Genomic DNA, 57,671 nt, shown 5'->3' on the forward strand with positions numbered 1-57,671 from the left:
CTGGTGCCCAAATCGCCTGTTAGTGTCAGGGTAGGCAGTAAACTGGTTTTGACCGAATTCAAATCTGAAACGCTTTCCTTCAGGCGCAATTCAGCGGCTCGCACATCTGGACGGCGCGACAGCAATTCCGATGGCAGGCCTGCGGCCACATCGGGCAGGGCATCTGATGGCAACGTCATGCGCGGGATTTCAATGTCGCCCGGTGGACGGTCAAACAGGATCGACAGGGCGTTTTTGGTTTCCGTCAGACTTTGTTCAATTTGGGTGTAATCGGCCAACTGACTTTCAAGATTCTGGCGGGCTTCGAACAGTTCCAGTGATGATGTCGAGCCGGACGCATATTGAACATCGACCAGATCAAGGGTTTGCTGAGCATAGTTGATGCTGGCCTGTGCAATCTCCAGTCGCTGCTGATAATAGACAGCTTGCCAGTAAAGGGTTGCGGTCGTGCCGATTAGCGATAATGCCGTACTTTCACGATCTTCAAGGGTCGCCAGTGCTTCCCAGCGAGCAGAGTCATAATCATGACCAAGCTTTCCCCACAGATCGAGTTCGTAACTGATCCCGGCATTGGTGCCAAAGCTTCGTGTGCTTCCGTTATCCTGATCCAGATCGCGTGAAACCGATGCATTCGCACCACCGGAAAAGTCTGGATACAGGTCATCTTCGGCGAGGCCCGCCGTCAATTGTGCCTTGCGGACTTTAATGGTGGCGGCAGCCAGATCGTTATTGCGTTCAAGTGCACGGGCGATAAGTGCGTCAAGCTGGTCATCGCCGAAATTCTGCCACCAGTTTTGCGAAGCTGTGATGCCGGATGCGGTTCTGTTGTCCGATGTGGCGGCGGTTCCGTTCCAGCTGTTTTCCGCCGCAATATCCGTGCGTGAATACCGGGTTTCGGTAAGGCTACTGCATCCTGCGAGTGCAATCATCGACAGGATGGTCCCGGTTTTTAAAATCCGTGTGATCATTTTTGTATTCTCCGTTAGTCGCGCGACAGGGCGTCGACCGGATCAAGCCGGGCGGCATTGCGGGCAGGCAGGAAGCCGAATGAAATGCCGATCAATGTGGCGCAGGCAAAAGCCGCGATAATCGAGGTTGTCGAATAGACCATCGAAAACGAGCTTCCCATCGCATCGAACAGAACTCCGATGCCAAGAGCGGTCAGAACGCCAAGCGCTCCGCCCAGGATACAGACCAGAACTGCCTCGATCAGGAATTGTCGAAGAATGTCGCTTTGACGTGCGCCTACTGCCATCCGAACCCCGATTTCACCTGTACGTTCGGTAACTGACACCAGCATGATATTCATCACGCCAATCCCGCCGACGATCAGGGAAATCACAGCAATCGACGAAATCAGAAGCGTCATGGTGCTGGTGGTCTTTTCGATGGTTTCACGGATGGTGTCGGTATTGATCGTGAAAAAGTCCTTTACGCCGTGTCGCCGGGTAAGAAGGGTTTCAATATTCTGTTGTGCCAATGCGGTCTGGACTGCGTCATCAATACGAACGGTGATGCTGCTCAGATAATTCTGACCGAGAATTCGAGTCAGTGCCGTGGTGTAGGGCACCCAGATATTCAGACTGTCATTGTTGCCAAAAGTGCTGTCCTTTGGCGCAGTGACACCAATGATACGCACCGGCACGGTGCCAAGGAAAATCACCTGTCCGAGCGGATCTTCGCCGTTCGGGAACAGTTTTTCACGTGTATTGTCGTCAATGACCGCGTCCTGACTGCGTTTGTCGACGGCAAGGTTGTTAAACCAGATTCCATCGGCCATTTCATAGCCGCGTACTCGGTAATAATCGGTGCCGACACCGGCAACCGAGGCATCGACTTCGATATTGCCATATCGCAGAGTGACGGTGCTTGAAACACTGGGGGTGACGCTGTCTACATAGTACTGGGTAGACAGCACATCTGCATCGGCCGCAGTTAATGTCCTGATCTGGCTGGCATCGCGATCACCAAAATCCTTGCCACGATTGACATCAATCGTGTTGGTCGCGATTGAACTGATATCGGCAAGGATGCGATCCTGTGATCCTTGGCCGAGGGCTACGACCGATACCACCGATGCGATCCCGATAATGATGCCCAGCATCGTCAGAAAAGTCCGCAGTCGGTGCGCATTCATCGCGACCAGTGCCATTTTGAATGCCTCGGTGAACTGGTCGATTTCGGCCCGGATGCGAGATGCCCGCTGTGTATAGTTTTCGGCCTTTTTGCTGGCAGCGCGTTTGACAAAGGCCTGTGTCTGGCGTTCGTCGCGGATGATTTCGCCGTCGCGGATTTCAATGATGCGTTCGGCGTGGGCGGCAACATCATGATCATGGGTGACCAGAATGACGGTATGGCCATCGCGATGCAGGTTGCGCAGCAGTTCAAGCGTTTGAGCGCCACTTTGGCTATCAAGTGCACCGGTTGGCTCATCAGCCAGAATCACATCGCCGCCATTCATCAACGCGCGTGCAATGCTGACGCGTTGCTGCTGCCCACCGGAAAGCTGACTGGGGCGGTGATGAATTCGGTCGCCAAGCCCGACGCGGGTCAAGATATCCATTGCCCGGTCACGTCGTGTTTCGGCATCAAACCCGGCATAGATTGACGGGACTTCAACATTGCCCAGCGCGCTTAAATCCGACAGCAGATGGTAGCGCTGAAAGATAAAACCGAAATATTCGCGCCGAAGGGCGGCCAGCTCATCGGGTTCCAGATCGCTCGTAAGGCGGCCATTAACCCGGTATTCACCGCCAGTCGGTCGGTCAAGGCAGCCCAGAATATTCATCAGGGTCGATTTTCCCGACCCGGACGCACCAATGATCGCAACCATTTCGCCGCATTCAATCGTCAGATTGATACCCTTTAGCACAGCAATGCGATCTTCGCCGGCCGGATAGTGACGCCAGAGATCGCGGATTTCTATCAGCGGGGTTTTGTGTGTGTTGCTCCCTATCAGGTTCATGATCAAAACATTCCTCCCGGACCACGATGTATGGATTGGTTGGTCGTGACCGCACCACTGGTTGCGCCGATAACGATGTCGTCATTTTCGGAAATACCGCTGATGATCTGCGCATTGATGTTGGTGTTCATGCCGACCATGACGGGCTTTTCAATAGGGGTGCCTGTGTCATTAAGAACCTGAACGGTATATTGTCCGTCCTTGTCCGGGCCACTCAGCGCGGCGGACGGAATGATCAGCGCATTTTCAACGTCGTTCAGTGTGATGGTGACTTCGGCTGTCATCCAGATGCGCAGGCGGTGGTCCGGGTTGGCGATGTCAAACAGACCATTGTAATAAACGGCTTCGTCGTCAGTGTTGTCGTCGTCGTCCTCGATTCCGGTGGGGGCTGGTTCGATGGCGCGAAGGATACTTTCATAGTGTGTGTCAGGATCGCCCAGAATAGTGAAACTGACCAGCTGACCTTCACGAACGCGAATGACATCGGCCTCGGATATTTCAGCTTCGACCGTCATGGTGTCTAGCTGCGCGAGTTTTATGATGGTCGGCGTTGATTGTGCGGCGTTCACGGTCTGCCCCTCTTTGACCGGAAGGGCAACAACTGTACCATCCATTGGAGCCAGGATTTTGGTGTATCCAAGATCAATCTCGGCGGTATCGACGGCGATTTTTGCCTGATCGATTTGCGCATTTAGCGCTACGATTTCCGCCTTGGTTACATTAAGGTTTGCCTCGGCACTTTCAAAATCTTCCTGTGGCGAGGCGTCAAGCGCACGCATCTTTTTCTGGCGAGCATAGTCAAGCTCCGCCTGTTTCAGTTCGGCCTGTTTGGCGGCAAGCTGTGCCTTGATATCGGCAAGTGCGGCCTCGGCATCGCGTAAATCGTTTCGCTGTGTTGAAGGGTCGATTTCTGCAATCAGATCGCCTTCCTTAATTTCATCCCCGAGATCGACATGCAGTGCCTTGATCTGCCCGGACACCTGTGCGCCGACACTGACCAGTTTAGAAGCGGTAATGGTACCACTTGCCAGGACCGTATCGGCAAGGTTGCCGATACGGGGTTTGGCGGTGACATAACCGGTTTTGGCAGCGGATGGGAACAGATATGCCTGTGCCATCCATCCTGCTGCCAGGATGATAATAACAGCGATGACAAGGTTGCGGGCGGTCTTGGATGATTTTTTCATCGGGCTTTCATGTCCTTGGATGAAACGCACCCGACAGTGCAAGGCAATTGAGCTATCGGGCACCCCAGACATAGCAACCCTTTTGTCAGAACGGGGTGAGGAGGATGAAAATGATTTGTAAGGAATGTGTAAAGTTCACCATCCTCGCCTTTCGTTAGGCGTTTTAAGCGCTAGAATGTCATCATGAACAGGAATTAGCCCGTATTTGAAAGACCCTGAACCCGTGACCAAAATTCTTCTTATTGATGATGATGTCGAGCTCGGTGCGATGCTGGGCGAGTATCTTGAAGGCGAGGGGTTCGATATCGCCAATGCCTATAATGGTGAGGACGGCCTGCGCATGGCGCTGGATGGTGGGTTTGCCGTGGTATTGCTTGACATTATGATGCCGGGTATTGGCGGAATTGAAGTACTCCGTGAATTGCGCATTAAAAGCCGGGTGCCAGTCATCATGCTGACGGCCAAGGGCGATGATGTTGACCGTGTCGTCGGGCTGGAACTTGGTGCCGATGATTACATACCCAAACCATACTATCCACGCGAACTGGTGGCGCGCATTCGCGCGGTTCTGCGCCGTGCCGAACCGGTTGGCGAAAGCCGACGGGATGCAGGCGGGCCGGGCAATGGTGACGAAATCGTTCTTGGCAAATTGCGGCTTAATATCGCACGCCGGGTGGTGCAGTTTGACGGCCAAGACATGGAATTGACGGTCTCGGAGTTCAACCTTCTGGAAGTTCTGATGCGTGCCAGAGAACGGGCAATGTCAAAAAACGAGCTTTCGATGAAGGTGCTGGGGCGCCCGCGCGAGGTTTATGACCGCTCGATCGATGTGCATATGAGTAACCTTCGACAGAAGCTTCAATCTGTCAGCGAAGATATTGGCCTGATCGAAACTGTGCGCGGCTTTGGCTATCGTCTGAGGCAGGACATATGAGGGGCCGGTTATTCTGGAAAATCCTGATCGGGTTTGCTTTGACCTTCATGGGAATCTGGCAGAGCGTGTGGCTTCTTTTTACGTTATATGGTGATCCGCCCCAACCCTATCATGTCGGATATCTGCAGGATACGGCGCGAGGTTATATTGATACTGCAGCAAGCCTTATTGAGGCCGAAGGTATTGGTGCGCTTGAGAAGGCGATTGCTTACTGGCCTGACGATGAACGGGGCCGCCTTAGCATCGAGCCGCATGCAAACAGTACAGCAAGGCCGACGCCCAATTTTGTTCCCGAAGAACGGTTAGAGGAAATTCGTGAAAACGGATTTCTGTCACGGTATGCGATAAGCCCGACCGGGGTGTCTGTGCATCTGAAATTTGATGTGACCGATATCGTTGCTTCTATCCCGGAGCGGGGGCGGTTCAATGTGCCGACCCCGATGGTGATTGCGGGTGTGCTGGGAGGACTGGTGTTTAGCGGCGTCCTTGCCTGGTATCTGACCCGACCGATTCGCCAGCTTCAGGAGGGTTTCGAGCGACTTTCGACCGGGGATTTGAAATGGCGGCTGGGCGACAAGATCGGTCGCAGAAGTGACGAGATTGCTGATCTGGCGCGTGATTTCGATGTCATGGCACTGCGATTGCAACAATTGATAGAGGCGCGCGACCGCCTGCTGAATGATGTATCACACGAATTGCGGTCCCCGCTGGCACGAATGCAATTGGCTGTCGGGCTGGCACGCCAGAAGCCCGACCGCATTGATGGATCACTTGATCGGATTGAAAAGGAAACCATTCGTCTGGATGAACTGGTTGGTGAGCTTCTGACACTGTCACGTGCTGAGAGCGGTGCTGGTCAGAACCAGACATGGCTTGATATCGTCCATCTGCTGGGCCGGGTTGTTAGTGATGCCCGGTTTGAGGCCGATGCGACCGGGATCAAGGTCCAGACAAACCTTGCGATTAAACGCAACGGGCATGGTGAGGTGCCGTTGGTGGTTGGCAACGCCGAACTTCTGCGGCGGGCCTTTGAAAATATAGTGCGTAATGCTCTTCGTCATTCACGCGAAGGTCAGCTTGTTCAGGTTTCTGCTGAGGAAGCCGCCAGTCGCGACGTTTTCTGCATCACCATATCCGATCAGGGGCCCGGCATTCCTGCTGAACAGCTTGAAAATATGTTTGAACCATTCATTCGCGGGGAACCTGGATTAAACGGGGTCGGTTTCGGACTGGGGTTGTCAATTGCACGGCGCGCAATCAAGGCACATGGCGGAGAGATTTCCATTCGCAACCGGGACGGCGATGGGCTTGATGTTTTGATTACCTTGCCATTTTCCATGCGGGTCGACGACGCAGATGGCAAGCCAGTTTAAAAAATAACTCTCTACGAAATCAATATGACTCAATACCTGGATAAGGAAACAACGAGCTGTGCAAGAAAAATAAACTATCGACAAGGAAGACCGTCATAACCAGCGGGTTATTTGGGAAAGAAAAAAACCGTCATTATGACCTTTCACAAACATATCCTGCCATCCAGAACATTTTTTGCAATTGGTGCAATTATCAGTCTGCCGTTCAAGCAGCGAGTTCCGAAGCCGCCCTTTGGAATCGTGATCCGGTGTGTCTTCATCGAAGACAAGCTTAGGGGTGGAATTTGAAGTTGTAGAACCGCGTCGTGGTTTTTAACAAATCAGTTTCCAGAGAATATTATTTTTAATCAAAGAGATAAGTCAGGCTTTGGCGTGCTTGACCAAAAAATGAAAAAAACACCGCCAGTTTTTCTGACCGCTCCCGTGTGACTTTGTATCGGCCCTTTTCCGGGGCGTGTTGGCAGGTATGTCAACGGAGAAGTCCATATAGGAGTATGAAAAATGGCGAGTATTAATACAAACATGTCGGCCACCCTTGCGGTGTCGAGCCTTAATAAAACCACTGACGAGATGACCTCGGTTCTGACCGCGATGTCGAGCGGTCAGTCGATCAACTCTGCATCTGACGATGCAGCGGGTCTTGCTGTTTACACGGCAATGTCGGTTGACTATGCGGCTTGGGATCAGGCGGCTGACAATGCCGAAGTTGCGACGGCAATTCTTGAAACTGCCGATGGTGGTCTGGCCGAAATCGCCGACATTCTGGAACGTATGTACGAGCTGGCATCGCAGGCCTCTTCGGGGTCTGTGACCGATACCGAGCGTGCGTATCTCGACGATGAATATACAGAGCTGAGCTCCCAGATTGACTCCATCGTTGAATCGACGACCTATTTCGATACGTCGCTTCTTGATGGCACCTATGACGAGGGCTTCACCGTTTCTGCCGACTCTGCCGCAGCCGCGATTGATGTGACGATCGGGCAAGCCTACGACACGACAGGTTTGGCCATTGCAGCCGGGGTTGATTCTTCGACCAACGCGACGACTGCGCTGGGTGAGATCGAAGCCGCAATCGAGCTTGTATCTGCTGGCCGTGCATCGGTCGGTGCAATGATGTCTCGTTTCGACTATGCCGCGGGCAACATCGAAACGGCCAAAACCAACCTGGAATCTGCAATGAGCGTCTATATGGACGCCGATATTGCCGCCCTTAGTGCCGATCAGACCGAATTGGGTGTGAAGATGGATTCCGCCATTCAGGCGCTGTCGATCTCCAATGAGAATCTCGAGAAGCTCTCGCGCTTGCTGAGCTAACTCGTGACAGGGCCATCCGGTGTTGAGAGCCCCCGGATGGCCCTGATTTTTTCGATTGAAGGCAGAAGGAGGGGAGTATGTCGACCATCAACTCAACAACGTCGTCGAGCTATGCTTCTTCGTCTTATGTTTCGGGTTTGACGGATATTGATACCGCCGAGCTCGTTCAGGATGCCTATGATACAAAGATGGAGGTCGCCGATGTCGTCGAGGCCGAAATCGATGACATCGAGCTTGAGATTGCAGCCTTCGAAGATTTGCAGACCCTGCTTGAGACCCTGGAGAGCAGTGCAGAAGCGTTAACCGCGGAAGCCGAACTCGACAGCTTGCGCGATGATGTCTGGGTTGGAAAGTCGGCCTATCTGTCTTCCTCTGATGCTAATACCGATGCTTCGGATGTTGTCGGTGTGCTGGTCGATGATACGGCAACGGCCGGGAGTTACACCCTCGAAGTCAAGCAGTTGGCAGCAGCGCACAAGCTCGGTGGCGATACCAATAAAGACAATAGCACGGCACAGGCATTGAGCGGAACATTGAGCCTTGTTGCCGGTGATGATTATGAAGCCGTCGATGTCGAAATTACGGAAGACATGTCGATTGCCGATATCGCAGAAGCGATCAACGAGGTAACTGCCACTACAGGGGTGAGTGCAAGTGTTCTGAAGGTATCTGACGACGAATATATGTTGGTCCTTTCCGCGGTTGATACCGGTCAGGAGATCACCTTTGATACCGATGGTGCAGACACATTAATTGCCCAGTCCTTGGGTTTTGTTGAAGCCGATGGTTCATACAGCAACGAACTTGTTACAGCGGACCAGGCGATCTTTTCGGTTGATGGCGTGGAAGTTACCCGCAGCAGCAACACAGTTGACGATGTAATCGATGGGGTGACGCTGTATCTCTATGCCGAGGAAGAAGGTACAGAGATTACGCTTCAAGTCGAAGATGATGCGAGCTCCGCCTATAGTGCGATTGAGGAATTCGTCACTGCCTATAACGAATTGCGCAGCTTCATCATAACCAATCAGGCCTATGAAGTTGGTGAAGGTGCCGATGAGGACGCGGTCCTGTTTGGCGACAGCCTGCTGAGCTCTGTGTCGTCGGCTGTTTATGACGCACTGTCCTTTACCAATGACAGTGATACTTACGCCACGCTGGCCTCTATCGGCATCACGCTTGATGATAGCAACTACCTGGTCATTGAGTCTGACGTGCTTGAAGAAGCGCTTGTTTCCGACTTTGACGAAGTCGCAGCACTGTTTTCCTTTTCGGGAAGTACAGATTCAGAAGATCTCCTGGTCTCCGAGGCGGACGGTTCCTACACCGGGACCTTTGCGATCGACATCGTGACGGATGCTGATGGCAATATCACATCAGCCAGTGTCGATGGCGATGACAGCCTGTTTACCATCAGTGACAACAAGCTGGTGGGTGCCGAAGGCAGTGAATACGAGGGTGTCACGCTGTTTTTTGGTGGCGACACATCGCAAAGCGTCGAGGTCACTGTCAAAAGCGGTCTTGCCTATGACCTGACCGATTCCCTGGACCGTTACACCAACAGCTCGGACGGTTTGATTTCGAACCGGCTTGAACGTCTCGAGGAACAGGTCGATGACCTGGAAGATGATGTCGAGGAGATCACCGAAGACGCGACCAAATACGCGGCCGAACTAACCGAGCGATATTCTGCAATTGAAGCTGAACTCTACCAGCTTCAGCTATTGCGCGAACAACTTGAAGCCTTATGGGGTGACGATGACTAATTATGCTCCAACTGCTGCGCAGAAAGCCTATCGCAGTGCGGGCGCGACGGCACTTTATAACAACGCACTAAGAACAACCTCGCCAATTGCAATGATGGTGATCGCCCTGACCAAGACGCGTCAGCATCTTCGTGAGGCATGGCAGTTCAGAGAACAGGGAGATTTCGAGCAGGAGCAGCGTGAGAAGACCATTGTTGTACAAAGACTTAAGGCCTTGCAAGCATGTATCGCGCCGGATTCTGCGCCAGAGCTTTCAAGAGACCTCTTTGCCTTTTATGCCAGAATGATTAAATTGCTCGCACGCAATCGCAGGGATTGTTCCATGGAGGAACGATACGAGGTCGTTGACCGCAACCTGCAAGAGCTTGCGCGTGAATGGGAAAAATTCTCGAAAGTCGATCCACGTAGGACTGTTCAAGCCCAATCAGGGCATCCGATGATCGGAACAGTGTTGTGAGGGATGCTTGAGTGTAGGTTTGCGCGAAGCTGTGACGACAAGTTCAGGTACATCTGCTGTTGCGTCGGCAAAAGCAGCCCTGACAGAACTTGATGACAACGCCCTTGTTGCGCGCATGGTGCAAGGCGACAAGGCGGCGTATCGAGTGATCGTCGAACGCTATTACCGTGGAATTGTTGGTGTTGCCCGCCGAATGGGGCTTGTTAGCGGTGATGCCGAAGATGTCGCACAGGATGTTTTCGTGCGTGTCTGGCTGCATCGCGAAAAATGGCAGGCTGATGGTGGCGCAACGTTCAAGACCTGGCTTTATCGGGTGGCCGTCAATCGCGTTATTGATATCAAGCGCAAACCTCAGGCCGTGGGCGGCCAGGAACTTGATGAAGTCCCTGATGAGAGCATGTCAGCCGTCGACAAATTGGCCCAACATCAGGAATTCAAGCGACTGCGCAAAGCGATCAAAAATCTGTCTGACCAACAACAAATTGCCATTAACCTGTTTTATGATCGCGAACTGTCCAATCAGGAGGCCGCCTCGATCATGGGGGTTTCGGTTAACGCCATGGAATCGCTCCTGAAACGCGCCAGAAAGCGGTTGCGTGAAGAGTTGAAATCAATTTGAGAACCGATTAGGTTCAAATGTCGTTCGAACAGGTAAGTTCGTCCTATTAAAAAGCGGTGAGCTGTGAAACTCGAGCATTTCGAAGAACTACTGGATCAATATGGCTGGGACTTGAGTTCCTGGCCCGGAGCATTGCGCCGAGAAGCCAATGTTCTTATCGCAAATGATGTCCGTGCCGCGGAGTTGCACCGATCATTGCGTGCTGTTGAAGCTATTCTTGCCGATGATCCCGTCTTGATGGGCAAGCACAAGGCCATCGATGATATTTTTGACGCCATTGAAGCTTCCGAGAAACAAGCCGCGCCTGATACCGACGCCGATGATGTCGAAGAAGACAGTCCTTTCCAGGTAATTGATGATCGTCCGAAATCTCGCCGGCATGTCGCCGCAGCAAGTGCTGCACCGACGGGGGATGGCCCCGCACGCCGCACTTATCCAGCCACGGTTTCTGTTTCACCGACCTCCTCAGCGATTGCCAAGGACAGTACAAATCATACGGTGCGCAAGGATGGTACTCTCGGCAGGATGGGAGAACGTGTCTTTTCCCTGACCGGCATGGCGGTTTGTGTTCTGGCCGGATTTGTTTTTGGCGTCACCCTGACAGTCGAACAGGGACATCAAGATACCGCCACGGCCGAAGAAGCCCGATTGAGCGAACTGCTTGAAAGACATATCTATTCGCTTGAGCAACTGCCAGCAGCCGTGGATTTTGACACGCGCTTGCATGAGAGGGAGGCTGGCCAATGAGCTTTGCGTTCCGTCGGGTGTCTTCCATGCGCAAACTGATGTTGGCATCGCTGGCCGTGAACTTGTTTTTGATCGGCGCGCTTGCTGGCACGCTTGTGACGGGGCTGCCTGTATTCCGCAATTTCATGCCACCTCCGCCGCCACCAGCATTTGACAATCCGACCGAACCGCCAAGTATCGGGTTGCTACGCGCAATTCGCAGCCGGTTGAGTGCTGAAGGAAAGGTCATCTTCGATAGCGAGTTTGATCCTGTCACTTCGAAGATCCGTGAGCGCCAGAACCCGAGGCTCCTTGAAGCTGCGTTACAGGAAGTTTTGGCCGATCCAGATGTAACGGATGCCGAGATCCGCAAAGCTTACGCTGAACTTAAAAATGCGGTTGGCAACGATCTGAGTGTGGTTCTGGATCACATGGCGAATGTGACCATCAGGCTTTCACAGGATGACCGGGAAAAGATGACATTGATCCGTCCGCCTGGTCCACCGCTACACGAACAATAAAGTCATTGTTTCAAAGGGATGCGAGAGCATCCCTTTTTTATTTTCCAAAAATCTGAATTTCATGCGCCAGTTTCTCGGGAAACGTCCGTGCAAAGAACATTAGCGCCTTTAAACGTTCTTGCCCGGAGTTGGTGATGAGTTATCTCAGTAGCCTGACATACGATAGCCTGACGTCGACAACGTCTTCTTCGAGCAGCAGCTCAACAGAGACGTCTTCAACGACAAGTGATGACTCTACCTACGAGACATACATGACGTTGTTGCTGACAACGTTGGAGAACCAGGATCCGACCGATCCTGAAGATGTCTCGGAAATCACAACGCAATTGGCAACCTTTGAGCAGCTTGAACTGGCTGAGGAGAACAACTCTCTTCTCTCAAACCTTTCGGAGGCCCTGACTGCTCTGCAGGGGGTTGTCGATGACAGTGCTGCTCAGGCTTACCTCGGTACTGATATTGTTGCTGTGGGTGATACAGCACCACTCGAGGACGGTGAAGCCGAGTGGTACTACGTGCTCGAAGACGATGCTTCGAATGTGACGCTCAGCGTCACCGACGAGGATGGCAATGTCGTTTATGAAACCACGGAAAGCGGATCGGAAGGCTCTAACAGTTTTGTCTGGGATGGCACCACCGATGACGGTGAAACCCTGAGTTCGGGGACTTATACCCTGTCGGTTAGCGCCACTGATTCCGATGGTAACTCTATCTCATCCGAAACCTTGATGACCGGTGTTGTGTCGGCAATTGACCTCACTGGCGATGAAGCTGTGCTGTATGTGAACGGGGTCGATGTTTCGATCTCAAGCGTGCAGGGCACGCAGACCGTTTCCTGAAATGAAGGATCAAGATCATGAGTCTCAATAGTGCTCTGAACGCAGCCGTACTCGGCTTGAATGCGCAATCCACATCACTTGGCGTCATCTCGGGAAACATCGCAAACAGTGAAACCACCGGTTACAAAGATAGCACGACGGCGTTTTCTTCGCTGGTGACCAACCCGGGATCGTCGACACAGGGGAGCGCCAACGGCGTTACCGCGACGATGCTGACCAATATTTCAACGCAAGGCTTGATTGAGTCCGATACCTCTGCGACCAGCCTGGCGATTTCAGGTGATGGTTACTTTGTGGTCACGGATGCCAGCGGGGGCACCTTTTACACCCGCGCAGGTGATTTTTCGGCAGATTCCGAAGGCAACCTTGTCAATAGTTCCGGCTATTACCTGATGGGCTATGCGCTCGACGAGGACGGAAATCCGGCATCAGGGACAGTCCCGACAAGTACCGCGGCACTATCAACAATCAACCTTGAGAATCTGACCGGTACGGCAGAGGCAACAACAGAAACCTCAATTGTTGCCAACCTGCCAGCAGATGCAGACGTCGGTGATGACTTCTCCGTCGATGTCGAAGTATTTGACAGTCTCGGGACCAGTCATACGGTGACCTACACCTACACAAAAACCGCCGAAAATGAATGGGAAGTCGACTATTCCGACCCGGTTTTGACCTCTGACGGCACGACAGTAACCGGCACGTCTTCAGGTGGTCCGTTGACGATTACCTTTAGTTCGGATGGCGAACTTGAATCAATTGAGGATTCCGGCGGTACGGATGTGACCGACAGTGCCACCCTGACCATCACCGGATGGACGACTGGCGCTTCTGATAGCTCCATCGTTACCGATTTCGGCACAGCCGGTTCCAGCGATGGTCTGCAGCAATACGCCTCTGACGAGGAAGACGGGGACATGACCCTGTATTCCGTTGACCAGGATGGCTCGAACTACAGTGAAATTGCCGAGATCGACATCTCGGATGACGGTGTCGTGTCGGTGACCTACGAAAATGGTGTCAGTGAACCGGTCTATCAGGTTGTTCTGGCCGATTTCACCAATGCGGACGGTCTCACCGCGTATAGCGATACAGTTTATCGCGAAAGCAATACGTCGGGCAGTTATGTCCTGAAGACCCCTGGTGATGGTGGTACCGGAACAATTGCGTCCTATTCCCTGGAAAGTTCCACGGTCGACACCACCACTGAATTCTCGCGCATGATTGTCGCACAGCAGGCGTATTCTGCCGCAGCTCAGGTCATTTCAACCACCAGCGACATGTATGACACCCTTATTTCGTCGGTTAACTAAGGAGAGGTTCTCATGACCGTCCAAGCACCTGTGATGCCATGCGACAGTGACAAAATTACAGAAGTCATGGACCGTTTGTCTGAATTGCTGGATGTCGAATGGCGCATTCTCGAACAGGCAAAGTACGACCTGCTGCCTGACATTACTTACGAAAAGAATGCGCTCGAAGATGAACTGCATGGCGAAATTGCAGCCCAGCGCAAGGAAAACAGCAGCAATCCGTTGGCCGGATTGTTCCTAGATATCAAAAAGGTCAATGCACTGCGTGCCAAACTGAAGCGAAACAATATTCGCCTCCAGGCAAAGCGCGAAGCATGTCTGAGGCGTATTCGTGCTGGCTGGGCAGCAACCGCGTCAGACGAGACGCCGTCTTATGGTCAGGATGGCGACGTCCGTGGTGGCCTTCATCAGCGTATTCTAAGCATCAAAATGTGAGTCAAACTTCAGTCGCGTCGGAATATGGCGCAGCGATTGAACACACATTTCAGCCAAACAGGTCCGAAACATGTCGATCCGTGCTGCACAAACTGCTGCGTTAAGTGCCTTGCAGACAAGCCAGGCCGGGATCAGTGTGTCTTCGGAGAATATCGCCAATGCATCCGTTGACGGTTACACCGCCAAATCGACCAGCACGGCGAGTAGTGTTACGGCTGGCGCGACGACCGGGGTCACGATCACATCGGTCGGATCGGATGTCGACAGTTATCTGTTGAAATCGATCAGTGAGGCAGCATCCGAGAGCGGTTATGCATCAGTATTTTCGACACCGCTCGAAACAGTCGCGAGTGCTTTTGGCGACATTGGTGATGATGGTGCAATTTCGACCCTGATTACCGATCTTGAAACGTCATTGGCGGCCTTGTCGGTAAGTCCAGATAGCCAATCCGCGAAATCCACAGTTCTCAATGATGCAGAAGCCGTGGCTGATGAGTTGAACAGTCTGTCGGCGACGGTTCAGGATCAGCGGGCCAGTGCGGATCAATCAATTGAAGATACCGTCAATCAGATCAATGAGCTGCTTTATGAAATTGATTCCTACAACAAGCAGCTTAGCGGCACAGCTGACTCCACTCTTTCCAGTAGCGAGCTGAACGATGCCCGCGCCCAGGCAATCAATGAACTGTCGGAACTGGTGGATATTTCCTATTACACGGACTCATCGAACAATACGAACATCTATATTGGTGGCACGCTCGTTGTTGGCAGTCAGGTTCAGGAGCTGTCCTATAACGCGGCCGGGTCGGTGAATGTGGATACCAACTTCGCGGATGTGACCGTGAATGGGCAATCGATCTCGGACGATATATCGGGCGGTGAACTTGGCGGGTTGATCGATCTGCGTGACGAGACTTTGCCCGATATTCAGGCAGAACTCGACAATCTGGCGACGACACTCATGGATGCTTTGAACGAGGTTTCAAATCTCGGAACAGCATATCCGCCGCCAAGCGACCTGACCGGCACAACCCAGACCGATTTGACCGATGCCTTTTCCGGGACCGGAACAGTGCGCCTGGTCGCAACAGATGATGAAGGTAATGCCGTTGAGATCGTCGATATCGACCTTACGACCGTTACAACGGTTCAGGACCTTGTCGATGAGATTAATGCCTCAGGCAATTTAACCGCATCTGTCAATGCCGATGGGACGCTGACAATCGCGACAACGGATGACGATTATGGTGTGTCGATTGTCAATATGGACGCCGAAGTGGGAACAGACGCAGAGGGGTTTTCTGCCTATTTCGGCTTGAATGACATGTTTGAAGGAACCGGTGCCAGCAACATTTCGCTGAATGAGGACTGGGATGCCGATAGCAGCAGGTTGCCGGTTGGAACGGGTTCGGATGATGCGGCACTGGCCGTTGGCGACAGTGTGATTTCATCATCAAGCTCCGACATCACCGAGGCCCTGGCCGATGTCTTTGACGAAAACATCAGTTATTCGGATGCCGGCAATCTTGGTTCAACCAAAACGACCTTTTCGGATTATGGGGCAGAGATATTGTCGGATGTCGCTCAGCAGGCATCAGCGGCGGATACTGAAGCAAGTGTCTCATTGGAAGCTTATGAGGACTTGGTTGAAACATTTTCCAATAATTACGGCGTCAATACCGATGAAGAAGCTTTGACGCTGAGTAATCTTGAAAGCGCCTATGAGGCCGCGGCAGCTGTGCTGGAAATTACCCAGTCGCTCATGGATACGCTGCTTGAGGCCGTGCGGTAAGGAAATTAGTCATGAGAGTTTCAACAGCGGCAATGCAAGAAAACATGTTGAGCCAGATCCGTTCCGTGCAAACCCAACTAGCGGAGGCAACGGAACAATCAAGTTCCGGCAAGATCGCCAGTTCAAACTCTGGCGTGTCGGAAAACTCGTACCTGATTGCGACCCTGAGTGCCGAGGTTTCGCAAGCCTCAGCCTATAGCGAAATTGCCGAGGAAATTCAGGGACGGGTTGAGGTTTACTATTCGACGCTTAATGACATGGTCGACGTTCTGACCGATATGACAGCAGATATTTCTGCTGGCCTGAGTACCGGTACCGAGAATTCATATGGCATTGCAGAGTCCGCAACAGCCGCATTGGAAACCTTCGCTTCCTTGCTCAATACCGAATATGAAGGCCGATATATCTATGCGGGTTCAGCGACTGATAGCGAACCTGTCGACGTCAGTGCTACGGCGTACCCCGCAAAAACAAGCCCGACAACGGCCGATACGTCCTACTATTCCGGGAATGGCGATGTTGCCTCTGCCAAGGTGGCAGACGGCACGACGATTGAGTATGGCATCACTGCCGACAACGAAACGTTCGAGAATGCTTTGCGTGCTCTCAACCTCGCGGCATATGCAGATACAGATCCGGTCGACGAAGTTGCTTTGCAGGAGGCAGCCGAACTTCTGGAAGCAGCCGTCGCCGGTATCTCGGAACTCCAAAACCAGGTGTCCTATACCCAAGACAAGCTTGAAAACATCATTGATATGCTTACGGACTTTCAACTGACCGCAGAAGCGACGGTCAGCAACCTGACGGATGTCGACCTTGCCGAAGCGGTGGTGACACTTGAAACCCTGTCAATGCAGCTCGAAGCATCCTACTCTGTGACAGCGCAGATGACGGATCTGTCTCTGTTTGACTATCTGCGTTAGATCTTTTCCTCTTTCCTTGAGGCACTGAAAAAGCAGCCGTATTGGCTTAGCGGGAGCCCAATAGTATCAACGAAGGGTTTGCGGCTTTTTCGCGCAACCAAGCTTATGTCGTAAAAGCAAGCGATTGGGTAATTTGGAAATTTGTTAGCTTTTCTGTCAATCCGGCAGATTTTTGTCAACTTATGTGACAATTGGAAATGCTAAGTTGCTGATTTCCCGTTAAGTCGAATGTCAGATCTTTGTGGCACCTGACCATGAGAAATAATCATATTATATGGTTATTTCTCATGGTCATCTTTTTGCTTTCCGAAATCATCATATTTTTGAACGTGTTCCTGTTCCGGGGCCTTTGTCAGAATTCGGCGTTTGCAACGTGCTACAATCGTGAAAGGCATTGTAAAAACGAATGGAACTGATTGGTTTGGTCGTGGGTTTTGCTCTGTACATAATTTAGAATAATTCTAAATAACAATTATTGCGCTTGAGGAGTGGTGATAATAAGAATACCTCGCATTTGCAAAGTGGGGTGTCTAACTGTGAAAAAAATTCAAAAAGAACCTGGCGGATATCGGATCAAATTGATGCAAACGAGCCTGGTCGCGTTGATGAGCACGTGGTCGTTTGAGGCGCTGGCACAAGACAATCTGTCGATGGATGACGAGACTGTTCTGGATACGGTGCATGTGATTGCGACGAAGGATCAGCTTAAGCAGTCACTTGGTGTTTCGACGATTACAGCAGATGATTTGGCGAAAACACCGGTGGTGAATGATATCTCCGAGATCATTCGCAAGATGCCCGGTGTCAATTTTACCGGGGCCTCGACAAGTGGTGAGCGCGGGAACCAGCGTCAGATTGATATTCGCGGGATGGGGCCTGAGAATACCTTGATTCTGATTGATGGAAAACCGGTGATGTCACGAAATGCAGTCCGGCTTGGTCGATCAGGAGAACGTGATTCGCGTGGCGATACCAGCTGGGTGCCACCAGAAGCGATCGAGCGCATTGAAGTGATCCGAGGGCCAGCTGCTGCGCGATATGGTTCCGGGGCATCGGGTGGCGTCGTTAACATCATTACTAAGAAGCCGGACGAATTTTCAGGTTCCATCACCACATTTGCCAATATTCCGGAAAACCCGGAGGAAGGTAAAACATTTCGAACCAATTTCGTGGTTGGTGGACCTGTCCATGAGAAAGTCTCTTTGCAGCTGATTGGTGGATATAGCCACCGGGATGCAGATGATCAGGCCATCAATGAATCTGATTCTGTGTCGGACTTTCCGGCTGCGGGCCGAGAAGGTGTCATCAATAAAGATGTCAGCGCCAAACTGACCCTGATGCCCAGCATGGATCATGAATTCGATGTCGAAGCCGGATACAGTCGCCAAGGCAATATTTATACGCGCGATAGCCAGCGTGCGCCAAACGGTGGATCACAAGACCGGTTGACGGAACTTGTCGGGACGGAAACCAATTCGATGGAGAGGCGCACGTTATCTCTGACGCATGAAGGTTTTTACGATTTCGGTGATTCACTTAGCTACATCCAATGGGAAAATACCCAGAACCGGCGTTTGAACGAAGGTCTGTCGGGCGGTTCCGAAGGGGTCATTGGCAGTGATCTGGAATTCAGCAAAATTACGGTTGATAATCTGACAGCCAAAAGCGAATGGGATCTGCCATTCCATATGGGCTTTGACCAAAATGTCACGCTGGGGGCAGAGTTCCGCGGAGAGTGGATGCATAACCCCGTGTCAATCGGTCAGGAAATAACCGGCGCGTCGAGTATTCCCGGTATTCCGAGCGATCCCGATGACCGTGATCCTGATGCAGAGGCCTGGATGCAAGGTCTTTATGTCGAAGACAATATAATGTTGTCTGATGACTGGATGCTGACGCCGGGGCTTCGCGCCGATTATCAGGAAAGCTTCGGGATTCATTATAGCCCAAGCCTGAATACCAGCTATCAGATGACTGAAGAAGTCGCTTTCAAGCTTGGTGTTGCGCGCGCTTTCAAGGCACCAAACCTGTATCAGGGCACGCCGGGATACTTGTTCTATTCACGTGGCAATGGTTGTGCTGCGGGTTACACATTGTCGGGCGGTTGCTATGTTGTTGGTAATGAGGACCTTGAACCGGAAACCAGCCTGAACAAGGAGTTTGGTGTTTCCTTTGCTGATCGCGACGGTTTGGCGGCAAGTGCAACCTATTTCCACAATACCTACAAAAACCGTATTTCATCTGGTCAGGAGCTGCTGGGCTATGCGAATGCCGCCGAAACCGTCGGGATTTTCCAGTGGGAAAATGTCCCCGAAGCGGTCGTGGCAGGATTTGAGGGTAATTTGACCTATCCGGTATCTGAAAATTTGTCATGGACCACCAATTTTACCTATATGACGGAATCCAAGAACAAGTCTGATGGTCAGCCCCTGAGCCTAATTCCGAAATATACCGTAAATAGCTGGCTTGACTGGCAGGCAACTGATGATCTGAATGTGGTGTTTGCGGCCACACGTTATGGCAAAACCAATGCGGCGACCATTAACGGTGCAACCGGTGCGGAATTGACCAACAGCGAGCCACGCAAACCATACCACCTGTTCAATATTGGCCTGAAATACGCGCTAAATAACAGCTTCAGTCTGTCGACCGGGATCAATAACATTCTGAATACGGAAATATTACGCCGCGCAAGCGGAGCCCAAGCTGGTGCAAACACCTTCAATGAAGGTTCACGCTCTTACTATCTTTCTGTGACGGCAACGTTCTGATCCGTGATCGGCTGATCTTTCAGAAGATAACTTGTACATAAGAAGAGGCCCCGAACAGCAGTATTTTCGGGGCCTTTTCTTTGTTTGAAAATCGTGATTTATCGTGCAGGGTTACTGGTCTCTTTCAGCCAGTCTTTCCGCCTGGGCCAAGGTGCAGTAATGGAGCAACTTGAACGCACCAAGGGCATCTTCGCCGTCAACAAAGGGATGTGTGGTGTCAGGAGCACGGCTTTGAAGATTTTGCATCTTTTCAACGGAACCATCACGGCGCGGATGGTTTGACAGAAACACATCAACATTGTGATGCTGGGCTGCTTTTTCGAAGTCTTCTGCTGATTGGGCATATTCCCGGATGCGATCTTCTTTGGGGCCGAAGTTTAGTCCCGTACCACCCCAAAGCCCGACATGATGGCGCGTTTGGCCGTCTTGGACCGGGAAAATCAACGATATTGTACCAGGCGTATGACCGGGTGTAACAAATAACATCACATTGGTATCACCCAGACTTACGGTTCCCCGGTCATTGATCGTGACATCGCGTTTCGGCGGTTTACCCCAGCGCGGATTTTGGATCATCTGTTCCGGATCTTCGAGCATGTTCCAGTCCTGATCGCTCATCACGACTTTGGGGTGGAACTTGTTAACCAGATATTCCTGGCCACCATAGTGATCACCGTGGCCGTGGGTGATAACAAGGTATTTGATATCTTCCGGATTGAGGCCAAGTTTGATCAGGCCGTCTTCGATATAGCGTTCCGCCTGATCATTATTGTTCAGAGCATCAACGAGAATGATGCCGTCACTGGTCTGAATGGCCCAGCTTGAAACAGACCGGTTGCCGACAAAGTACAGGTTGTCAAACACACGGGTCGGTTCGACATAGGCGCCTTGCCGTCTTTTTTCGCGTTCCTCGGCAGAAAGTTCGCGTTTTTTGGTGCTTCCGGCTGGACGGGATCCGGCGATACGAAAGCGCGATGATAGATCACAAAGGTTATGCAGGCCGGGATAGTTTTCACCTGCTTTCAGGCCCTTGTCAGCCAGTTCTTGTGATGTCAGTGGTTTCGCATTTGTAGCGGTTGATGCAAGGGCAAGCATCAAACACATCACTGAGGCCGTTCCGATGGTCTTCATGAAGTTACCGTGTTGTTTGTGAGATTAATCTTTATTCTCAACTGAATCTATGATCAAAAATACCGAACGAAAAGCTGGAATAACTGTTCATATTGATCGAAAAATTTGATGAAAAATACCATTCCACGTACCGACATTGAACATTGGGCGGTTTTGCGCGCTGCGGTACGATCGGGGAGCTTTGCCAAGGCGGCGCTTGAGATTAACCGCAGCCAATCATCCGTGAGTTATGCAATTGCCGAATTGCAAAAGAAACTGAATGTAGACCTTGTCAAGACAGTCGGGCGCCGTGCTGTTTTGACCAAAACGGGAGAGCGTCTTTTGATGGCAGCCATTCCATTGATTGACGGTCTGAACCATCTTGAAGAGCGCGCATCTTTGATGGCAAGCGGGCAGAGGCCCTCTTTACGGGTCCTATGCGATTGCTTGTTCCCGCGCGATGTTCTTTTTTCTGCGATTACAGAACTGCAAAATCAGCATCCCCAGACCGAGGTTTCGGTTCAGGAGTTTGTCCGGAAACCGATTTCTTATTTCAAGCCAGAAAGTTGGGATGTCGCGATTGGATATTGGGATGATAGCGGTTTGAACGCGACGCCTTTGATCGATATTGCACTTCGCCCGATTATAAGAGCAGATCATCCAATCGCACAGGTCACCGGATCAGAACTTGAAGAGCAATTAGCAGCGATCCCACGCGTGGTCATAGACGTTGAAGATAAGGTCAATCATGACTTTTTGCTCCCCGGGCAGTGGCGGGTCAATTCGCTTGATGCTGCGATTGCTGCCATTCGCTCGGGTAAATGTTACGGGTACGTTCCATGTCATAGTCTAAAAGACGACTTGCAGGCTGGGCGACTGGTGGAGATTCCTGTCTCATCAGACCTGCGTCGCATCCCTTTGGTTCTTGCACTTGGTCGTCAGTTTGACGCGATGTCACTTGCATATGCTTTTGCCGATCTGGTGCGAGATGAAGTCGCATCCGTATTTGGCGAACTATGAAAGTGCCTATTTGGACATTGCCCGATTGCGATCTCGCCATAAGAGCTGGGCATGGGACAGCGCAGTTTCAAATGACATGTCTGAATTCTGTGGCAAGCTGATCAGGGCCGCTGCAGCTGTATATGTGATGATATTTTCCGCCATTTCATCTGTTGCGGACCCGGTCCAGACAGCTTGCCAATGTTCGCGCTGCGTAAAGATGTGTCTTGGTGGCGCATCAGCGATCATGCGATTTCCCGGTGCGATGGTGTCAAGCGATTGTCCGTTACAGATGCGGTAAAGCGGCGTTGTCTTTTGAGGCGCGATTTGCGCAAAATCTCTAACAGAGCCGACAATTGTCGCGTTTTGGTATTTCAACAGATGTGCAACGTCCCGGTAAAGATCACGCTTTGAAAGCTGAGCGGCCCCCAAGATAACGGATTTTGCATTCAGGGGATTTACCAGATGGCTAATATAATGAACCGGCAACCGGGTTTCGACCAGATGGTAAATATCCAGCAATGCTTGCATTTGCGGTGAAATCGCACCCAGCGGCGCATATGCGATGTTTGAGGTGTTGAGAACCTCGCTGGCGTTTTCAAGCGTTGTGCATACCGGAATGGCGCAGTCGTTCATTGCCAGTTCTAGCTTTCCGCTATGTGAACCGTTGCCAAAATAGCCATGCAACAGAATTTTGTGACCTGCTTCTGCCAAAAGCCGCGCGGAGTGGATAAACCATGGTGCATGTCGCCAGTTGGCCGAGATATATGCCGGCCAATCAAGATCCGGCTGGATGCCAACCGGCGCGTTCGATATGATGTTTTCGCGCACGGCCTCAATAAATCCGGCCAATTCTGGTGCCGTGATGCCGCGATGCTGAATGGTCATCAACAGCGCGCCGATCTGAATTTCATGGGCATGGCCATTCAGGATAGTATCGAAACAGTCTTTGGCTTCGCGTTGCGTGAGTGGCCGGCTTTTTCCCGGGCCAGGGCAGGTGACGGCAATGTATTTTGCCAGACGCTTGGCAGGGGATGCGCGGTGATCAATCTCTGAGATTTTTCTCGAGAGGGTTTCGGGCGTCGGCGATACATCAAGTTTTGGTTCGCGGCTTGAAGCCAGTGGTGGCATCGGCAAAACCGTGGGGTGTTGCCATTCATTTTCCTCTGCTGCGGATGAGGTCTGATTGCGATCTGCTGTGGGAAAAAGCACCTCTGAAGCTTCGTACGCCAAGGCTCTGACGCGCAGGCGAAGCGATTCTGCAAGTGGCGTAGGGCGCATCCCTTGACCGGTGCGAATAAACAGCTCGTCATCATAAATCTTGCGCAATTCCGACAGGATGCGGCTCATAGCCGAAGTCTGGATGCCAACGTCTTCTGCGGCTTGTGTGACGCTGCCAACTCGTAAAAGAGCATCAAATGCAATCAACAAACGGGTCTTTTGCATCAGAGTGCTGTTTTTTTCGCTTTTTTGATGCTGATTTGCATTCTCAGCTGTTGCGGTGTGGCTGTTTTTCGGTAGTTTAGGCTGCAATTTTCAATGGTCACAATTTGGAATTATTAAAAAATTGTTCGGTTGAACAATCAAGGCAGAGGCAGGTAACTGAATAAGAAACTTGTTTCAGCAGATGCCAAGTTGATGATGCGAGTCTGGCAGATAAGGTGATTTGACATGAATCTTCGGTCTATTGTAAGCATTTTTTGCGGATTACTCCTAGTCGCATTTTCTGCGGCCGGTGCGCCTGCCTATGCCGATGGGGCGGTGGTCACGGTTGCTCATGCCCAAGGTGAGAGTGACGTTCCATTGACACCGCGAACTGTGCTGACCTTTGATTTGTCTGCACTTGATACGCTGAATGTTCTTGAAGAGCCTGTGGACGGAATACCGGAAATCGCGCTGCCTGAAATATTGGCGCAATTTGGGGATTTACCAAAAATCGGGTCTATGTTCGAACCTGATTTCGAGGCGATTAACGCCATGGAACCTGACCTGATCATCATTTCGGGCCGTGCAGCGCCAAAATTTGCCGAACTTTCCACAATGGCACCAACAATCGATTTGACTGTGCGTCAAGATCATTTTCTTGAAGATGTCTTTCGCAATATCCGGGTTCTGGGCACCGTCTTTGATAAATCGGAAAAAGCGACCGCCAAAATTGAAGGTTTGAAAGAATCCATGGCCTCTTTGCAGGCTTTGTCCGCAAAGGCGGGTAACGGATTGCTGATCATGACCAACGGCGCACGTATGAGCACATATGGCCCGAATTCAAGGTTCGGAATACTGTTTAAAGAATTTGGCGTCGTTCCCGCGGACGAGAATATTAAAGCCGGGAATCATGGGCAGCCGGTATCGTTTGAATATATTCTGGAAACCGATCCGGACTGGTTGTTCGTCATTGATCGCGATTCTGCCATCGGCCAATCAGGCGCTGCTGCAGAGGCTTTGCTGGATAATGACCTGATCCATCAAACGAGAGCGTGGAAAAAAGACCAGATTGTCTATCTCGACTCTGCATCCTGGTATCTTGTCAATGCGGGGATCGAGTCACTTCACCGCAATATCAAACAGTTGGCTCAGCGTTTTGTTGCTGTTTCCGGCAGTTAACAAAGGTCGCTGATTTTGGCTGGTACGGTTTCCCGGAAGAAAATCTACGTCATTGCGTGTGTGGCGGTGGTGGCTTTGGCTGTCGCCAGCTTGTTTGTTGGTGTTGCCAACATCTCGCTGATCGATTTCCTTGATGGCACGGTTAGTCAAACCGATTGGCTGGTTCTTCAAACATCGCGAATTCCAAGAACCCTGGCGCTTGTCTTTGCCGGGACAAGTATGGCTGTCGCTGGGGCAATCATGCAGATGCTGGCACGTAACAAGTTTGTTGAACCGGCGACAACCGGCACTGTCGAAGCAGCAGCGCTGGGGATGCTGGTGGTGTTATTGTTTGCGCCTGATTTACCGGTTGTCGGAAAGATGCTGGTGGCGGGCGTATTTGCCCTTGCGGGCACCGGGTTGTTTTTGTGGTTGCTGACCAAAATACCATTGCGTTCCGTGGTCATCGTTCCGTTGATCGGAATGATGTTGGGCGGGGTGATCAGTTCCTTTGCGGCATTCATCGCCTACCGGTTTGATATGATGCAGGCCATGAATGTCTGGACTAGTGGCGATTTTTCGACAGTCTTGAGGGGAAGGTACGAAGTGCTCTGGCTGGCCTTTGGGCTGGCGATCATCGCCTATCGCGGGGCAGATAAATTGACGATGGCCGGTTTGGGACAGGAATTCTCGGTCAGTCTTGGATTGGATTATCGCAAGGTCATGACATTCGGATTGGTGATTATCTCGCTTGTCACGGCATCTGTGGTCGTATCGGCAGGTATGATTCCGTTTGTCGGTCTGATCGTGCCCAATCTGGTCAGCATTGCATTTGGCGATAATCTGAAGAAGACGCTGCCCTGGATCGCCTTGTTTGGCGCGGCAATTGTTTTGGTGTGCGATATTGTTGGACGGCTGATCATCGAGCCATTTGAAGTGCCGGTTGGTGCCGTTCTTGGTGTGATCGGAAGCCTGTTCTTCCTGTATCTGGTTTTGGGCAGAAACGCATATGCCAGATAATGTGATGTCGCGAACCGAAACCGTCAGGCGCCGACTTGGCCCGAACAGAGTATTGATGATCTTGCTTTGTTTGGCGTTGTTGTCCGCAATTGGCTTTATGACGATTGGGGCGCGTGGCAATTGGGGGTTCATTCTTGAATTTCGGGGAACCAAGCTTCTGGCGCTTTTGCTTGTTGCCTATGCCGTGTCGGTTTCAACCGTTTTGTTTCAAACAGTAACCAACAACCGAATTCTGACGCCTTCGATTATGGGAATTGATGCGCTTTATGTGCTTTTGCAAACCGTTTTGATTTTTGTCTTTGGGGCGCAGGCGATATCGGCGCTGGATCCGCAAATCAAATTCCTGATCGAGGCAGTCTGTCTGACTGTTTTTGCGTTGATCCTTTATCGCTTTCTGTTCTTTGGTGTTTTTCGGGATGTGCACCTTCTTTTACTGAGCGGTTTGTTCTTCGGGCTTTTGTTCCGCAGTGTTTCAGGGCTGTTGCAGCGGATTATCGACCCGAATGATTTCGTCGTTTTGCAAGATAGCCTGTTTGCAAGCTTCAATAGTGTCGACAAATCTCTTTTGGGGGTGTCGGTTGCTGTGATTATTTTGGTAAGCGCCATCGGGGCCAAGATATTCAGCCGCTTTGACGTCATGCTGTTGGGGCGCGACAGCGCGATTTCACTTGGCGTCAATCACTCTCGCACTGCAGTTATTATCCTGGCGCTTGCATCTGTTCTGGTGGCTGTGTCGACCGCCTTGGTTGGGCCGGTAACCTTCTTTGGGTTGCTGGTTGCAAATCTGGCTTACATCGTGCTGCCAGGGGCCAAGCACAAACATACTCTGCCGGGTGCCGTTTTGATCGCCTTTATTTGCTTGTCGTCCGGGCAATTGGTGCTTGAGAAGCTGTTTGATTTCAACACAGCATTGGCAATCTTGATCGAGTTTGCAGGCGGATTGTTCTTTATCGGGCTTATTTTGCGTAGAGGTGTTCGGTGATTAATGTACGCAATGCGACCAAGTCGTATGATGGAACCCTTGTGGTTGATGATGTGACACTTGGTTTAAAGCGGAACGGGCTGACATCAATCATTGGCCCAAATGGTGCGGGAAAATCCACATTGCTGTCCATGATTGCCAGACTGGTAAACATGGATAGTGGCGAAATTACAGTAGATGGTTTGAACATCGCGACCGCCGATAGCCTTGAATTGGCAAAACGCTTGGCCGTGCTGCGTCAGGATAACCATATAACTGCGCGACTTACAGTGCGTGATTTGGTTGCCTTTGGCAGGTACCCCCACAGTAAGGGCCGCACGAATGAGAATGATCTGGAGTATGTCAATCGTGCGCTGACCTATCTTGGTTTGACTGATCTGTCGGGCCGTTTTCTTGACCAGCTATCGGGTGGGCAGCGGCAGCGTGCTTTTGTCGCAATGACGTTGTGTCAGGATACAGACTACATGCTGTTTGACGAACCGTTGAACAATCTTGATATCCATCATGCAGTTTCAATGATGAAACTGTTCCGGCAGGCCGCACGTGATTTTGGCAAGACGGTTGTTGTCGTTATTCACGATATCAATTTTGCATCATGTTATTCAGATCATATTATCGCGATGAAGGATGGCAAGGTGGCCGAGCAGGGATCGCCGGATCAGATCATTGATGCTGGTATTCTTGCCGACATTTATAATACGCCGTTTCAGGTCCAAAATATTAACGGGCAAATGATCGCAACCTATTACGGCGTATAGATCCGGGACCGGTATCGGTATCCTCTCTAATTCTCAGATTTTTTTGCATCACTGTGCCCGCGCCAAGCGGGCAAAACGATTGCCGATGTGATGCGTCGGGTTGGTTCGTTGCATGGGATGACAGATTTGCAAAGGCAATAATAATCATATTGTAATATGATTTATTGATCTGGCCATCTTCAATCATCAGACTTTTATTGTTGGTGGGGGTGATGAGGGTTGCTAGGGAGAACTCTGCCCATGCTCTAGATAGTGAGTTTGCCATCCCGCAAAGAAATGAAATAGTCGTCCTTACCGATTTGACCGCCCTTGAGGGCGATTTCCAGATGGTTTCCATCCTGGCGAAAAGCATTGCACAAAGGCGATCCCGGTGTTTGCGGTATCGGATGACGCAGCGTTAAGGCGTAGATGTTCATTTCGCTTAGAGCCAGGCTAGACGTATCACCGCCTGCAATAATGGCGCGTTCCAACTGATGTTCGCGGATCAATCTGTCAAGCAGGGCCCCAAGATGGCGCCCGGCGACGTCCGCAGAAGCGGTTTGAACATTGGTGACAGTTTCAGGGCCGCGGGCTGTATAAATGATCGGGCTTTTGCCATTCTTTAGGTGTTTCGAGGCAGAAGTTGCGGCTTGTTCAAGGGCAAGCTCGGTTCCTTGCCCGGAAACCAAGGCATGATAGTCAATCGGGACGCCGGCAAAATTCTCTGACAGGGCCATTTCGATCTGATTTGCCGTTGTCGAAGAGCAACTTCCCGAGACAACGGCAATACGGTCGAGTTTTTTGGGGCGGGAAATTTGCGGTGCCGGTCCAATGAGGCCAGCCTGCTGCCATGCCCGCAGTAAAGCATACTCAACGCCTGATGATCCAACTGCGAACGGGCCCAGTGATTTACGAAAAACATGCAGAAACGCACCAGCGGTCGCCTGACTTTGATCATCGTAGACATCAAGAAGAAGACATTGTTGTTCCGGGAGTGTGTTTTTCGTCCCGTGTTCGTCAGACGCCTCACCAAGCAGGGTCTTCATTTGATCCGCAGTTACGCAGGTTGATGACAACGAGCTCTGTCGGCCCAGATGGACCAGCAGGTCAGATTCCGTCATCGGTGTTGCGGGGTGCTGGCTCATGACCGGGTGACGGTCAATGCGATAGGTCTGGTCGCGATATGCGGCAAACAGATGTCCAAAGAAGGTGTATCGGCGAAGCTGGGGGGCGCCGACAATCAACGGAACTTGCTTTTGGTCAAACACGGTTCTGCCGATTTCTATGGCACGTCCGATTGATCCCTGATGGGGGGCACTGTCGAAAGTGGAGCATGTTTTGTAATGGCAGTGTTTTGCGTTCAGACGCCGCAACCAGCGGAAAATATCAGGAAGATTGTCATCCATCCATTCGGGAGGCTGGCTTCGGCTGATCCCCGCCAGACCAACGGCGCTGCAGTTTTTAAACTGTTCAATGTGATGTGCTTCGGGGATGCGGGTAAACAAAACGGTTTCAATACCGTTTGCAGACAGTGCCTCCATAACGTCGGTGGAGCCGGTAAAGTCATCCCCGTAAAAGGAGAGAAACAGATCCTGAGCAAATGAAATGTTGGACATGATCAATTTTTCCGGAAAGTCGAAAGCGCAAGGCGGAGTTCTTGATGGTCTTTGGCAAATTCATCAACAGGGATGCCTTGAACTGCGGCCGCAGCGGCCTGCTGAATGCTTGCGACGCCACCTGCAACACCGCCGGGATGGCCGATGATCCCACCACCTGCGCAATAGATGAAATCAGTGTGACCAAGTGCGGCGATGGTCTGTTCCATTTGCACTGCAGTCTGGCCAGATGAGAAAACCGGCATTGCGTGATACGTTTGATTGGGGGTCACATTTTCACCAAGCGCGCGGGCTGATTCCATGACCGTCTCGTCACTTTCAGTGAATTTGTTGGCGATCCCGTTGACATGCAGATGATCAGCGCCAGCCAACCGCCAGAATTTTTGCCAGGCTCGAAACGAAATACCGATGTCCGGAGATCTTGAGAAAAGACCCCACCCGTTGCGATGACAATGCAGGGGAAGCGCGGCGTGCGCGCGAATGGCGCTTAGCCCGGCCAATCCGATCGAAAACAGGCTGACCATGATACATGTACCGCCCAGTTCGTGTACCAGATCGGCATTGCGTTTCATCTCGTCGACCTCGCCTGTGATGTTAAAGGCATACATCGGCTTCTTGCCGGTACGGTCGGCATAGTCATTGATGACCCGCATGACCTTCCGGGCGCGTTCGGGGAACGGGCAGTGTGGGCCATTTCCCTGCAATTCATCATCCTTGATGAAATCGATTCCACCTTCGATCAATTGAAGGACAAGTTGTGCGGTTTCATCTGGTGACAGGCCGACACTGGGTTTGATGATGGTGCCGATCATCGGGCGGTTGGAAACACCGGCAAGATCAAGAGTGCCCTTACGCCCGAATGCAGGGCCGGTATAGGCCTGCGAAAATGCATCCGGGAATTCGACGTCAATCAAACGCAATGCCGATACATCTGCCAGTTCGAACAAATTGCCTGCGACTGTCGCAAGCACATTGGTAAGCGATGTGCCCATATTGTCCAAAGGCCAGGACAGCGTGATAACCCCGCGTGAATAATGCGATCCTTGCGTTCGGGTGGGCAGGGATGGTGAGGCTGATTGCAACCGTTCCTCGATGAGTTCAACCCGGGCACCGGATCGTTGGCGCAATGCGTCTGTTTCCCCGGCAAGTTTCAAAAAAGTTCCCGATGATTGTTCGCCAGCAATGACTTTGGCGGCGTGCTCAAGGCTTTTGGGGCTTTCAACCTCGTACTGGGCGCGCAGTCTTTCCATTGGTGTAGTCCTCCTGACGGTCAATCTTCTTTGAATTGAGATCATAATTATCATCTCATCATACCAGTTGACAATATGATGAATGTCGGTAATTCTCGTTTCAACAAACAAAAACACCAACAGGAGGAAGCATGAAGATCGCGTTGATCGGCGCCGGTGGCAAAATGGGGGTTCGGCTTTCGGCCAATCTCAGGGGCTCGCGCTTTGATGTTGCACATGTCGAAATCACGGAAGCCGGGCAGGCCCGCCTCAAGGATGCGGTTGGTGTCAGCTGTGTTGCGCTAGATGATGCTTTGGCCGGTGCACGTGCCGTTATTCTTGCTGTTCCAGATACAGCGATTAAGGCCGTTTCACATGGCCTGATCGACAAGGTTGCACCTGGCACCATGATCATTGCACTTGATGCGGCTGCACCCTTTGCGGGCCATTTCCCAAAGCGCGATGATGTGACCTATTTCGTTACACATCCTTGTCATCCGCCAATTTTCAATGAAGAAACAGACATGGCCGCCAAGCGCGACTATTTCGGTGGTGTTGCGGCAAGACAGGCTATTGTCAGCGCCTTGATGCAGGGGTCCGAAGAGGACTTTGCGCTTGGCGAAGAGATTGCAAAGGTAATTTTCCAGCCGATTCTCAGGTCTCATCGCGTGTCAGTTGATGAAATGGCCCTGCTGGAGCCCGGGTTGTCCGAAACGGTTTGTGCTACCTTGCTGGTTGTCATGAAAGAGGCGCTTGATGAGGTCGTGCGCCGGGGCGTCAATGAGCAGGCAGCACGTGACTTCCTTTTGGGGCATCTTAATATTCTTGGTGCTGTTGTTATGGGCGAAATACAGGGTGAATTCTCTGATGCGTGTAACAAGGCGATCAATAACGGAAAGCCACGCTTGATGCGTGATGACTGGATCGGGGTATTCGAACCGGACGAAATCAAAGAAAGTATCCGTCGGATCACCTGATAAGGCGCGACAACAGAACTTCGAAACAGAAGCATGTCGCATGGTGACTATAAACTTTATGTATCTAGGGAGGTACAAATGGCGTTTACGCGTAGAGCACTTTTTGCGGGCGTGGCAATGGTGATGGGTTTGGCTACTGCCATGCCGATGTCAGCATCCGCAGCAGACTTGATTGCGATTATTACCCCGTCTCACGACAACCCCTTCTTTAAAGCAGAAGCTGAAGGTGCAAAACAGCGGGCCGAGGAACTGGGTTATGATACCCTTGTTCTGGTGCATGATGATGATCCAAACAAGCAAAACCAGCTTTACGATACGGCAATAGCCCGCGGTGCAAAGGCGATCATTCTTGATAACGCCGGTGCAGAAGCAACGGTCGCACCGGTGCGTCGTGCGAAAGAAGCCGGTATCCCGTCTTTCCTTATTGATCGCGAGATCAAGGAATCGGGGATTGCTGTGTCGCAGATTGTCTCGAACAACTATCAGGGTGCTCAGCTTGGTGCGGAGGAATTCGTTCGCCAGATGGGTGAAGAAGGCAAATACGCCGAACTTCTTGGACGTGAAGCCGATACCAATGCCGGTATTCGTTCTTCGGGCTATCACGATATCATTGACCAATATCCTGACATGGAAATGGTGGCCCAGCAGTCTGCCAACTGGAGCCAGACCGAAGCCTATGAAAAGATGGAAACCATCCTTCAGGCCAACCCGGATATCAAAGGTGTGATTTCAGGAAATGACACCATGGCGATGGGCGCTATTGCAGCGCTTCAGGCAGCCGGTCGCAATGATGTGATTGTTGTCGGGTTCGACGGCAGCAATGACGTTCGTGATTCCATTCTTGAAGGTGGTATCAAGGCGACGGTTCTGCAGCCTGCTTACCGTCAGGCACAGATTGCGGTCGAGCAAGCCGACCAGTATCTGAAAACCGGCTCAACCGGCCATGATGAAAAGCAGTTGATGGATTGTGTCCTGATCACTGCTGACAACGCCAAGCAGTTGGAAACCTTCGCACTTAAGTAAGTGAGCAACCACGACAGTATATGTCGTCGGTCGCGATCTTTTGTGCCGGATGGGCGGGGCGCAGCTTGGGCTGCGTTCCCCGCTTACCGCAGAGATTGAGTTGTGCAATCTTCTGAAGGAGGCCAGCTTGAAGCGCGTTGGGCCAATGATAAAATTGCTTCTGCTTTTGCCTTTGGTGTTCTCGGTTGAGGCATGCCAACTGGTAAAGAACGATGCAGAAAATGATAATAAGGCAACTGTTTCAGGTTCGTCTTATGGAGATATGCCTGCCCTGGTAGAAGGGATTTGGGAAGATCGGGTTGTCCCGCATCTTAAGAGTTCGGGTGCTGATTTCGCTGACATTTCGGCAGCGCTTGGGGATGACCTCGATGCCGCCGGTAACTCTTTTGGATATCGTCCATCCAGCGAGGGCAGCCCGTGGAACTTCGCCACCCGGATTGAGGGTGAAATCGTCGCGGCAAAAACAGACACGCGGGCAGCGACCGCAGATGTTGATATCGATGGGGATGGGCGTGCAGACGCCGTCATACAGCTTGGCCCGGTCATCCGTGGTACTACGTTGCGTGATGTTTTGCCATTCTTCGATTTTACGTCCTTTACCGATCAGATTGAGTTTGCGCAATTGTCGCGTGCATTGAATACCAAGGCCTTTGACACTGTTTTGAAAGATCTGTCGCGTGAGGGCCTGGTCGGTAAATCTGTTGCTGCTACCGGCGCATTTACAATGCGAAAACCCGACGACACCGTTCTGATTACCCCGGTTGAAATCGAGGTGGCCGGAAATGAATGATCTTTCATATAACGAAGAACATCAAATCGGACTGACGGTGCGGGGGGCAACGAAAGTTTATCCGGGAACGTTGGCCCTGAATGAAGTCGACTTTGATGTCAGGCTGGGGGCTGTGAATGTCCTTGTCGGTGAAAACGGTGCCGGGAAATCGACCCTTATGAAGGTCATCGCCGGGGTTGAACAATTAACGTCCGGCGAGATTGCGGTGGATGGCAAACGGGTTCAGTTTGCCGATACCCGTGCTGCCGCGGCGCATGGCATCGGCATCGTTTTTCAGGAACTTAATCTGTTCCCGAACATGACGGTGGCCGACAACATCTTCATTGCGCGGGAAAAAACACGCGGAGGTGTCGACATAGACAGCCGCAACCAGCAGGCAGAAGCCGCAAGCTTGATGAAACGGCTGGAACACGACATTTCCCCCGATGCACTTGTGGGCGAATTAAGTATCGGCGAACAGCAGATTGTCGAAATTGCCAAGGCCCTCGCACAGGATGCACGCATTCTGATTATGGATGAGCCAACATCGGCCCTGAGTGCTGCTGAAGTGGAAATTCTTTTCCGTGTGATCAAGGATCTTAAAAAGTCTGGTGTGGGAATCATTTACATTTCCCATCGGCTCGAAGAGCTTATCCGGATTGGGGATTACATCACGGTGTTGCGTGACGGCTGCATTACCGGGTCGCGTTCGATGGCGGGGGTGGAGGTCAGCTGGATTGTGCGCAACATGATCGGTGCTGCGTCCAAGGATTTCTCAAAATCACTGACCCATCAACTTGGTGCAGAAGTATTCCGGGCCGAAGACATATGCCTGCCAAGCAAGAATGGCGGGTTTGTTGTTGATCGCGTTTCTGTTTCCCTGAAGGCTGGCGAGATTGTTGGCATTTATGGATTGATGGGGGCAGGGCGGTCTGAATTTTTCGAATGCATCATGGCCCAGCATCCGATGTGCACCGGAAAGTTCTATGTTGATGGAAAGCCCCTTGATGAAACCAGCGTGGCGGGGCGAATAGAGCGCGGAATTGCCTTGATCCCGGAGGACCGAAAAGGTGCGGGACTGGTTCAAATCTTGCCGATCCGTGAAAACATGTCGCTGTCCAGCCTGATGAAATTTACCAAACGCGGGTACCTGAGCATCAAGAAAGAGCGTAAGGCCGTCGCAGATATGGTGCGCGACTTGTTTATCAAGGTTGCAAGTGTCGAAAATCCGGTCAGCTCATTGTCAGGTGGCAACCAGCAAAAGGTCGTCATCGGCAAAGCCCTGATGACCAACCCCAAATTACTGCTGATGGATGAACCAAGTCGCGGCATTGATATCGGGGCAAAGGGCGAAGTCTTTCAAGAAATGCGCAAGCTTGCCGCGGATGGTCTGGGGATATTGTTTGTGACCTCTGACCTTGAAGAGGTGATGTCTCTTTCTGACAGAATTCTGGTGATGTCAAAGGGGCGGGTGATCAAGGAATTTACCCAGCAAGAAGCGACCGAAGAACAGATCATTGCCGCATCTGCAGTCGGTCACACAACAACAAGCCAGAAAACGGCTGAGAACAGGGAGTTGCAGATATGACATCTATCGCATCGGCCGGAACGGCGTCAGGAAACAGCAATCAGACTTGGCTTTTGCTTCTGTTGAAGCTGCGCACATTTATAGCACTTATTCTTGTGTTTGCGTTTTTTGCGTTTGCAGCCCCGAATTTCCTAAGTGCGGCCAATTTTGTCATCATGTCAAAACATGTGGCCTTGAACGCGTTCCTTGCGATTGGGATGACCTTTGTCATCATTACCGGGGGCATTGACCTTTCGGTTGGTTCAATTGTAGGGCTCTGCGGCATGGTTGCAGGGTGGCTGATCCTGAACGGTGTTGATCTTGGAATCGGGTACACGCTCTATTTCAATATCTTTGAAATCTTTGCGATCACGCTTTTTGTTGGCGTGCTTTTCGGGGCGATAAACGGTGCCTTGATCACCAAGCTTAATGTTGCGCCATTCATCGCGACCCTTGGAACGCTATATGTCGCAAGGGGGCTTGCCTTGTTGTCCTCTGACGGGGCGACATTCCCGAATTTGGTCGGTAACCCGGAATTTGGGTCCAACGGGCTGAGTGTCCTGGGGTCGGGGGCATTTATGGGCATCCCGGTATCAATCTGGATTTTGATCGCGGTTGGATGCGGTGCTGCCTATATCGCTGGTCGAACTCCGCTTGGTCGTCACATCTATGCGGTTGGGGGGAATGAACACGCAGCCGCACTGTCGGGCGTGAAGGTCAACCGTGTCAAAATGTTCGTCTATATGTTTTCCGGGTTCTGTGCGGCAATTGTCGGGTTGGTGATTTCATCCCAGCTTGTCGCATCCCATCCGGCAACCGGCGAGACATTCGAATTAAACGCAATTGCTGCGGCGGTTCTTGGCGGGACATCAATGTCCGGGGGACGGGGGCGTATTGCCGGAACCATCATCGGTGCCTTTGTGATCGGTATTCTTTCTGACGGTTTGGTCATGATGGGGGTTAGTTCGTTCTGGCAAACCGTGATCAAGGGGCTGGTAATTATTGCCGCCGTGGTCGTCGATCAGGCACAGCAGCGTCTGCAGGCGAAAGTCGCCTTGCAGCAGCAGGCCGCATTGAGCAAACAGGAAGGATAAGTCTGTATGTTAAAAGGTGCTTTAATTGGATGCGGGTTCTTTGCACAAAATCATTTGTGCGCCTGGCGTGACATTGATGGTGTTAACATTACCGCACTGTGTGATCGCGATGAACAACGCCTGAGCGAAACCGCGAAACGGTTTGGTATCGAAAACACTTATACCGACGCACAAGAGATGTTTACCAACGAAGAGTTGGATTTTGTCGATATCGCGACGACAGTAGAAACACATTTGCCATTGGTTGAGATGGCGGCACAAGCTGGCGTTCATATCATTTGCCAGAAGCCTTTTGCCTCGTCGATGGATGATGCGGCCAAAATGGTTTCAATGGCCGATAAGTCCGGTGTCACCTTGATGGTGCATGAAAACTTCCGCTGGCAGTCAGCAATTCGTGCCGTCAAAACGCATATCGACGAGGGGGGCATCGGAGACGTTTTTTGGGGACGTGTCAGTTTCCGGTCTGCCTATGATGTTTATTCCGGGCAGCCATATCTTGCGACGGATGAAAAATTCATCATTCAGGATCTTGGGATCCATATTCTGGATATTGCCCGGTTCCTGTTCGGGGATGTTGGTTCAATCTCTGCCAGGACAAAACGCGTTAATCCCAATATTCGCGCCGAAGATGTTGCAACCATGATGCTGGATCATGACAACGGCATCACGAGTATTGTTGATTGCAGCTATGCCACAAGCCTGCCGGTCGAAAATTTTCCTGAAACCCTGATTGAGGTTGATGGCAGCAAAGGGAGTTTGCGCCTGAATTCTGGGTATCAGCTGATGTGTCACAACCATGATGGCACACGGCACATCGACGTCGCGCCGCCACTTTTGCACTGGGCAGAAAAGCCATGGCACAACATTCAGGAAAGCGTTTTCAATATCGAGCAACACTTTGTTGATTGTCTGCGCGATAACCGGCAGCCAGAAACCTCAGGGCATGACAATCTGAAAACACTGGCGCTTGTTTATGGTGCCTATCAGTCGGCGGATAATGGCCTGCAGGTGGTCAAGGTCGGAAATGGATGATCATCTTTTACCAGGTTACCCAAAGGTTATGAATTGATGAGCAACGTCAGCAAAGCAAGTCCAGTCAGGACCCTCAAAGCAGGGCCGCTGCAAGTGCGCTTTGAACATGGCAACCTGAGATATGTCCGCTATCACGGGACAGAGATATTACGGGCGATTTCCTATGTTGTACGAGACCGGGACTGGGGAACACTTTCGCCTGTTTTGTCCGATATTGCCATTGACGAAACCCCCGGAAATTTTTCCATTTCCTATGTTGCGACGTGTAACAACAATGGTGTTGCACTTGCGTTGAAAGCGGTAATCAGCGGGACTGCGGACGGCGTGCTTCGTTTCACCGTTGATGCAACGCCCGATGGTGGTTTTGAAACCAATCGATGCGGCTTTAATGTGCTTCATCCGATTGAGGGCGTTGCCGGGCAGCCTGTCAGGGTTGAGCATTGCGATGGGGATATCGAAGATACCATTTTTCCCGATCTGATTGAGCCGTGGCAGCCCTTCAAATCCATCCGCGGATTAACGCATTATTCCGAGGCGGGGTTGACGGCAACCTGTCGTTTTTTGGGTGACGAATTTGAAATGGAGGATCAGCGGAACTGGTCTGATGCCTCTTTTAAAACCTATGTTCGACCGATTGAACTTCCTTGGCCCTATCTTTTGGACGGTGGGAAAACAAACACGCAATCCATAGAGCTTTCAATCGAAGGCAGCACGGCCCGATCAGCAGAAGGACTGCCCCCAAGGAAAGGCAAGGCAGAGGATACGGCGATCCATGTGATCCCGGAAATTGGTTCGGGGAACGTTTTCCCGAAAACAGGCTTGGTGGTAACGCCCGAAGAGGCAAATCAACCTCTTGGGTGTCTGGATGTTTTGAGAAAGGTCAGCCCGCAGGTTCTGCTGTGTCATTACGATCGGACTGTTGGGCATGTCGGGCAGGATTTATCGTCATTTGCGGCTCTTCAAAAGCAATTTGATGCGCAATATGAACTTGAATATGTGGTCGTCTGTGATGGCAATCTTGATCAGGAATTCAGGGTGCTAAAAGACGATCTGGCGCATGCTGGTTTCAAGCCGGACAGTTTGCTGGTGTGCCCATCGGTCGATCGTCAATCAACGCCGCCAGGAAGTGGATGGCCAGATTGCCCACCTCTTGCCGATATCTATCACGCAGCCCGAAAGGCCTTTCCCGACATTTCGTTGGGCGGGGGAATGTTTAGCTACTTTACGGAACTTAACCGAAAGCGGCCGCCAGTAGAGATGCTTGATTTCGTCACCCATGCGACCAATCCCATTGTCCATGCGGCAGATGACGAGAGTGTCATGGAAACGCTGGAAACCTTACCGCATATTTTCCGGTCCGCTCGCGCCATTCTTGGTTCGGGTAAAGAGTATCGTTTGGGGCCGACCACCATTGCCATGCGCCAGAACCCTTATGGTTCACGCACATTTCCCAATCCGAATGGAGATCAGGTTTGCATGACCCATGACGATCCCCGTCACCGGGAACAGTTTGGGGCGGCTTGGGCAATTGGCTATGGAATGCAGGTTTCTGCAACCGATATTAGCCGTTGGGTGCCTGCCGGGGTGCTTGGTGCGCGCGGCATTGTTGATGCTGAAAGTTCAGATCTCTTGCCAATCGGCGAGGCCATAAAGGCGTTTTCAAAAATGGCAGGGAAACCGGTTTTGCCTTGCCGTGTCGATGATCCAAAACAGGTTGCGGCTGTTGCCGTAAAGGATGGAGCCCTTGTCAGGGTTCTGATGGCCAACCTCGCCAAGCAATCAGTCGATGTGGAGATCGGTGGTTTGGCGGAGTGCCACGCGCTTGGCGCTTATGGAATGCAGCAACTCGAATTACCTTGCTCCGAGGTTCTCAATTGATTGGAGATACGCTAGAAGTTTGCACAACAAGATTAACTTCAGAATGGCACGGAACCACATTCGTATGAATAGTTGGGCAGATAAAGGCGACGATAAGAAAATCGTCCGACGCAAACTTTCAGATCAGGTGCTTGAACGCCTGCGCGAGATGATTGTGCGCGGCGAATTGGGGCCAGGTGATCTGATGCCGTCGGAGCGCACCTTGATGGAGCGTTTCGGTGTCGGCCGACCGGCAGTTCGCGAGGCCATGCAATCCATGCATACTTTGGGTCTGATCAATATTTCCCACGGTGAACGTGCCCGTGTGAGTGAGCTTTCCGCAGACCTTATGTTCCGGCAGATGGATATGGTCGCGCGCATGTTGCTTTCAGCATCGCCTGACAATCTTGAACATCTCAAGGAAGCACGTCGCCTGTTTGAGGTGGGAATGGTCCGGATTGCGGCGCAGAATGCGACGGCGGATGACGTTGAAGAGCTAAAAGGTTTGATTGAAACACAGCGCGAAAAACTTGGTGATGCGGCGGCCTTCATCAAGGGCGATATGGCCTTTCACATCAAGGTATCGAGCATTTCGGGCAACCCGATTTTTCAAGCCGTCAGTGAAGCAATGCTGAACTGGGTTTTCAATTACCACACCGACTTGCTGATCTGGTCAGGTCAGGAAGATGTTACCCTCCGAGAACACAGCGAAATTGTGAAGTGTATTGAAAAGCATGACTCCGAACAGGCCGCCCGGGAAATGCAATCACACTTGAATCGCTCCAATGACCTTTATCGTCATCGGGAAGGCTGAATAGCATCACATCAGTTCGCAAGACGTGTGTCTCGGTGTGACCGGATTTGAATGTCGGACAACGATCGTTCAAGGTGCAGCAGCATGTTTGAAAAAAATGTCATCTTTTCTGTCAATTCCGCAGTTTTTTGTCAGCTTATATGTTAATCCATGTCAACTTATCTGGCAATCGGAAGTGCTAAGGAATTGATTTAGAAGAAAGCTTAATGTCATCTTTTGTGGCACCTGACATTTATGCCGCCTAAGCCCGACGCATATATTCGTCGGTGCAGATGTTTGTTTGTCATAATTCGGGGATATGGAGCAATAGTTGGTACTTGTGCTCAATATATCGAATCGCAAACAATTTGGATGCCGTCTACTGCGAGGCCTTAATGGTCGGATAGGCAGCGCGGAAGCCTTGATAGGCGTCTTCGAAAGCCGGGCGGAGGGCCTGGTTGGGTTCGATGGTTTCGCGGACTTCCGGGATGGTCATGATGGTATCTGTTGCCACATCCGTGGCCGCGGTCATGCCAAGGCGTGCAGCACCGAGGGCCGCGCCGAACTCGCCGCTTTTAGGAAGCGACAACGGGACGCCAAGGGCAGTTGCGATCAGTTCGATCCAGTAGCGCGACGCCGAACCGCCACCAATTGCAATTAGCTGATTAAGCTTGGCATCGGTTGCGACAAGCGCCTCGAAACTGTCGCGCAGGCCAAAGGCAACGCCTTCAAGCACGGCACGGGTCAGGTCCGCACGGCTGGTGTCGGTTGCAAGGCCGGTGAAGCTGCCGCGGATTTCCGCATCATTGTGCGGGGTGCGCTCGCCCGACAGGTAGGGCAGAAAACGCACGGAACCCGGTTTTTGTAATGTGCCATCCAGTTCTGTGGCCAGCTCAACCGGTTTTTGGCCGGTGATGCGGGCCAGCCAGTTGAGACTGTCAGTAGCCGAGAGCATAACGCCCATCTGATACCAGCGCCCGGGAATGGCGTGGCAGAAGGTATGAAGCGCTGTTTCGGGGGCGGGGTGATAACCGTCACGCGTTGAAAGCAACACACCCGATGTGCCGAGTGAAACAAAGCCCTGGCCTTCATTCTGCGCGCCGATGCCACAAGCCGCAGCCGCATTGTCACCAGCGCCGCCGGCAACCGAGACCGGGCCATTCAGGCCCCACTTGTCAAGAAGGGCGGGACGCAGACGACCAGCTTCCTCAGTACCCTCGACCAGACGCGGCATCTGATCGGCGCGCATGTTGCCGGCCTCAAGCAAGGTGTCAGACCAGCTGCGATTGCCAACATCAAGCCACGAGGTGCCCGCACTGTCAGACATGTCCGCGACATAGTCGCCGGTCAGATAGAAATTCAGATAGGCCGCAGGCAGCAGCACCTTGGCGGTTTTGGCAAAAACATCCGGTTCGTGCGCGCGGACCCATTCGAGCTTGGGGGCGGTGAAGCCCGGGAAAACGATATTGCCGGAAATGGCGCGTACCTGATCCTTGGCGTCCAGTCGGGCGGCCTCGGCGTGGGAGCGCGTGTCGTTCCACAGGATGCAGGGGCGAAGCGGGCGACCAGCGTCATCAAGAAGGGTTGCGCCATGCATGTGGCCTGCAACACCGATGCCACGCAGGGCCGAGAATTGCGCATATTGGTCACGCAGCTCAGAAATGGCTTCTTCAAGGGCGGCAATCCAGTCCGCCGGGTTCTGTTCCGACCAGCCCGGATGCGGGTGCGCCGCGTGATAGGCGCGTTCGGTCGCACCGATCGGTTGGCCATCTTCATCGACCAGAAGTAAACGAACGCCCGAGGTTCCAAGGTCAATACCAAGAAAAGTCATTCCAAAGCCTTTGTTGCGGACATCGAAGCCAGTTACGCGATATCTGTGGCGATGTCATAGCACGACATTACTTAAGGTTGTGCAGAATTTCGTCTCCAATTTCCTGAAGACTTTCAAAGATTTCCGCGGCCCCTGCATCAAGCAATACCTGCCCCTGCTCGGCACGGATGTCATGCAGGTGTGTGCCGCCAACAAAACCAAGGGCCATCATCCCGGCCGCCCGCGCCCCTTTGACACCGTGCGGGGAATCTTCAATCACCACGCAGTTCTCAGGCGGGACAGAGATACCCTCGGCCGCCAGCAGGAACAAGTCGGGGGCGGGCTTACCATTGGTGACCTGATCGGCGCTGAATGCCGTCCCGGTGAAATGCACGGCAAGGCCCGAGATATCAAGCGTTGCCCCCATCCGCCGCAGCGAGCTTCCGGTTGCCAGAGCGGTTTTCACCCCGGCATCCGTCAGGCGCCGCAACAGGTTTTCGGCATCGGGAATTTGGCGCAGCCGGGTTTTGTATTCCTCCAACAGCCGGTCTTCGACCCGTTGGGTGAAATCATCCGGGCAGGCTTTGCCAAGCCGGTCTGACACATGCTTGCAGATGTCCTGGATCGAGACACCAAGGAATCGGTCACGCACGTAATTGATGGTGACGTCATCAATCCCCAGACAGTTCATCTCGGTGGCGATGACTTCCAATGACAGTGGTTCGCTGTCGACCAAGCAACCATCTAGGTCAAAAATGACGGCGGCAGGTACATCCATGATCAGCCCCTAGATCCGTTGTTCGGTATCGCGATCGAACAGATGCACATTGGCCGGGTCAATCACATAAAAAAGCTCGGATCCCGGGCGGGCCGCGATACGTTGTTTGACCAGTGCATCAATCAGATCGCCGTTGGATTTAGCGACAATCTGGGTTTCCGAACCGGTCGGTTCGACGACCACAACCTTCATCGCAATGCCGGTGTCCCCGATATCGATATGTTCCGGGCGAATGCCATAGGTCACACCCTGACCAACTTCGGCGGTGGTGTCAGGGATCGGCAGGACCAGTCCGTTATCGGATTCAAAATGCTTCTTGCCGTCAGCCTCGCCAATCTTGCCATGGACAAAGTTCATCGATGGTGATCCGATGAAGCCCGCTACAAAGACGTTGGTCGGGAAGTCATAGAGATCAAGCGGTGTGCCGATCTGTTCAACCCGGCCATCGCGCATGACAACGATCTTGTCAGCCATGGTCATGGCTTCGATCTGATCGTGGGTGACATAGACGATGGTTGTGCCAAGGCGCTGATGGAGTTCCTTGATCTCCACACGCATGGTTACGCGCAGTTTGGCATCAAGGTTTGAAAGCGGCTCATCAAACAGGAAGACCTGCGGATCACGGACAATGGCGCGGCCCATGGCAACACGCTGGCGCTGACCGCCGGAAAGCTGTTTGGGATAACGGTCAAGAAGGTGGGCAAGGTCAAGGATCTCAGCCGCGTTGGTGACTTTTTCCTTTATCTCGCTTTCGGGATGTTTGGCCATTTGGAGCGGGAAGCCGATATTTTCATACACCGTTTTGTGCGGATAAAGCGCGTAGCTTTGGAATACCATCGCGATATCACGATCCTTGGGGATGACATCGTTTACAACGCGCCCGCCGATCGAAATGGTGCCGTCGGTGATTTCTTCAAGCCCGGCCAGCATCCGAAGCAGGGTTGATTTGCCGCAGCCTGAAGGGCCGACCAGAACAACAAATTCGCCGTCCTTGATATCGACATCGACACCATGCATGACCTGAACATTGGCGTAGCGTTTGATTACGTTTTCTATTTTTACATCGGCCATAAGGCTTCTCCCTATTGCGGCAATTCGATCTGCAGCTTGACGTCCGCCGGTGGTGCGGAGGCTGCGATATCGAATGCGCGCACGCTGTCTTCGAATGCGAATGTTCTGGTGATAAGCGGTTTGACGTCGATCGCGCCGGAGCTCAGCATGGCAACGCAGCGTGGAAAGACATGGGCATAGCGGAAAATGTTTTCGACGCGGGCTTCGCGGATCATGGCGGCCCCGGCGTCATAGCTGATCGGGTCGGGTTGGCCGCCAATCATGACAACACATCCGCCCGGGCAAAGCGGTTCAAACACGCCCGCGGCTGCCTTGGGTGAGCCGGTGGCCTCAAAGACGATATCCGCCCCCCAGCCATCGGTATCGCGTTTGACGATATCGGTGATGTTTTGCGATTTGACATCAATCGGGGTGATTGCCGGGCTCAGCGACGCCGCGATTTCAAGTTTCTTTTCCGCCAGATCTGCGACGTAAACCCGCGCACAGCCGCCCGCCAAGGCAGATAGCGCCGTGACAAGCCCAATCGGGCCGGCGCCGATCACAAGGGCGATGTCGCCCGGTTTGATTTTGGCCTTGGTGGCGGCATGGACCCCGACGGCCAGTGGTTCGACCATCGCAGCCTCGGCAAAGGAGACATTGTCGGGCAGTTTGAAGGTGAAGGCTTCGGGATGTACACAGGTCGGACGCAAAATGCCATGTACCGGCGGGGTAGCCCAAAACCGGACCGCCGGATCGACATTATACATACCAAGACGGGTGGCCTTGCTGTTGGGGTCGGGCACACCGGGCTCCATGCAGACACGATCACCGATCGAAAGGGTTGTGACCTCGCTCCCCGTTTCAATGACAGTGCCTGATGCCTCATGGCCCAGGATCATCGGATCATTGACAACAAACGGACCGATGCGGCCATGGGTGTAGTAGTGCACGTCGGAGCCACAGATACCGACGGTATGCATCTTGATGCGAACGTCGCGCGGACCAAGGACCTCCTCCTCGCGGTCAATGGCAGGAAAGTCACGCAAGGTGATGTCATTCTTTTTTTCAAGAACCAGGGATTTCATGACTTATCCTTTCCTGACAATGTGGACGGCAATCGCAAGGGCAATGACGTTCGAAATCCAGATCGATGCGCCCATCGGTTCGATGAAACGGAACCAGAAGAGCGACATCGCCACCCAGATCACAACCGAAATGAAACAACGGTCAAAGGCATTGGTTTCAATCGGCAGAAAGCCCTGACGTTCTTGCGTCGCGGTCGGGTTCTTTTCGTTTTCTTCCTCGCTCAGAGGGGCAGTATCGAGCTGTGTCGCGTTTTGTTTGGTCATGGTGTTATCCTTTCACCGCGCCAAAGGTCAGGCCTGCGACAATGTGTTTTTGCACCAGGCCAAACACGATCAGGGCTGGGATCAGGGTAAAGACCGAAATGGTCGCCATAATTCCCCACTCCGTCCCCGTGGTGGTGACATATTCCGAAAGACCGGTTGTAAGTGTGCGGGCCTCAAAATTGGTGAGTGTCGCGGCCAGAAGATATTCGTTCCAGGCAAAGACCCAAGTGAGGATCAGGGTCACAGCCAGTCCCGGACGGCACAGCGGGAAGACGATTTCGGTGATGACCTTCCACGGGCTTGCGCCATCGACATAGGCGGCTTCATCAAGCTCGCGCGGGATGGCATCAATCGTCGGGCGCAGGGTCCAGATCGCAAAAGGCAGATTAAAGGTGCAATAGACCAAGATCATACCAATGCGGGTATCAAGCAGGGTAAAATCCCCGATGCGATAGACCTGCGTCATCAAAAGGAACAATGGCAAGAGGAATACCGCTGGCGGTGCCATGCGGTTGGTAATCGTCCAGAAAAAGATCGATTCCTTGCCGCGGAACTGAAAACGCGACAGCGCATAACAGGTAAAGAAGCCAAGCACGGTGCAAAGCACGGCATTGCCGGTCGAAATCACCATCGAATTGACCATGTAGCTACGAAGCAAGCGGTTGCCAAGTACGTCGGCATAGTTGCCCCAATAGGGATTGCTGACGATTACATCCGGGGTGCTGAAAAGCTGTACGGCTGGTTTGACCGAAATTACAAAAAGCCAATAGATCGGGAATAGGGTTAGCAGACTGACCAGAACCCAGAAGAGTGTTATGAGGAGTGGATTACGCTTTTTCATGGTCTTATCCCTTCCGGTTCTTGCGCGGGGCCAGCATGCTGACATAAAGCAGCCAGCAGACGACAATCGTTAGGTAGAGCACGATGACGGAAATGGTTGACCCATAGCCGTAGTTGGTTTTGGGAAAGACTTCCTTGAAAATGTGCACGCCAAGGAAGCGGGTTGATGAGCCCGGCCCACCCCCGGTCAGCATCCAGACTTCATCGACGGTTCGCAGGGCATCCATCAGACGAATGAATATGGTTGCCACAAGGGCTGGCGTAATCATTGGCAGGGTGATGTGCCAGAAGGTCTGCACTTTGTTGGCACCATCAATTTGGGCTTGCTCGAACGGATCGCGCGGCAAAGAGACAAGGGCAGCGATCAATGTCAGGGTGACAAGCGGCGTCCAGTGCCAGATATCCATGATAACGATCGTCAAAAAGGCGGCCGGGGCCGATGTCCCTATATTCATCGTGATGCCAAACCACTCATCCAGATAGTGCGGAATGATGCCGATTGATGGCGTGGTCATCAGCTTCCAGACAGAGCCCACAATGATCGGCGCCATAATGAGCGGCAGGGTATGAATGGTGCGGAAGATCGATTTTCCGGGGAATTCCTTCATGAAGGCCTGAGCCAGCAGATATCCAATGATCAGTTCGGACAGCACGGCAAAGACCACAAACGCCACGGTGACACCGAGCGAATTGAGGAAGGCGTCATCAAAGACGATGCGGCGAAAATTTTCCGCCCCGTTAAAGATCATTTCGGGTGATGCCGCAAATGGGTTCCATTGATGAAACGAGACAAAAACGACATAGAGAAACGGCAAAACACCGAAGAAAAACAGGATCACCAGCGTCGGGGCCAGGAGGATCCAACCGAGTTTGTTGGATTGCATCGTCTACTCCCTGGAAAAAGATGCGGTCAGGCTCTTATGGCCCCACAAAGGACCAAGCCGGTTCGTGGCCGCTGCCCGATCAATGGACAACGACCACGAGCGATGTTCTCAGGAAACAAACCTATTTGCGATAGCCGAGATCGGTCAGCTCGGCCTCGGCCTTTGCCGCCATCTGATCAAGACCTTCTTCTGGGCCAAGATCGCCGGTCAGGATCTGATAGAGGATCGGTGCCGTGGCTTCGCGAACCTGGGCGTGGAACGGATATGCCGGTGCACCGGCAAACAGGTATCCCTTGTCACGCAGCAGGTCGTAATAGCCACCGAGTTCCTCGTTCATCGCCTGAACCTTGGGGTCGTCATAGGTAGACTTGTTTGTCACACGCGGGGCCGCAACAGCCCAGTCAGGCTGAACTTCGTCCTGACCGATATATTGCAGGAACAACATCGCAGCTTCCTGGCTTTTCGAGGTGGATGGAATGCCAAACGCCCCACCATCATAATAACCGATATAGCCGGTGCCGCCTTCGACTTCGTCCATGATGCCATCCTGAAGCGGCGGCAGGGCCACGCCGACATTACCAACAACTAGTGACTTGGTTTCATCGGCAGCAATCCAGCCGGCATTTTCGCCGTAAACCAGCCCCTGGGCCACGCGGCCTGCACCAAAGGTAGTGCCGACTTCGGTCCAGGTGGATGCGTTACTTTCTGGTGGTGCGATATCGCGCATGCTCAGCCACCATTTCATGGCTTCCTTGGCATCATCACTGTTCATGGTGCCACCATTGGCGACCGATGCCGCGAAGTTGTTATCGGCATCAATGCCCCAGTTGTAGACACCAAAGGTCGGCGCGATGGTTTCAAAAAATTCGTACCAGGATGCCGGATGGCCGGTATGAGCCTGTGCGGTGGTGCCCCACAGATCCATGTCATGATCTTCGCCCCATTTGGTGAAGAACTGCGCGATTTCGGCATATTCCGCATGGCTGGTGGCCGGGCCAAGGTCGCGACCGGTCTGTTCCTTGAAGGCCGCTTTGATTTCGGCGTCATTAAACAGGTCAGTACGATAGAGATAGATCTTGATGAAGGCTTCCATCGGGATGCCATAAAGATCACCGTTTTCACCCCGGAAATAGTTGGCGAAGGTGGTGAAATTATCCTCGCTATAGGTCGGTGCCTTCAGGTCCGGATTATCCGCCAAAAGCTTTGTGGTGTCGGCTAGGAAGTCACGAGCGAGATAGGAATAGATGATATCTTGTTCAATATATACCAAGTCATAAATGCCGGTGCCGGCTTCCATGTCCTTGATCGCCTTATCGAACATCTGATCCCAGGATGTCGTCTCAATATCGACCCGAATTCCCGTCAGCTCTTCAAATTGCGGAGCCAAGACTTCTCGGATGTAAATCGAAGGCGGCGACGATTCGGTTACACCGTGAAGGGTAACGTCTTGATATGGCTTGGCTGCTTCTTTCCAGAAAGCGTCATCGGCATAGGCTGTGCTTGATGCAACAACCATCGCCAGAGCAGATACACCTACTTTAAGTGCAAAATTCATAGGTTTTCCTCCCGTTGGATTGATAGGGAAACCGCGATCAGCAATCTTGCGTTGCTTTGGAGTTGCGGTTCCAGTCGCGGCAGAATGCATATGTATTAAATTGCATGCAAGTGAAAATTTTCATTTGTAATTTTTTAAATACATTTGTTAGCTTGCTGCCTATAACAAAACACACTGCCGCAATGCGCAGGGTCTTGAGAGGAAACAAAGCATGCCAAGAGAGCCGCTTGAGGACGGGGAAGGGTTCGTAACCGAGGTTTGTTGGCGTTACTATGTAAACGGCCAGACACAAGCCGAGGTCGCCCGAGACATGGGGGTGACGCGTCTTCGTGTCAATCAGGCGATCCAGAAGGCAAAATCACTTGGTCTTGTCAAAATCCAGATCGAATCGCCCTTTGTGACACGCCTTGAAGTGCAGCAGCGCCTTGAGCAGGCCGGTGTGGTAAAGGCACTTGTGGTGCCAGTCGATCACGCCAATTACGACAACCATGCCCCGGTCGGCGCGGCATTGGCGCATTATCTTTCAGCAACGCTTAAGAACGAACCGTGGAAGCGCATTGGTGTGTCCTGGGGGGTGACCTTGCAGCGTGCGATGGAACGTTTGCCGCTGCATTCCGTGCCGGATCTTGAAATCCTCGCCTTGATGGGCGGGACGGCGGCCGGGTCATCTTTTAATGCCTTTAGCATCGCGTCGGGCTTTGCCGAACGGTTTGATGCCAATTATTCCCATCTGGTCGCGCCGATCTATCTGCCCGGTGACGTCGACAAGGACGTGTTTCTTAGTCAGGAAATTTACGCATCGCACATCGAGCGGTGCCTGTCGGCAGACGCAGCTTTGCTGGTTGTCGGGGACGTCTCGGATTTGTCCTTTATGGTCAAGTACGGTCTGCCGCGCGATGTGACCATGCAGGAATTGCGTGATGCCGGGGCGGTGGGCGATGTGCTGGGGCGGTTCCTTGATGCGGACGGGAACGAGATTGATCATCCGCTCAATGCGCGCACGGTTGGGGTCAATCTGAATGCGCTGGCAGATATCCCCAACAAAATCCTGACCGCCGCTGGCGAGCACAAGGTGCCGATTATCAAGGCGGCGATCAAGCGCGGGCTTGTCGATACATTTGTGACCGATGACCTGACAGCCGAGCTTTTAGTCGAAGCCATGACATAACCATTTCCGCGCAGGCCACAACGCCAATGCATACGGCAATAAAAACAAGGCACTGTGCGCAATCCACATCAGGGAAAACTTTGAAATATGACATCTACATTTTCAGGAAAGAAAGTCATCATCACCGGAGCGGGCAAGGGCATAGGACGTGCCTGTGCTCACACCATGGCCGCGCGCGGCGCGTCGGTTGTCGCCATGGCACGCACGCAAGCCGACCTTGATGCGCTGGCGACCGAGATCGGGGCAAAGGGCATTCGTGTTGATCTGGCCGACGGCGATGCGGCGCGTGACGCCATAAAATCAGCCGGCCCGGCGGATTATCTTATCAATTGCGCGGGAACCAATGTTCTCGAAAGCGTGCTTGAGATGACGGATGCGGGATATGAAACCGTCATGGGTATCAATCTGCGCGCAGCCCTCATTTGTGCGCAGGAGTTTGCGCGCGCCCGGGTGGCGGCCGGCGGTGGCGGAGCGATTGTTAATGTCACCTCGATCGCCGGGCATCGCGGCTTTGTCGATCACATGTGCTATGCCGCGTCCAAGGCGGGGCTTGAAGGCGCAACCCGGGTGATGGCCAAGGAACTTGGCCCGCATGGCATTCGCGTCAATGCGGTGGCGCCGACGGTGACCATGACAGAATTGGCCGCCGCGGCCTGGTCGGACCCGGCCAAGCGTGATCCGATGATGGTGCGTCACCCCCATGGCCGATTTGCCGAGGTCGATGAAGTCGCCCGATCCATCGTCATGCTGCTCGATGATGATGCGTCTTTTGTCAGTGGCGCGGTCCTTCCTGTCGATGGCGGTTTTCTTGCTGTCTGATCCCACGCCTTTTTCTTTTGGAGATATATTATGGCTCAATCACTTGCGGGCAAGATTGCCGTTGTCACCGGTGCTGCATCGGGCATTGGCCTATCGACCACGCGTGCGCTATTGGATGCTGGCGCCACGGTTGTGATGGTGGATTACAACGAAGGTGTGCTGTTTGAACTTGTCAGTGAACTTGGGGCAAATGCCATTGCCCAGCATACCAACCTGCTTGATGTCGACAGCTGTGCGGCGATGGTTCCCGCAATCCTAGAAAAGGTCGATCACATCGACATTCTGCATTGTAATGCCGGGTCTTACATCGGCGGTGATCTGGTGGAAACCGATACTGCAACCATCGACCGGATGCTGAACTTGAACGTCAATGCGGTGATGAAAAACGTGCGTGACGTGATCCCGCACATGCAGGAACGCGGCACTGGCGACATCATCGTTACCGCATCGGTTGCCGGACATATGCCCATTCAGTGGGAGCCGGTTTATTCCGGATCAAAATGGGCCATGACCTGCTTTGTTCAGACCATGCGCCGTCAGCTCAATAAGCATGGCATTCGTGTGGCCCAGGTCTCGCCAGGCCCCGTCGTTTCAGCCCTTCTGGCCGATTGGCCGGAAGAAAACTTGCGCAAAGCCAAGGAAAACGGAGCATTGCTTGACCCCAGCGAGGTCTCTGATGCCGTAATTTACATGCTCTCACGTCCGCGCACCGTAACCATCCGCGACATGATCGTCTTGCCAACCAACTTTGATATCTGATGATCAAAACCATATTTGGCCAGCATCTTTGCCCAAAGATGCTGGCCGTTTATGTTGTTACATAAGAACCAGCCGATTCTCCAACCACAAGACGTTTGCCGCGCCGTCCCGTGCTTGCCATTTCACGGGGCAAAATTATGACGGGCGTAGAACCGGTTGAGCTCGTTTTGTGTTGGCGCCTGTCCGCAGAATGTTTCGACATAGCCCGGAATGCGGCCCATGCGGACAGACAGGTCTTCATTTGATTGCATCGAGATATAGCCGATCTGAACCAGGTAAATGGCACGTGCACGGACATCGGCCATGCGTTCGTCCTGACCAAAGCGGATGAACAGTTTGGCGAGTGCATCAAGGCGTTGCTGATCGGCTTTTTCAATTTCAGCCATGACCGTGTTGGACTGAACCGACCAGCTGCGCACGGCAAATTCAAGGCGCGAATCAAACAGATCGGGCATAAGCCAGAGATCAATGATGTTAAGCATCGCTTCTGAAACAGACTCGGCATAGGCCTCTGTCTGTTTGATCAGATTGCCGGTGTTTTTTTCACGCCACAGATCCAGCAACGCGCCCAGCAATTCCTTTCGGTCCTTGAAAAACCAATAGAAACTGGTGCGTGACAGGTTCAGGCGCTTTGCCAGTGGCTGGATCTTTACGCCATCGACACCGGTTTCAAGCAGCGCCTCATAAGCCGCGTTCAGCCAGATCTCGGCCGATCCGCGCCAGCCGCTGTTTTGGCCGGCGCCATTTTGCCCGGTGGTATTTTCAATCTGTTCTTCCATGGACGTGTCCTTAGCAAACTGCCCGGTTCGGGACAAGCGAAGTGTACATCAATGTATCTAAAATATACATCAGTGAACTTAAAATTGACATAACTGTACATTTCTGAATATCGTCATTGGCAGAGAGTTCAAACCCGGAGCCCCGCACATGTCCAACGACCCGCTTCTTCAGCCTTATCAGCTTAAACATCTGACGCTGCGTAACCGCATCATGATGACGTCGCACGAACCGGCCTATCCCGAGGATGGCATGCCCAAGGGGCGTTATCGCGCCTATCATGTCGAGCGTGCCAAGGGCGGTGTTGCCATGACCATGACGGCGGGCTCGGCTGCAGTGTCCAAGGACAGCCCGCCGGTCTTTAACAACCTTCTGGTCTGGAAGGACGAAGTTGTTCCGTGGATGAAGGACCTGACCGATGCGGTGCATGAACAGGGTGCTGCGGTGATGATCCAGCTGACCCATCTTGGGCGCCGAACGCGCTGGGACAAGGCAAACTGGTTGCCGGTGGTATCCCCATCGCACAAGCGCGAAGCCGCCCACCGGGCCTTCCCGAAAAAGATGGAAGACTGGGATGTCGAGCGCATCATCAAGGATTATGCCGACGCGGCAGAGCGCATGAAGGCCGGCGGCATGGACGGGATTGAGCTTCAGGCCTATGGCCATCTGATGGATCAATTCTGGTCACCGTTGACCAACGATCTTGATGGTCCTTATGGTGGCAGCATCGATAACCGTCTGCGCTTTACCTTTGATGTTTTGACCGAAATTCGCAAACGCGTCGGCCCGGATTTCATTGTTGGTGTGCGCTATACCGGGGATGAGGACCTTGATGGTGGTTTGACCAAGGAAGACGGTCTGGCGATTTCCCAGCGCCTTAAAGACAGTGGCATGGTCGATTTCCTCAACGTCATTCGTGGCCATATCGATACCGATGCCGGTCTGACCGATGTGATCCCGATTCAGGGAATGGCGAACTCGCCGCATCTGGACTTTGCCGGTGATATTCGCGCCGCGACCGATTTTCCGACCTTCCATGGCGCCAAAATTCCTGATGTCGCAACCGCGCGTCATGCGATTGCATCGGGCAAAATCGATATGGTTGGCATGACCCGCGCCCACATGACTGACCCGCATGTGGTGCGCAAGATCATCGAAAAGCGCGAGGAAGAAATTCGTCCGTGCGTCGGGGCAAACTACTGCCTGGATCGCATTTATCAGGGCGGATCGGCCTATTGCATTCATAATGCCGCCACCGGGCGCGAGCTTTCGATGCCGCAGATTGTGGAAAAGGCTGAAACCCGCAAAAAGGTCGTGATTGTCGGATCCGGTCCGGCGGGTATGGAAGCCGCCCGTGTTGCCGGTGAACGTGGTCATGAGGTTGTTGTCTATGAAGCGGCCCCCAATCCGGGCGGGCAAATTCGCCTGACTGCGCAGAACGAACGCCGCCGCGAAATGATCAGCATCATCGACTGGCGCATGGCCGAATGCACCCGTCTTGGTGTGAGCTTCCATTTCAACACTTGGGCCGAAGCAGACACGATCACGGCGGAAAACCCCGATGTGGTCATCATCGCCACAGGTGGCATGCCTGATACGGAGGTGCTTTCAAAGGGCAATGATCTGGTGGTTTCAAGCTGGGATATCATTTCAGGCGACGTCAAGCCGGGCAGCAATGTTCTGGTCTATGACGATGCTGGGGATCATGCCGGTTTGCAGGCGGCCGAACTGATTGCACAAAGCGGTGCCAAGGTCGAAATCATGACGCCGGACCGCGCCTTTGCGCCGGAAGTCATGGCGATGAACCTTGTGCCCTATATGCGCAGCATGCAGAAGCTTGATACCACCTTTACCGTGACCTATCGGCTTGAGGCGGTCGAAAAGCAGGGCAACCAGCTGATTGCGCATGTCGGCAGTGACTATGGCGGGGTGGCCAAGCAACGGATCGTCGATCAGATCGTGATCAACCACGGCACCATTCCGCTGGATGATATCTATTTTGATCTGAAGCCCGGTTCATCGAACCATGGTGAAATGTCCCATGACAAGCTTCTGGCTGGTCAGCCGCAATCGGTTGTGCGGAACCCGGACGGGACCTATCAGCTGTTTCGGATCGGGGATGCGGTGTCGGCGCGCAACACCCATGCGGCCATCTATGATGCGTTGCGTCTGCTCAAAGACGTCTGATGTGTTTGGCAAACGTGGCGATTTGCTGCGCTTGCCATTTGTTTTCCGGTCAGGCGGTATCAATCAGCCAGTCGACAAAAATGCGCGCCTTTTCCGAGGCGCGCGGATGAACGCGCAAATAGAACCCCATCGGGGATGGGATTTCATCGGGTACCAGTTTGATCAGACGTCCGTCTTCCAGAAGTGGCCCGACCAGTTCGTCCCAGCCAAGGACCGCGCCAACGTCATCCTGGGCGGCCTGTAAGGCAATCGTGTAGTTGTTAAGCTTGAAGCTGCGTCCCTTGGGAGCTGGCCGCCCCAGTGCGCGGAACCAGTCGGTCCATGTTGTCCAGTCGGTTTCCTCGTTATGCAGGTGGATCAGGGGGCTTTGCAGCAGATCATCAATCGTTTCGATGTTCTGTTCGGCCTTAAACGCCGGCGTGCCGATGGCAGCGACCCGGTCCTGAAACAGTTTGTAATATCCATCAGTCCCGTCATCGGGGTTGCTGTAATGAATACTGAGATCGCATTGCCCGGTCATGCCCGGCACGTCGGAGACAATTTGCGAGACCGTGATATTGGGGTGAATTTTCCAGAAGGCGGCAATTTTTGGCGTAAGCCAAAGTGAACTGACCGCCGTTGTTGTCCGGATCGTAACATCGACCGTCTCGGGCTGATCACGCAGCTGCATGACCGTCTCGGAAATGGTTTCAAATCCCCGTTGCAGGGCGACGAGCAGAAAGGCGCCCTTTTCAGTCAGCTCCACCCCACGGTTACGTCGAATGAAAAGCGCGCTGCCAATATCGGCCTCAAGCGCCTTGATCTGGTGGCTTACAGCCGCAGGCGTCACGTTGAGTTCGGATGCCGCGTCCTTGAAACTCATATTGCGGCCCGCTGCTTCAAAGCAGATCAGGGCATTTATCGAAGACAGATCATAGGGGCGGGCCAATCGGCTCTCCTGAAAACAATGCAGGGCATGTGGGCTGAGTTTTTCAGATTAGTTGAACTAAACCAAGATGAAAATTAATGCCGTTGTAAATCATGACATGAAGTCCACACTTTTGGTTGCTTCAAAACATCAAAAGACGGATTTTCGCCATGCCCGCTACCCCGCCTTCCGTTCATGACCTTCTGGCGCGTCGTATGCCCGGATATTCCCTGGAACAGCCTTTCTATACCGATCCTTCGATCTTTCAGCTGGATCTGGAAAACATTCACTACAAGGAATGGCTGTTTGCGATCCCGGCATGTGAAATCCCCAAGGCGGGCGACTACGTCATTTATGAAGTCGGTGCCTATTCGGTTGTGATCGTGCGGGGCAATGATCAGGTGGTGCGGGCATTCCACAATTCATGCCGCCATCGTGGATCGGTTCTGTGCAAAACCAAAAAGGGCCGCAACCCGCGGCTTGTATGCCCTTACCATCAATGGACCTATGATCTTGATGGCAAGTTGCTTTGGGCGCGTGACATGGGGCCTGATTTTGATAATTCGAAATTTGGCTTAAGCCCGGTTCACTGCCGGGTGATCCACGGATTGGTTTATATCTGTCTTGCCGATAACGCACCGGATATCGAGCCGTTTGCCACGGCGGCCGAGCAATATCTGGCGCCGCACGATCTTGAAAATTCCAAGGTCGCGTTTGAAAGCACGATCATCGAAAACGCCAACTGGAAGCTGGTTTGGGAGAATAACCGGGAATGCTATCACTGCGGGGGCAACCACCCGTCGCTGTGCCGGACCTTCCCGGAAGATGCCCGCGCAATTGGCAGCACGGCTGATGGTGTGTTGGCAAGTGAACTTGACGATCATATCGCCCGTTGTGAAGCGGTGGGGGCGCCGTCTGCCTATCAGATTTCTGATGACGGGGAATGGCGCTTGGTGCGTGTGCCGCTACTGGGGGAAGCTGAAAGCTACACCCTTGATACCAAGGCGGCGGTAAGTCTGGCGAACTCGAACATCCCGTTCAAAAATGGCGGCTCGCTTTTGAAGTTCCATTACCCGTCGACCTGGAACCATTTCCTGTCGGACCATGCACTTGTGTTCCGGGTTACCCCGATCAGCCCGACCGAAACCGAAGTTTCGACCAAGTGGCTGGTGCACAAGGACGCGGTGGAGGGGCGCGATTATGATCTTAAACGCCTGACCGAGGTCTGGCTTGCGACCAACGCCGAGGACAAGGAAGTGGTCGAAAACAATCAGCGCGGCATCGCAACACCGGCCTATAAAGTTGGTCCCTATTCCGAGATTCAGGAAGCGGGCGTGGCCCAGTTTGGCAACTGGTATGCGAAAACCCTGTTAGACAATCTGGCCCAAACCACACCGCTTGCGGCGGAGTAGGGCGATGTCTGTGATTGAAAAACCGAAGCTTGCCTTCTGGTCGGATTCTGAAGAACTCGAATGCGTTTCGTTCCTGCCCGAAGCACCCGACGTCATGACCTTTTGCTTCCAGTCGGTGTCCGGTGCCTTGTTCAGTTACGATCCGGGGCAGTTTTTGACGTTGGAGCTTCCGGTGCCGGGCGGGCCGCTTTATCGGACATACACCATCTCGTCCTCACCATCGCGCCCGACATCCTTGACTGTGACAGTCAAGGCGCAAGCGGGATCGATCGGGACGCGCTGGATGCTTGATCATTTGCGTCCGGGCATGCGCCTTCGGGCCAAGGGGCCGTCTGGCAGTTTTTCGCTGATCAATCATCCGGCGGAGAAATACCTGTTTATTTCGGCGGGATCGGGCATCACGCCGATGATGTCGATGACGACCTATCTATATGATTCCGGGCGTGATCCCGACATTGTTTTTGTAAACTGTGCAAAGCGCCCGTCCGAGATCATCTTTCGCGAACGTCTGGAACACAGCGCATCACGGATCAACGGCATCGAACTTAAATGGGTGGTCGAGGAAGCCGATCCCTATAAACCCTGGACAGGATATCTTGGCACCTTCAATCAGCTGATGCTGGGTCTGATGGCGCAGGATTATCTCGAACGCGAAGTGTTCTGTTGTGGGCCGGAACCCTTCATGCAGGCCGTGCGCGAGGTTCTTGTCGGGCTTGGCTATGACATGGACCGCTACCATCAGGAAAGCTTCCATGCGCCGACGCCGGATGTCGAAGACGTGCCAGATGATGTTGTCCCGGATGAGGAAAGCAAGGCGGTTATCGCCTTCACCGCATCGGGCATTACGGCCAATTGTACGCAAACAGATACCGTTCTTGCCGCGGCACGGACTGCCGGGCTTGTCATCCCGTCAGGCTGTTCAATGGGGATTTGCGGGACATGTAAGGTGCGCAAGACCGAAGGCCAGGTTCATATGGTCCATAACGGCGGGATCACCGATGATGATATCGAGGAAGGCTATATCCTTGCCTGCTGCTCAAACCCGATTGGGCAGGTCACCATTGATGCCTGATGATACTTGATGTTAGCTGACGGCGGATCAATTTCAGTCTGTCGTCAGGGCAGGGTGGCCGGGAGCGGAACCGTCTTGCGATATTCCGACGGGTTCATGCCGATCTCGGCGTTGAAGGCATGAATGAAATGCGATGCGTCGCAAAAGCCGGTGTTAAGCGCAATTTGGGTCGTGGTTTTTTCCGACTCACCCAGCAGCTTCTTGGCAGCATCAAGGCGGATACGAAGGGCCGCGCGTGACGGTGAAATGCCAAGATCGGCGTTAAACGCGCGTTCAAGCTTGCGGCGGGTAACACCAAGTTTCTCGGCCATTTTGGCGATGGTTTCCGGCGACTCGATATTCTGGCGCATGCGCAGAAGCGCCTTTTTGACCAGCGGTTCGCGCGCCACCAGATTGGTCTGGAAGCCCGGCTGCGGGTTCTCACCTGTCATCGCCTCGTTGATGATCATGATGCTGAGGCTTTTGGTCGCAGCCGTGCGGCCGATATGCTTTTCCACCACCCAGGCGGCAAGATGGGCCGCACCATGCCCGCCCGAGCAGGTCAGACGGTCGCGGTCGACGACAAAGATCTGGTCTGAAACCGGCTGGGCGGCCTCGAACCGTTCGACAAATTCGTCATGATGAAACCAGCTGACACAGCAACGATAACCTTCCAGCAGGCCTGCCTCATAAAGCGCGAACACCCCGGTACACAAGCCGATCAGGTTCTTGCCCTTGGCCGCGGCTGCCTTGAGATAGGCGATACAATCAGATGAAAGTCCGCCTTCTTCTTGAATAAGGCCCCCGACAACCACGATATAGTCGTAGTCACCGGCATTGCGCAGACGCGTGTCGGGCTGCACCTTGACCCCGCAACTCGACCGTACCGGGTTCATGGTGTCCGACAGCACTGTCCAGTCGCAGTGAATCGGCCGAGACCGGTCTGCTTCATCGGCTGCCAGGCGCAAGACATCGACGAAACTTGCGAACGCTGTCAGCGTG

At 52.8% G+C, this 57,671-nt stretch carries 51 protein-coding genes (2 of these 51 cut by a window edge); 33 read left to right on the forward strand and 18 right to left on the reverse strand.

Annotated features, from left to right (window positions below):
- The 3 genes in view from ACXAF0_RS17560 to ACXAF0_RS17570 are tightly spaced (at most 14 nt apart) and all read right to left on the reverse strand, a layout consistent with a single transcriptional unit that may run on beyond the window.
- Positions 1–968, reverse strand: the 5' portion of a protein-coding gene (locus ACXAF0_RS17560) for an efflux transporter outer membrane subunit (RefSeq protein WP_475347124.1). The gene continues 469 nt to the left of window position 1, outside the view; only the first 968 of its 1,437 coding nucleotides appear in the window; the start codon lies at positions 966–968; the stop codon falls past the left edge of the window.
- Positions 969–982: 14 nt separating this feature from the next.
- On the reverse strand, positions 983–2,965 hold the full coding sequence (locus ACXAF0_RS17565; RefSeq protein WP_475347125.1) for a MacB family efflux pump subunit: 1,983 nt from the start codon (positions 2,963–2,965) through the stop codon (positions 983–985).
- Between the two features lie 2 nt (positions 2,966–2,967).
- A complete protein-coding gene (locus tag ACXAF0_RS17570) occupies positions 2,968–4,152 on the reverse strand; it encodes an efflux RND transporter periplasmic adaptor subunit (protein ID WP_475347126.1) in 1,185 nt (394 codons plus the stop codon).
- 223 nt (positions 4,153–4,375) lie between these two features.
- Here ACXAF0_RS17570 and ACXAF0_RS17575 point away from each other — a divergent pair, with 223 nt between their 5' ends.
- From ACXAF0_RS17575 to ACXAF0_RS17640, 14 genes are all read left to right on the forward strand, one after another.
- Positions 4,376–5,086 (forward strand): response regulator, encoded by a 711-nt coding sequence (locus ACXAF0_RS17575; RefSeq protein WP_475347127.1) that lies wholly within the window; start codon positions 4,376–4,378, stop codon positions 5,084–5,086.
- Positions 5,087–5,151: 65 nt separating this feature from the next.
- The gene (locus ACXAF0_RS17580) at positions 5,152–6,459 is read left to right on the forward strand and encodes a HAMP domain-containing sensor histidine kinase (RefSeq protein ID WP_475347128.1); all 1,308 of its coding nucleotides are present in this window, start codon (positions 5,152–5,154) and stop codon (positions 6,457–6,459) included.
- A gap of 501 nt (positions 6,460–6,960) precedes the next feature.
- Positions 6,961–7,776 (forward strand): flagellin, encoded by an 816-nt coding sequence (locus ACXAF0_RS17585; RefSeq protein ID WP_475347129.1) that lies wholly within the window; start codon positions 6,961–6,963, stop codon positions 7,774–7,776.
- Between the two features lie 77 nt (positions 7,777–7,853).
- Positions 7,854–9,542 (forward strand): flagellar filament capping protein FliD, encoded by a 1,689-nt coding sequence (gene fliD / locus ACXAF0_RS17590; protein WP_475347130.1) that lies wholly within the window; start codon positions 7,854–7,856, stop codon positions 9,540–9,542.
- Positions 9,535–9,999 carry a flagellar protein FliS gene (locus tag ACXAF0_RS17595; protein ID WP_475347131.1) on the forward strand — a complete coding sequence of 155 codons (465 nt, stop codon included), beginning with the start codon at positions 9,535–9,537 and terminating at the stop codon, positions 9,997–9,999. The genes fliD and ACXAF0_RS17595 overlap by 8 nt, the downstream gene beginning before the upstream one ends.
- Positions 10,000–10,006: 7 nt before the next feature.
- Positions 10,007–10,618 (forward strand): sigma-70 family RNA polymerase sigma factor, encoded by a 612-nt coding sequence (locus ACXAF0_RS17600; RefSeq protein ID WP_475347132.1) that lies wholly within the window; start codon positions 10,007–10,009, stop codon positions 10,616–10,618.
- 63 nt (positions 10,619–10,681) lie between these two features.
- Positions 10,682–11,365 (forward strand): hypothetical protein, encoded by a 684-nt coding sequence (locus tag ACXAF0_RS17605; protein ID WP_475347133.1) that lies wholly within the window; start codon positions 10,682–10,684, stop codon positions 11,363–11,365.
- 26 nt (positions 11,366–11,391) lie between these two features.
- Positions 11,392–11,865, forward strand: a complete 474-nt coding sequence (locus tag ACXAF0_RS17610; protein ID WP_475347134.1) for a hypothetical protein — start codon at positions 11,392–11,394, stop codon at positions 11,863–11,865.
- A 134-nt stretch (positions 11,866–11,999) separates the two neighbouring features.
- The gene (locus tag ACXAF0_RS17615) at positions 12,000–12,701 is read left to right on the forward strand and encodes a flagellar hook assembly protein FlgD (protein ID WP_475347135.1); all 702 of its coding nucleotides are present in this window, start codon (positions 12,000–12,002) and stop codon (positions 12,699–12,701) included.
- Positions 12,702–12,718: 17 nt separating this feature from the next.
- Positions 12,719–14,014 carry a flagellar hook protein FlgE gene (flgE, locus tag ACXAF0_RS17620; protein WP_475347136.1) on the forward strand — a complete coding sequence of 432 codons (1,296 nt, stop codon included), beginning with the start codon at positions 12,719–12,721 and terminating at the stop codon, positions 14,012–14,014.
- A 12-nt stretch (positions 14,015–14,026) separates the two neighbouring features.
- Positions 14,027–14,449, forward strand: a complete 423-nt coding sequence (locus ACXAF0_RS17625; RefSeq protein WP_475347137.1) for a hypothetical protein — start codon at positions 14,027–14,029, stop codon at positions 14,447–14,449.
- Between the two features lie 70 nt (positions 14,450–14,519).
- Complete coding sequence (gene flgK, locus ACXAF0_RS17630; RefSeq protein ID WP_475347138.1) at positions 14,520–16,241, forward strand: flagellar hook-associated protein FlgK; 1,722 nt, start codon at positions 14,520–14,522, stop codon at positions 16,239–16,241.
- Positions 16,242–16,252: 11 nt separating this feature from the next.
- Positions 16,253–17,164: a flagellin gene (locus ACXAF0_RS17635; protein WP_475347139.1), complete on the forward strand. Its 912-nt coding sequence runs from the start codon at positions 16,253–16,255 to the stop codon at positions 17,162–17,164.
- A gap of 581 nt (positions 17,165–17,745) precedes the next feature.
- Positions 17,746–19,935: a FepA family TonB-dependent siderophore receptor gene (locus ACXAF0_RS17640; protein WP_475347140.1), complete on the forward strand. Its 2,190-nt coding sequence runs from the start codon at positions 17,746–17,748 to the stop codon at positions 19,933–19,935.
- A 111-nt stretch (positions 19,936–20,046) separates the two neighbouring features.
- On the opposite strand, the gene ACXAF0_RS17645 is transcribed toward ACXAF0_RS17640, so the two are convergent.
- Positions 20,047–21,066: an MBL fold metallo-hydrolase gene (locus ACXAF0_RS17645; protein WP_475347141.1), complete on the reverse strand. Its 1,020-nt coding sequence runs from the start codon at positions 21,064–21,066 to the stop codon at positions 20,047–20,049.
- A gap of 108 nt (positions 21,067–21,174) precedes the next feature.
- On the opposite strand from ACXAF0_RS17645, the gene ACXAF0_RS17650 reads away from it, so the two are divergent.
- Complete coding sequence (locus tag ACXAF0_RS17650; RefSeq protein ID WP_475347142.1) at positions 21,175–22,065, forward strand: LysR family transcriptional regulator; 891 nt, start codon at positions 21,175–21,177, stop codon at positions 22,063–22,065.
- Between the two features lie 6 nt (positions 22,066–22,071).
- On the opposite strand, the gene ACXAF0_RS17655 is transcribed toward ACXAF0_RS17650, so the two are convergent.
- A complete protein-coding gene (locus tag ACXAF0_RS17655) occupies positions 22,072–23,490 on the reverse strand; it encodes a glycosyl transferase family protein (RefSeq protein WP_475347143.1) in 1,419 nt (472 codons plus the stop codon).
- A gap of 225 nt (positions 23,491–23,715) precedes the next feature.
- Between ACXAF0_RS17655 and ACXAF0_RS17660 the strand changes: the two genes are divergently transcribed.
- The 4 genes from ACXAF0_RS17660 to ACXAF0_RS17675 all read left to right on the forward strand — a co-directional run bounded on the left by ACXAF0_RS17660 (position 23,716) and on the right by ACXAF0_RS17675 (position 27,387).
- A complete protein-coding gene (locus ACXAF0_RS17660) occupies positions 23,716–24,648 on the forward strand; it encodes a siderophore ABC transporter substrate-binding protein (protein ID WP_475347144.1) in 933 nt (310 codons plus the stop codon).
- A gap of 69 nt (positions 24,649–24,717) precedes the next feature.
- Positions 24,718–25,647 (forward strand): ABC transporter permease, encoded by a 930-nt coding sequence (locus ACXAF0_RS17665; protein WP_475347196.1) that lies wholly within the window; start codon positions 24,718–24,720, stop codon positions 25,645–25,647.
- Positions 25,648–25,744: 97 nt separating this feature from the next.
- The gene (locus tag ACXAF0_RS17670; protein WP_475347197.1) at positions 25,745–26,629 is read left to right on the forward strand and encodes an iron chelate uptake ABC transporter family permease subunit; all 885 of its coding nucleotides are present in this window, start codon (positions 25,745–25,747) and stop codon (positions 26,627–26,629) included.
- 41 nt (positions 26,630–26,670) lie between these two features.
- The gene (locus ACXAF0_RS17675) at positions 26,671–27,387 is read left to right on the forward strand and encodes an iron ABC transporter ATP-binding protein (protein ID WP_475347145.1); all 717 of its coding nucleotides are present in this window, start codon (positions 26,671–26,673) and stop codon (positions 27,385–27,387) included.
- 245 nt (positions 27,388–27,632) lie between these two features.
- Here ACXAF0_RS17675 and ACXAF0_RS17680 read toward each other — a convergent pair whose 3' ends face one another.
- Both ACXAF0_RS17680 and ACXAF0_RS17685 read right to left on the reverse strand, forming a co-directional pair.
- A complete protein-coding gene (locus ACXAF0_RS17680) occupies positions 27,633–28,982 on the reverse strand; it encodes a four-carbon acid sugar kinase family protein (RefSeq protein ID WP_475347146.1) in 1,350 nt (449 codons plus the stop codon).
- 2 nt (positions 28,983–28,984) lie between these two features.
- Positions 28,985–30,232 carry a ribulose-bisphosphate carboxylase large subunit family protein gene (locus ACXAF0_RS17685; RefSeq protein WP_475347147.1) on the reverse strand — a complete coding sequence of 416 codons (1,248 nt, stop codon included), beginning with the start codon at positions 30,230–30,232 and terminating at the stop codon, positions 28,985–28,987.
- Positions 30,233–30,363: 131 nt separating this feature from the next.
- Between ACXAF0_RS17685 and ACXAF0_RS17690 the strand changes: the two genes are divergently transcribed.
- The 8 genes from ACXAF0_RS17690 (at position 30,364) to ACXAF0_RS17725 (ending at position 39,344) form a co-directional block, all read left to right on the forward strand.
- Positions 30,364–31,188 carry a phosphogluconate dehydrogenase C-terminal domain-containing protein gene (locus tag ACXAF0_RS17690; RefSeq protein ID WP_475347148.1) on the forward strand — a complete coding sequence of 275 codons (825 nt, stop codon included), beginning with the start codon at positions 30,364–30,366 and terminating at the stop codon, positions 31,186–31,188.
- Between the two features lie 78 nt (positions 31,189–31,266).
- On the forward strand, positions 31,267–32,211 hold the full coding sequence (locus ACXAF0_RS17695) for a D-ribose ABC transporter substrate-binding protein (protein ID WP_033068282.1): 945 nt from the start codon (positions 31,267–31,269) through the stop codon (positions 32,209–32,211).
- A 49-nt stretch (positions 32,212–32,260) separates the two neighbouring features.
- The gene (locus ACXAF0_RS17700) at positions 32,261–33,001 is read left to right on the forward strand and encodes a DUF2291 family protein (protein ID WP_475347149.1); all 741 of its coding nucleotides are present in this window, start codon (positions 32,261–32,263) and stop codon (positions 32,999–33,001) included.
- Positions 32,994–34,568, forward strand: coding sequence for a sugar ABC transporter ATP-binding protein (locus ACXAF0_RS17705; protein ID WP_475347150.1), 1,575 nt, complete (start codon positions 32,994–32,996; stop codon positions 34,566–34,568). The genes ACXAF0_RS17700 and ACXAF0_RS17705 overlap by 8 nt, the downstream gene beginning before the upstream one ends.
- Positions 34,565–35,641 (forward strand): ABC transporter permease, encoded by a 1,077-nt coding sequence (locus tag ACXAF0_RS17710; RefSeq protein ID WP_033068280.1) that lies wholly within the window; start codon positions 34,565–34,567, stop codon positions 35,639–35,641. The genes ACXAF0_RS17705 and ACXAF0_RS17710 overlap by 4 nt, the downstream gene beginning before the upstream one ends.
- A 6-nt stretch (positions 35,642–35,647) precedes the next feature.
- Entirely contained in the window at positions 35,648–36,673 is a 1,026-nt protein-coding gene (locus ACXAF0_RS17715; protein WP_475347151.1) for a Gfo/Idh/MocA family protein, read from the forward strand.
- A gap of 36 nt (positions 36,674–36,709) precedes the next feature.
- On the forward strand, positions 36,710–38,551 hold the full coding sequence (gene apnL, locus ACXAF0_RS17720) for a D-apionate lactonase (RefSeq protein WP_475347152.1): 1,842 nt from the start codon (positions 36,710–36,712) through the stop codon (positions 38,549–38,551).
- Positions 38,505–39,344 (forward strand): transcriptional regulator NanR, encoded by an 840-nt coding sequence (locus tag ACXAF0_RS17725; RefSeq protein ID WP_475347198.1) that lies wholly within the window; start codon positions 38,505–38,507, stop codon positions 39,342–39,344. The genes apnL and ACXAF0_RS17725 overlap by 47 nt, the downstream gene beginning before the upstream one ends.
- Positions 39,345–39,702: 358 nt before the next feature.
- Here ACXAF0_RS17725 and xylB read toward each other — a convergent pair whose 3' ends face one another.
- The 8 genes from xylB to ACXAF0_RS17765 all read right to left on the reverse strand — a co-directional run bounded on the left by xylB (position 39,703) and on the right by ACXAF0_RS17765 (position 47,589).
- Positions 39,703–41,154, reverse strand: coding sequence for a xylulokinase (gene xylB / locus ACXAF0_RS17730; protein WP_475347153.1), 1,452 nt, complete (start codon positions 41,152–41,154; stop codon positions 39,703–39,705).
- A gap of 67 nt (positions 41,155–41,221) precedes the next feature.
- Positions 41,222–41,911 (reverse strand): HAD family hydrolase, encoded by a 690-nt coding sequence (locus ACXAF0_RS17735; protein WP_475347154.1) that lies wholly within the window; start codon positions 41,909–41,911, stop codon positions 41,222–41,224.
- A 9-nt stretch (positions 41,912–41,920) separates the two neighbouring features.
- On the reverse strand, positions 41,921–42,982 hold the full coding sequence (locus ACXAF0_RS17740; protein WP_475347155.1) for an ABC transporter ATP-binding protein: 1,062 nt from the start codon (positions 42,980–42,982) through the stop codon (positions 41,921–41,923).
- 11 nt (positions 42,983–42,993) lie between these two features.
- Positions 42,994–44,046 carry an NAD(P)-dependent alcohol dehydrogenase gene (locus tag ACXAF0_RS17745; protein WP_475347156.1) on the reverse strand — a complete coding sequence of 351 codons (1,053 nt, stop codon included), beginning with the start codon at positions 44,044–44,046 and terminating at the stop codon, positions 42,994–42,996.
- Between the two features lie 3 nt (positions 44,047–44,049).
- Positions 44,050–44,310, reverse strand: coding sequence for a DUF2160 family membrane protein (locus ACXAF0_RS17750; protein WP_475347157.1), 261 nt, complete (start codon positions 44,308–44,310; stop codon positions 44,050–44,052).
- Between the two features lie 4 nt (positions 44,311–44,314).
- Entirely contained in the window at positions 44,315–45,151 is an 837-nt protein-coding gene (locus ACXAF0_RS17755; RefSeq protein ID WP_475347158.1) for a carbohydrate ABC transporter permease, read from the reverse strand.
- 4 nt (positions 45,152–45,155) lie between these two features.
- Positions 45,156–46,034 (reverse strand): carbohydrate ABC transporter permease, encoded by an 879-nt coding sequence (locus ACXAF0_RS17760; RefSeq protein WP_475347159.1) that lies wholly within the window; start codon positions 46,032–46,034, stop codon positions 45,156–45,158.
- Between the two features lie 121 nt (positions 46,035–46,155).
- Positions 46,156–47,589: an extracellular solute-binding protein gene (locus ACXAF0_RS17765; protein WP_475347160.1), complete on the reverse strand. Its 1,434-nt coding sequence runs from the start codon at positions 47,587–47,589 to the stop codon at positions 46,156–46,158.
- A 211-nt stretch (positions 47,590–47,800) separates the two neighbouring features.
- On the opposite strand from ACXAF0_RS17765, the gene ACXAF0_RS17770 reads away from it, so the two are divergent.
- From ACXAF0_RS17770 to ACXAF0_RS17780, 3 genes are all read left to right on the forward strand, one after another.
- Positions 47,801–48,757 carry a sugar-binding transcriptional regulator gene (locus tag ACXAF0_RS17770; protein WP_475347161.1) on the forward strand — a complete coding sequence of 319 codons (957 nt, stop codon included), beginning with the start codon at positions 47,801–47,803 and terminating at the stop codon, positions 48,755–48,757.
- 87 nt (positions 48,758–48,844) lie between these two features.
- Positions 48,845–49,576, forward strand: a complete 732-nt coding sequence (locus ACXAF0_RS17775; RefSeq protein ID WP_475347162.1) for an SDR family oxidoreductase — start codon at positions 48,845–48,847, stop codon at positions 49,574–49,576.
- A 30-nt stretch (positions 49,577–49,606) separates the two neighbouring features.
- Positions 49,607–50,335 (forward strand): SDR family oxidoreductase, encoded by a 729-nt coding sequence (locus ACXAF0_RS17780; RefSeq protein WP_475347163.1) that lies wholly within the window; start codon positions 49,607–49,609, stop codon positions 50,333–50,335.
- 122 nt (positions 50,336–50,457) lie between these two features.
- Here the strand turns inward: ACXAF0_RS17780 and ACXAF0_RS17785 are convergent, their stop codons facing one another.
- Entirely contained in the window at positions 50,458–51,114 is a 657-nt protein-coding gene (locus ACXAF0_RS17785) for a TetR/AcrR family transcriptional regulator (RefSeq protein ID WP_475347164.1), read from the reverse strand.
- Positions 51,115–51,262: 148 nt separating this feature from the next.
- Between ACXAF0_RS17785 and ACXAF0_RS17790 the strand changes: the two genes are divergently transcribed.
- The gene (locus ACXAF0_RS17790; RefSeq protein WP_475347165.1) at positions 51,263–53,299 is read left to right on the forward strand and encodes an oxidoreductase; all 2,037 of its coding nucleotides are present in this window, start codon (positions 51,263–51,265) and stop codon (positions 53,297–53,299) included.
- 49 nt (positions 53,300–53,348) lie between these two features.
- Here the strand turns inward: ACXAF0_RS17790 and ACXAF0_RS17795 are convergent, their stop codons facing one another.
- Entirely contained in the window at positions 53,349–54,227 is an 879-nt protein-coding gene (locus ACXAF0_RS17795) for a LysR substrate-binding domain-containing protein (protein ID WP_475347166.1), read from the reverse strand.
- Between the two features lie 149 nt (positions 54,228–54,376).
- Between ACXAF0_RS17795 and ACXAF0_RS17800 the strand changes: the two genes are divergently transcribed.
- Both ACXAF0_RS17800 and ACXAF0_RS17805 read left to right on the forward strand, forming a co-directional pair.
- Complete coding sequence (locus ACXAF0_RS17800) at positions 54,377–55,618, forward strand: aromatic ring-hydroxylating oxygenase subunit alpha (protein WP_475347167.1); 1,242 nt, start codon at positions 54,377–54,379, stop codon at positions 55,616–55,618.
- Between the two features lie 4 nt (positions 55,619–55,622).
- Positions 55,623–56,690: an FAD-binding oxidoreductase gene (locus ACXAF0_RS17805; protein WP_475347168.1), complete on the forward strand. Its 1,068-nt coding sequence runs from the start codon at positions 55,623–55,625 to the stop codon at positions 56,688–56,690.
- Positions 56,691–56,734: 44 nt separating this feature from the next.
- On the opposite strand, the gene ACXAF0_RS17810 is transcribed toward ACXAF0_RS17805, so the two are convergent.
- Positions 56,735–57,671: the 3' portion of a GlxA family transcriptional regulator gene (locus ACXAF0_RS17810; protein WP_475347169.1), read on the reverse strand. It continues 89 nt past the right edge of the window; the window shows 937 of its 1,026 coding nt (coding positions 90–1,026); the start codon falls outside the window, past its right edge; the stop codon is at positions 56,735–56,737.

It is taken from the genome of Thalassospira sp. ABD4_177, from assembly GCF_056160125.1.

Coding starts and splice junctions, on each gene's coding strand:
- ACXAF0_RS17565 (WP_475347125.1), bottom strand. CDS start 2,965: ATGAACCTGATAGGGAGCAACACACACAAAACCCCGCTGATAGAAATC.
- ACXAF0_RS17570 (WP_475347126.1), bottom strand. CDS start 4,152: ATGAAAAAATCATCCAAGACCGCCCGCAACCTTGTCATCGCTGTTATT.
- ACXAF0_RS17585 (WP_475347129.1), top strand. CDS start 6,961: ATGGCGAGTATTAATACAAACATGTCGGCCACCCTTGCGGTGTCGAGC.
- fliD (WP_475347130.1), top strand. CDS start 7,854: ATGTCGACCATCAACTCAACAACGTCGTCGAGCTATGCTTCTTCGTCT.
- ACXAF0_RS17595 (WP_475347131.1), top strand. CDS start 9,535: ATGACTAATTATGCTCCAACTGCTGCGCAGAAAGCCTATCGCAGTGCG.
- ACXAF0_RS17610 (WP_475347134.1), top strand. CDS start 11,392: ATGCGCAAACTGATGTTGGCATCGCTGGCCGTGAACTTGTTTTTGATC.
- ACXAF0_RS17615 (WP_475347135.1), top strand. CDS start 12,000: ATGAGTTATCTCAGTAGCCTGACATACGATAGCCTGACGTCGACAACG.
- flgE (WP_475347136.1), top strand. CDS start 12,719: ATGAGTCTCAATAGTGCTCTGAACGCAGCCGTACTCGGCTTGAATGCG.
- ACXAF0_RS17625 (WP_475347137.1), top strand. CDS start 14,027: ATGACCGTCCAAGCACCTGTGATGCCATGCGACAGTGACAAAATTACA.
- flgK (WP_475347138.1), top strand. CDS start 14,520: ATGTCGATCCGTGCTGCACAAACTGCTGCGTTAAGTGCCTTGCAGACA.
- ACXAF0_RS17635 (WP_475347139.1), top strand. CDS start 16,253: ATGAGAGTTTCAACAGCGGCAATGCAAGAAAACATGTTGAGCCAGATC.
- ACXAF0_RS17640 (WP_475347140.1), top strand. CDS start 17,746: ATGCAAACGAGCCTGGTCGCGTTGATGAGCACGTGGTCGTTTGAGGCG.
- ACXAF0_RS17645 (WP_475347141.1), bottom strand. CDS start 21,066: ATGAAGACCATCGGAACGGCCTCAGTGATGTGTTTGATGCTTGCCCTT.
- ACXAF0_RS17650 (WP_475347142.1), top strand. CDS start 21,175: ATGAAAAATACCATTCCACGTACCGACATTGAACATTGGGCGGTTTTG.
- ACXAF0_RS17655 (WP_475347143.1), bottom strand. CDS start 23,490: ATGCAAAAGACCCGTTTGTTGATTGCATTTGATGCTCTTTTACGAGTT.
- ACXAF0_RS17660 (WP_475347144.1), top strand. CDS start 23,716: ATGAATCTTCGGTCTATTGTAAGCATTTTTTGCGGATTACTCCTAGTC.
- ACXAF0_RS17670 (WP_475347197.1), top strand. CDS start 25,745: ATGACGATTGGGGCGCGTGGCAATTGGGGGTTCATTCTTGAATTTCGG.
- ACXAF0_RS17680 (WP_475347146.1), bottom strand. CDS start 28,982: ATGTCCAACATTTCATTTGCTCAGGATCTGTTTCTCTCCTTTTACGGG.
- ACXAF0_RS17685 (WP_475347147.1), bottom strand. CDS start 30,232: ATGGAAAGACTGCGCGCCCAGTACGAGGTTGAAAGCCCCAAAAGCCTT.
- ACXAF0_RS17690 (WP_475347148.1), top strand. CDS start 30,364: ATGAAGATCGCGTTGATCGGCGCCGGTGGCAAAATGGGGGTTCGGCTT.
- ACXAF0_RS17695 (WP_033068282.1), top strand. CDS start 31,267: ATGGCGTTTACGCGTAGAGCACTTTTTGCGGGCGTGGCAATGGTGATG.
- ACXAF0_RS17700 (WP_475347149.1), top strand. CDS start 32,261: ATGGGCGGGGCGCAGCTTGGGCTGCGTTCCCCGCTTACCGCAGAGATT.
- ACXAF0_RS17705 (WP_475347150.1), top strand. CDS start 32,994: ATGAATGATCTTTCATATAACGAAGAACATCAAATCGGACTGACGGTG.
- ACXAF0_RS17710 (WP_033068280.1), top strand. CDS start 34,565: ATGACATCTATCGCATCGGCCGGAACGGCGTCAGGAAACAGCAATCAG.
- ACXAF0_RS17715 (WP_475347151.1), top strand. CDS start 35,648: ATGTTAAAAGGTGCTTTAATTGGATGCGGGTTCTTTGCACAAAATCAT.
- apnL (WP_475347152.1), top strand. CDS start 36,710: ATGAGCAACGTCAGCAAAGCAAGTCCAGTCAGGACCCTCAAAGCAGGG.
- ACXAF0_RS17725 (WP_475347198.1), top strand. CDS start 38,505: ATGGAATGCAGCAACTCGAATTACCTTGCTCCGAGGTTCTCAATTGAT.
- xylB (WP_475347153.1), bottom strand. CDS start 41,154: ATGACTTTTCTTGGTATTGACCTTGGAACCTCGGGCGTTCGTTTACTT.
- ACXAF0_RS17735 (WP_475347154.1), bottom strand. CDS start 41,911: ATGGATGTACCTGCCGCCGTCATTTTTGACCTAGATGGTTGCTTGGTC.
- ACXAF0_RS17740 (WP_475347155.1), bottom strand. CDS start 42,982: ATGGCCGATGTAAAAATAGAAAACGTAATCAAACGCTACGCCAATGTT.
- ACXAF0_RS17745 (WP_475347156.1), bottom strand. CDS start 44,046: ATGAAATCCCTGGTTCTTGAAAAAAAGAATGACATCACCTTGCGTGAC.
- ACXAF0_RS17750 (WP_475347157.1), bottom strand. CDS start 44,310: ATGACCAAACAAAACGCGACACAGCTCGATACTGCCCCTCTGAGCGAG.
- ACXAF0_RS17755 (WP_475347158.1), bottom strand. CDS start 45,151: ATGAAAAAGCGTAATCCACTCCTCATAACACTCTTCTGGGTTCTGGTC.
- ACXAF0_RS17760 (WP_475347159.1), bottom strand. CDS start 46,034: ATGCAATCCAACAAACTCGGTTGGATCCTCCTGGCCCCGACGCTGGTG.
- ACXAF0_RS17765 (WP_475347160.1), bottom strand. CDS start 47,589: ATGAATTTTGCACTTAAAGTAGGTGTATCTGCTCTGGCGATGGTTGTT.
- ACXAF0_RS17770 (WP_475347161.1), top strand. CDS start 47,801: ATGCCAAGAGAGCCGCTTGAGGACGGGGAAGGGTTCGTAACCGAGGTT.
- ACXAF0_RS17775 (WP_475347162.1), top strand. CDS start 48,845: ATGACATCTACATTTTCAGGAAAGAAAGTCATCATCACCGGAGCGGGC.
- ACXAF0_RS17780 (WP_475347163.1), top strand. CDS start 49,607: ATGGCTCAATCACTTGCGGGCAAGATTGCCGTTGTCACCGGTGCTGCA.
- ACXAF0_RS17785 (WP_475347164.1), bottom strand. CDS start 51,114: ATGGAAGAACAGATTGAAAATACCACCGGGCAAAATGGCGCCGGCCAA.
- ACXAF0_RS17790 (WP_475347165.1), top strand. CDS start 51,263: ATGTCCAACGACCCGCTTCTTCAGCCTTATCAGCTTAAACATCTGACG.
- ACXAF0_RS17800 (WP_475347167.1), top strand. CDS start 54,377: ATGCCCGCTACCCCGCCTTCCGTTCATGACCTTCTGGCGCGTCGTATG.
- ACXAF0_RS17805 (WP_475347168.1), top strand. CDS start 55,623: ATGTCTGTGATTGAAAAACCGAAGCTTGCCTTCTGGTCGGATTCTGAA.